Here is a 55,265-nt window from a genome sequence, read left to right on the forward strand (position 1 = left end):
CAGTGCTTCGCCGAAATCACCCGTGGAAATACCTTTGAGATAGAGCCAGGGCAACAACTCCTCGACCGACTTTGCCCGGCGCAGATACGGCGGCAGAAGCGTCGAGGTGAACCTGATCTTCTCCGCCCCCGTGCCACGATCACGCACCCGAGGCACATTCACCGGGACAGGGCCGATCCCCGTCATCACCTCGCGCTCCGGCAGGTATCCGTGGCGAACAAGGCGCTGGCGACCGGCCGAATCCCTCAAATGCGCGTGTTGCGCCATCAGATCACAAACCTCGGCCTCGACCGCCTGTGCCAACAGATCCCGCGCGCCTTTGCGCAAGATATCCGTCAGCGGATCAGGTGAAATTCCGGCTGGATCGGTAAACTCCAAAATAGTATCGTCTTCCATGTGGCATATCCTTTTCTCTCTGAGAATCGCGGCGCGTCAACACCGCCATGATATGCCACCCAATCACCCCATCACCAACTTTCGGGCATTACTCCCGAAAAAGACACACTTGCCGGTTGCCCTGCCGTTTTCTGAATATTAGCCGCAAATGGGGCCTTGAGGTTGGACACTGGCCCCTCCGGACCGGTTTCACGAAAAGTGGTGTAAGCCTTCAGAACAGCCTCTTCCACCTGCGCCATTTTGCTGGTTTCCACTTGCCCGCGCAGGACCAGAAACCGGTTAGCCCGGGAATTGGGCCGCCGCATATTTGGGCACTTGTTCCGACTTCCATTTAGCCATTTTCGCAAATGGACGGTTGGTGAAACCATTGCCAGAGTCAGCGAGACTGATGCCATTCGGTCTTTTCTTGTCGGTTCAACCACCGGTATTTTCCTCGATCTCATCTTTGTAGTGATATATCTGGGGGTGCTGATGGCTCTGTCGGTACCGCTGGCGATGATTGTTCTTATCGCTTTGCCTATTCAGCTGCTGATTTACATGGGATTTGGTCCATTCTTGCGCCGCCGCCTTCGCTTACAGTTTGATGCAGGCGCAGCCCACCAGACGCAGATGGTTGAAAATATTTCAGGAATTGCAGCAGTCAAAGCTCTGAGTGCCGAACAAAAAATGCTGGAGCGTTTGGATCTGACGCTGAATGAAAGTCTCAAAACTGGATACCGCGTTGGATTATTAAGGATTTGGAATGACAAGCTACTACTGATTGTCGACAGAACCATCACGATCAGCATCATATATTTTGGGGCACAAATGGTTTTTGCAGGTCAGATAACGCTCGGTGAATTGATCGCTTTTCATCTTGTTGCCGAAAAGATTACAGGTCCGATACAGAATTTTTCACGCTTATGGGAAAGTTGGCAGAACATCCGTGTTTCTCGGCAACGCCTTGGTGACATTGTAAACACGCCGATGGAACCGTTCGACAAACGCCCAAATCTGCCGAATGACATCATGGCGCAATTGCAGTTTCACGGGGTGGATTTTTCATACTCTCCGGGCAAACTCGTCCTGAAGCAATTCAACTTTGTCGCCAAACCCAATACACTGACGCTTATTGTGGGCCCGTCAGGCGTCGGGAAATCCACGTTTGGGCGGCTGGCTTCGGGAATTGAAGCCCCCGACAAAGGGCACATCACTATCGGCGGATGCAATATTTCCGAATATGATCCCAACAATGTCCGCACGAACATCGCATATGTTCCGCAGGAACAGAGGTGGTCCCACTTTTTTGACCAGTCAGCAGCCAGTTTAAGATGGATCAGGGTTTCATTTAGGCTGCCAAACTCATTGGTTTTGTTTTTCTGTCATAGGCTTCATCCGGGGCCAATATTCCGTGGGTGGAATGCGGGCGCTCGGTGTTGTAGTAAGCCAACCATTTCCCGATCCCGGCGCGGGTCTGCGAACCCGTTTCAAATGCGTTGAGGTAAATGCATTCGTATTTCAAGGATCGCCAAAGCCGCTCGATCATCCGGTTATCGACCCAGCGACCTTTGCCATCCATCGAGATTTTCACGTCGGCTTCTTTCAGCGCCTGCGTCCATTCAAACCCGGTGAACTGGCTGCCCTGGTCGCTGTTCATGATATCGGGCTTGCCGTATTTGGCCATAGCCTCTTTCAGGGCTTCAACGCAAAAATCTGCCTCCATGCTGTTTGACAATCTCCAGCTCAAAACCTTGCGGCTGTGCCAGTCCATGATCGCGACCAAATAGAGGAACCCGCGCTGCATCGGAATGTAGGTGATATCTACGCACCACACATGGTTTGGACGATCAATCGTCAGGTCTCGCAGCAGATACGGGTAGATCTTATGCTGCGGATGTTTCTTGCTCGTGTTGGGCGTCTGGTAGATCGGAACCAACCGCATCAGCCGCATCAAACGGCGGACCCTGTGGCGACCACACTTGTAACCTTGGCGCTGCATGTGCCGGGCCATTTGCCGTGATCCATACCACGGCGTCTGCAAGAATTGCTTGTCGATTATTGTCATGAACCGCAAATTTTCAGCACTTTCGCCTTTTGGCTGGTAATACAGGTTCGAGCGCGCCAGAGAAAGTAGCCCGCATTGTCGTCGCACACTCAGATCATGCTCACGGCTCACCATTTTTTGCCTCGCTTCCCGAGCAACTGTTGCGAGGCGTTGGCTAAAAAATCCCGTTCCACGACCAGCTGACCAATCTTGGAGTGCAGCTTCTCAATCTGGGCTTCATCAACCCGATCAGGATCACGGCCCCGTCTGGAAAATGCCGTGGCCATGTTTTCAATCGCTGCTCGTTTCCATGTGCCAATCTGGGTTGGATGCACACCATACTTCTTCGACAGCTCCGCCATCGTCATTTCCTCGCGGATTGCTTCAAGCGCAACGCGGGCTTTGAATTCGGGAGAATGGTTCTTTCGTTTCGTCATTTTGAATCGTCTTTCTCATAAGTCGATCCACCTTAACAACTGGTCCGAATTTCCGCGACCACCTCTGCCGTCGCCTACAAAGATTTTCTCCGGAAAGGGGCGTCCGGAATGAAAGAGACGCCCTGAAATCTGTTCCGGATAAAAGTGATAGAACCTATCGTCCCACTCATGCTTCAGAATATCCTGGCGCTTTAACAAGCGGTGCTTATCCATAAACGGCTCTATGGATTCACTGTATTCTTTCTTATAGCTGGCCCAGCCTCCTTTTATGCCAAGCGATTTGGCAATGAAATTCAGTGCCGTCACCTGTCCGATTTTTTCAACATCACGGCCTTCGTCACGCGCAAAATCTGCGGATTGCTTAAGACTGTCGGGATCAAGGTCGGTGATTTCTGCAAAATGCAGCTTTTTAAATGGCAAGTAAGAAACGGTCATGTTTTCATCTCCAGTTCACGCGCAGTCTGCATGCGACGATCAGGAATGGAAACATTATAACCAGTATCTGGTTCTGCATTTTGTTGCAGTTTGCATCTTTTGTTTGTCAGTACAGACCTTGTGTCGACAACCGCGGGTGATGCGCTCCTTCGATCCATTTAAGCGAGGCATTTGAAAAAAACAAGAGGCTGCCGGTATTTTTGTTCGCAAAAATGATGGGATAGATAATTTCGCTGCTTGTTTTATGAGATGCTACTATAATCTACATCCTCGGGCCTGCTCCCGCATCACGGCATAGTCGCTTAGCATCTCCATAATCGCCGACCCTTCCGGCAGCGCCTGCACTTCTGCCGCCGCCCTCGCCTGAAACCCGTCATCATATTCCAACACCGGTGGGCACACACCTGTGGCCCGCTCAGAACCTACCGTCGCGCAAGCGCTGAGCAAGCTCGTTGTGATCATGAGGGCGGCGAGCCGCGGCCTCGAGCATTTGACGCTGGATTTCATTGGCTTTCTCCGCGTTTTCAAGCCGTTCCGCCAGCCGTCCGGCACGCTCGGCAGCGCGGCGCAGGGAGAGGAGGAACAGGGTTATTGTGAGGGCGATGGCGGCCCATTTCCCGACGGTTAAGGCAAACCGGCTGCCGGTGAACCATGTGATCAGCGCCCCCATCAGCGCCGCCCTTTGCGCCAGTCGTCCCAGCGGGCGTAAATGGTGGTTCCGATGCCGATCAGGGCCACGGTGATGAACAGCCAGCGGATTGTGTCGAGATAGGGGATCAGCGGTTGCAGGGCGGACTGGGTGTCGGTGACGGCCTGTTGCACCACCTCGACACCGGCCGCCCCGATGGTGGCCACACCGGCGGCGCCGCCGCCTTTCATGGTGCGGCTTTCGGTCAGGGTTTCGCGCAGGCGTGGCGGTTCAGGGGCGAACTGGGTAGTGCGCGGCGGGAACGGATCACCCCACTGGCGGGCGCGGCCGATGTCGATGTGCATGAAGTGTTGGCGGGGATAGAAGCCGAAGCCGGTGAAGCCAACCGCCCGGGCGGCTGCTTCAAAACTCTCCGGATCATGGTTGGCCATGGAGATATCGAAGGCTGCGCCCTGCAGGTGCATGGAGTGTTTCGCCCCGCCAACCTGCCGGTTATAGGCGGGGCTGCGATAGGCGGAGTGAACGATCAGCGGCACGCCGAGGTTGTCGCGCAAGGCCTGCAGCTTGTCGAGGGCGGGCTCGTTGATACGGATGGTGCCATCGCCGCGACAGGCGATCTCCTCCGGGCTGAATTCGGGCCAGCGCCAGAGTTTTTCCGGCACGTCGCGCCAGTCGGCGTAATAATGGGTGATAGCATCACTCGCTTTGGTCATGGTTTCCTCCGGAAATGAAAAACCCGCCGATTGGCGGGTGTGTGGTCAGAATGGTTGGGGTAGCTTCAGCCGAACAGTTTCAGCTTCACGGCAATGCCCGCGATCAGGGCCAGCAGCAGGCCGGTGGTGCGACCACTGCGAGTGGTGATCAGGCGCACGATGGTCTGCCAGGCGGTGCGCCGCGCCATGCGCAGGCTATCGAGCAGCGTGCGCAGGTCGTGGATGTCGATGGCGGCTTCGGGACCGTCGAGGCCCACATCCGCCAGGGCACGGCGTGCACCCTGTTCGGCGGCGCGGGCCAGCGTTCGCCGGGGAAAAGGTCCCCCGGACCTTTTCCTGATCCGGCTCACCCTCGAATTCATCCTCGGGCATGCGTTTGATGCCCGCTTCAAGTTTGGGCGGGGTCATGTTCTCTCCCATGTTGTTCGGGGGGTCAGACTTCGCGCCATTTCGGGAAGACCATCTGGTAGACCCAGTTGTTGGTCGAGGTCATGGTACTGACGGGGTTGGTCGTCCAGCTGGCAGGCAGCCCGCCGGTGATCTCGGCATTGCTGCTGTTTTCATAGAGATAGACCTGCGGGGCGACGACGCGGGGATAGGCGCTGGTGCCGCTGCTGTGGGGATAATACCGGGTCAGGCCCGGCGTCATCCAGCGACCATATCGGGCGTAGGCACCGGCTCCGCTTACCCCCATGGTAGTGACATACCAGCCTTTGCTCAGGGTCTGCGGCGTGGCCAGATCGAAGATTTTGTGCCCCGCCACGTCCGCCGGCAGCGTCCCGAAATCCGCCACCCGCGCACCGATATCCCAATTGTCACCATTGGGCGCGCCAAGCCGGTAGATGCCACAGCGCAGCAATGCCCCTGCGGTGGTCGAGGCGGTATGCTGGGCGACAAACGCGCCAAGCAGCTGGATCGGGCGATCGATAAAAAATGCCATGAAATACATCCGGTTTTGCGACAGGGCCTGCTGCGAGCCGGTGCTGTAACTCAACGTGAACGGATCGACCGGCCCCCACCAGTCGGTGCCGCCGCCCTTGGTCAGGCCGCCAATGCTGCGGCGCTCGGGATCCATGCCGTTCGGAAAGCTGGCCGCGCCGGTACGTCTGCCTTCATCGCCTCAAAAAACGTACTGCCGTCGGCACTGACCTTGATCGCGAAATCGTCACTGCCCGCCGTGCCCATCTCGGCGCGCCCAGACCAGTTGGTCTGAAACAAAAGGCTGGCGGTGTCAGCGGATGCGGCCTTGTTGATCTTGAGCTGGTGGCCGTTGCCGGCGTGATTGAGCAGGGTTGCGGTGGCGGAAACCGCCAGCCTGTTGGTGGCGTCCGATGAGGTGCCGATGCCGACACCCGCGAGGTTTTGCAGGTTCGGCACAAAGGAAACCCACGCGCTGCCGTTCCAGACCAGCAACTCGCTGGCCGAAACATCCCACGCCATCCAGCCCACCTGCGGGATCAGGCGCAACCATGCACCACCGGAAAACAGAGCGATGCTGTTGTCCCAGCCGGACCATGCACCGGTTGCGCTGCTGCCGATAATGTGGCGATCCCCCTCGGCCGGTGTGGCGGGCGGAGATGTTGCACCAACGGCAACAACTGCCATCTGGGCCAGCGCATCGATCAGGCTCAGCGCCTCGTTGACCGTAACGTGCTTCTGCGCCTGGGCGGCGGCGAGATAGGGCAATGACAGGTTCGGGGTGTTGGTCATAGGCTTTCCTTGATGGCGAGGGTTTCAAAATGCGGAACACCCCGACCGAGCGCGCCGATCTGGTAAAGGCGGACGGACAGGCTGGTGACAGGCCCGCCGAAATCAGCGGTCTGCATTGCGGCGGTGTAGGTGAACGTGGGGCTGGCAACGGTCAAGGATCGCTTGACAGTTGCCCCGTCCAAAAATTCCAGATCATAGGCTTCGCTGGCTTCCGACATCGGCACATCGGTCAGCACCCAGCTATCGGCCGAGAGTGAGCGGTCGCACCGCAGCCAGCGCAGGGTCAGATCACCGTTTGCTTCCCGCCGCATCCGCACCTGTTCCGGAGCGAAAGGCATCAGCCCGCGCCCGTTCGAGGTGAAACTCTGCGCTTGCATGATGGCATCAGACGGGGCCGCGCTGGCCGGACCGATGCGCCAGTTCCATGGCAGACCCAGATCGGCCTCGGCAATGGAGAGCGGTTGGAGGCCGGACCCCAGCACCACCATCCGCGCGCCGGTGGGTGTGGGATTGCCCATGGCATCAAAGGTGCCACGCTGGCCGCGTAGCAGGTGCATCAGGCGATAACGGCCCGAAGAAACCAGCTCCGCATTTCCGAATTGGATGATCTCCCAATTGCCAGTCGCGCTTTCCACCGCCAGCGCATTGGCTCCGGCAAACAACTCGGTATCGGTGACGCTGGTCAGCGTGCCGGAGGAAACATCCAGCAGCAGTTCATTGCCATGATCGAACCGGTCGAGAGGACCGGCCGGAAGATCCGCAACCAGCGTGCCAAACTGCGCCGCCTGACCAATGGTATCCAGCAAGGCAAAGCCCGAAGTGTCGGCACTGCGCCAGACGGCCGCCGTGCCATACCACGGCTTGGCGAACACCGCTGCATAGGGCCGGTGCGCCGGAACGGCATCAGAAATTTGCGGCAGGTCCATCAGGGCAATTTCCGCCGGACCATAAACGGTGGCTCCGGGCAGACTCGCGGGTCGGTATTGCCCGGGTGGCAGGTCGTAAATCGTGGCGTCGGTGCGGATCGCCTCGATGGCCCGCGCGCCGGCGTCACCGATGCGGGTGATGCGATAATCGATCAGGCGACCGTCATTGGCGAGACTGACGACATCACCGGGATCGAGAGACAGGTTTGAGGGTGGAAATTTGGCCGTCAGGGTCTCGCGTCCTATCCACGCTTCCATCAATGCGCGGCGACAGCGTCGGTCGGCCTCTTCCAGCGATACGGCCAGCGGGAAGCTCTCCGAGGTCACGCGGGCAGCTTCCACCGTGACACGGCGGGCCTCGACCGTGGCGGCGTCGTATTCCTCGTCGGGGCGCACCAGTTGCCATTTGAGCGCTTGCGGCAGCTCGGTTTCCTGCCCGCGGGTCAATTCCATCACGTCGCCTTGTGCAGCCACCATGTTATCAGGTGCAATGAAAGCTACGGCCCGCTGGCCACGCGTCATAAACCGGATCACCCCGCCGCTTTCCACCGCATCAAATCCGAAATGCCGCGCCAACGTCGAGATCGAGGCGCGCGGGCTTTCCAGCGCGGAAATCACAAACCCCGGCACCGTGTCGGAAAGCGCGCTGACGTCGATCAGGACATCATCCAGCCCCGCGCGGCGGCAAAGCTCCCGCACCAGCGCGCCGAGCCCGACCGCACCAAGCCGACCGTTCAGCCAATGCCCCAATCGCCAGTTCGGCGCATCGGCCCAGACATCGTCGCGAGCGGGGAAATCCGGATAGGGCCGCGCGTCCCATGTCCACACAGCCGCCTCGCCCATATCGATCATCGGCGCGGCATAAACGCTGCTGGTCGGGTTGTTGGCCGGATCACCCCAGTATCCCAGCATCGCCTCGATATAGCGCCGCTGGATGGCTTCGTCCTGCCAGCCCCGCGAAAAGTGCGGCAGTGCACTCTCGGACGACTTCGGGTCATAAAACACGTTCGGCTGGTTGGTGCCGCGATCGATGGCCGGACAGCCAAGCTCGGTGAAGCGGACGGGTTTGGATTGCGAGATCCAACCGGTCGGCGTTACGCTTTCAACCCCGCCCGGGCGGTCATAATGCGCATTGCCCCACCACGCGCGCATATCCTTGGGGCGGAAAACCCACGGCTTGTTGTAGGCTCCGTCGGTGATGGGGGTGCGGATCTGGGCGATGCGGTCGGCATCGGAGGCATAGAACCAGTCAAACCCTTCGCCGCCCTCGATATTGCTGCGCAGATAGTCGAGGTCACGGATAGAACCCCATCCCGCCTGCGCATCCGCATGATCAAACCCGTCGCGCCAGTCGGACAGCGGCAGGTAATTGTCGATGCCGATGAAGTGGACGTTCGGATCAGACCACAATGGGTCGAGATGATAGAACAGATCGCCGGAGCCATCCTGCGGCTGGTGCCCGAAATATTCCGACCAGTCGGCGGCATAGCTGATGGCGGTGCTGGCTCCCGGAATATTGGCAACATCAGCGACCAGTTGCTTCAGGGCGGTTACAACCGGATAGGTGGTTGCCCCGTCGCGGATTGTGGTCAGCCCGCGCAATTCCGATCCGATCAGAAACGTATCCACCCCGCCAGCCGCCGCGCAAAGATGGGCATAATGCAGGATCATACGCCGATAGCCCCAATCGGGGCCGCCGGTCCAGGAGACGGTCTCGCCGCTGACGCTGAAATCCGAGGCCTGCGCATTGCCCATAAACGCAGACACCTGCGTGGCGGCAGCTGCGGTCTTGTCAACGGTTCCGGCATAGCCTGCCGCCGGAGAACAGGTGATCCGGCCGCGCCAGGGATAGGTGCTTTGTCCAACCGTGGCCGCATTGTCTGAATATGGATCGGGCAGCGTATTACCCACCGGAATATCCATCAGCAGAAAGGGATAGAAAGTGACCCGCAGCCCGCGTGCCTTGAGTTCCTGGATCGCCTGCACCACGGCGAAATCGGCCGGCGTGCCGCCAAAGGCCGTGCGGCCGGTTGCATCGAGGCTGATCACATGGGCCGCCGTGCGTGTGACGCCGTTCACGGCCCAGCTTTTCGGAGTGGTCGCCTTCGTGGTGTTTTCCACACCGGGCACAATCTGGCAGTTTCCGGCCCGCAGGTCGGTTCCAAACCAGCTGACCACGAGGCTGATGCTTTCGATGTTCGGGGCGGCCGCCTGCAACTGATCAAGCGCGGCCACGATATCCGGCACGGCATTGGTGGTGTGCACATTCTCGGAGGCGGTATTTCCGCCGGATCCGCGAGATACCGGCTCGGTGGCATAGACGAACTCGCCGGTGCCGGGGATCAGGGTGACGGAGCGGATCATGCCCTCGGCGGTATCGGGCTCGATGACGGGGCGGAAAACCTCGAAAGACAGCTGCGGGATACGATTGCCGAATTGCTCCAGCGGCAATTCCTCGAACATCACATAGGCGGTGCCGCGATAGGCGGGGGCATTTCCGACCCCCATTTTGGTCTCAACGAACGGGTCCGGTTGCTGGGTCTCGTCGCCCGCATACAGACGCCATGTCACGTTTGAGAGATCGAGCGGCTTGCCATCGGCCCAGATGCGCCCGATGCCCGAGATTGGCCCCTCGCACAGCGCCACGGCAAAGGAGGCGGAATAGAGGTAGGCCGTGGTGGTCACCTTCGGCCCGCCACCCTTGCCGCCACCCTGCGTGGTCGTGTTGACCGTTTCGGTGAAATCCGTGGCCCAGATGATGTTGCCGCCAATCCGCATGCGGCCATAGATGCGCGGGATAATCGCCCCCTCGGTCGAGGTGGTGAGGGTCAGGTCGTCCAGCCGCTGGCCTTCGATGCGCTGCCCGGGGGCAAGTGACGATACAATCCAGCTGTCGATCATCGAGCCCGCGAAGGAGCCGATCGCACCGCCAATGGTGGCGGCCGACACGCCAAGGATCGCCCCGCCGATGCTGCCGCCAATGGCCGCGCCAGCCGAGGCGAGAAGAATGGAAGCCATGGTTTACCTCACAGGAAAACGAAAAGCGAAGGCGATCCGGCGCTGCCAGGCAGGCGACAGATGTTCCTCGATTACGCCTGTGCGCTCATAGGCGTGAATAAAGTGCGAGCGCGCACTGCGGGCGGTGCCAGACAGAATACCGACATGCTTGGCAATCGCGCCCGCACGCATGCGAAACAGGATAACATCGCCGGTGCGGGCCTCCACAACGTCCAGCTCCTGCATTGCCGCCCGTGCGGCCTCGGCCAACACCTCGACCGGTCCCGTTTCGCCCCAGTCGCGGGAATAAGGCGGCACGGGCATCGGTTCGGGACCAATCACATCCCGCCAGACGCCGCGTAAAAGCCCGAGGCAGTCGCACCCGACACCGCGCACCGAGGCCTGATCGTGATACGGCGTGCCAATCCAGCGGCGGGCGGCTTTAACGATGCGGGCCGGGGCGGTCTGCGATGTTTCTTCCATTATCAGTCTGCTTTCATTACTTAGCCGTTGGTGCGTATTTTTTGTGCCACCAAAGATCGGCAAGAGATATCGGCAAGCACTTGCCTTTATGGGCTCTAATGCTCTATATTCAGGGGATAATTTCCCTGCGATAGATCGGCAAAGTATATGATAGAAACACCGGCCAGAATTGAACCCTGCCTTTTCGAGGACAGGATTCCGGCCGATCTCGCCGATCTTGTGGTCGAGATCCAGCAAGCTGCGGATGGCCTGGGGCGCGATCTTCATCCGGAAAGCGCGGCGGAACTGGCCGAGCTCGTGCGGATCATGAATTGCTATTACTCAAACCTGATTGAGGGCCATAATACCCGCCCCCGGGACATCGAGCGCGCTCTTGCCGGTGCCGAGCTGGAAGAGGAAACCCGCCCCCTGGCGCTGGAGGCGCGTGCCCACGTTATTGTGCAGCGGAAAATCGATGAAGACTTTCGAACAGGGACACTCGCCCAGCCGACATCTCCGGAATTTATATCCTGGGTTCACAGGGCCTTTTACGAGGAAATGCCCGGGGAGTTTCGTTATGTCGAGCATCCCGACGGAACAAGGGAGGAAATAATCCCTGGCCGGATGCGTCAGGAGGCAGATACCGAAGTTGCGGTTGGCCGCCATCTTCCACCCTCGTCCGACAGGGTTCCTGCCTTCATGGCGTATTTTGAAAAGCGCTTCGGGATGGCGGAAAAATCCGCCAGCAACCGGATAATTGCCATTGCTTCGGCGCATCACCGCCTGAACTATATTCATCCTTTTCCGGACGGGAATGGTCGGGTCAGCCGGTTGATGTCTCACGCCATGGCGCTGAGGGCCGGTATTGGTGGCCAGGGGCTTTGGTCTGTGTCGCGTGGCCTTGCGCGTGGTTTGGAAGACCGGGGGGAATACAAGCGGATGATGGATTATGCCGATACGCCACGACAGGGGGATCGCGACGGTCGTGGCAACCTGTCCGAGGCTGCACTCCATTCTTTTTGCCTGTGAATCGGCGTGCAAAACTGACCCACTTGGGTGGGTTATGAGCGAGTAAAATTGACCCACCTGTTTCGTTAACATCCGCGCAAAATTGTGCGGAGGAAAGAGCAGGTGATATTGATGGAAAGCGTATCGAAGATCCGGCGCTGGGTGCTGGTTGAAGGGCGCAGCATCCGGTCTGTGGCGCGGGCGACGGGACTGTCGCGGAACACGATCAAGAAGTATTTGAAGGACGAGAATCCGCCGAGCTACCAGCGCCATGCGCCGCCAGTTCGGCACAAACTGTGCAATGGGTTTGATCTTCGGCTGCAGGAACTGTTTGATCAGGACTCGAGGCGACCACGCCGGGAGCGGCGGACGGCCCAGAAGCTATACGAGCAGCTTGTGGCAGAGGGCTATACCGGGTCCTATTCGCCGGTTCAGCGTTTTGTTCGTGAGTTGAAGCGCGCCGGGGCCTGTTCGGGAGATGCGTTTATCCCGCTGCATTTTGCGGCGGGTGACGCGCTGCAATTTGACTGGAGCGAAGAACGGGTCGTACTGGGTGGTGTCGAGCAGAAGGTGAAGGTCGCTCATTTCCGCCTGTGTCACAGCCGCAAGCCTTTCGTGATTGCCTATCCCGGTGAAGCCCAGGAGATGGTGCTGGATGCTTTCGTGCAGGCGCTGTCCTTTTACGGAGGCGTTCCGCGCAGGGTGATCATCGACAACCCCAAGACCATGGTGACCTACGTTTCGCGCTCGAAGGAGCGGATATTCCATCCCCGGTTCCTGGCCTTGATGAACCACTATGTGATGGAGCCGGTGGCCTGCACGCCCGCTGCGGGCTGGGAGAAGGGACAGGTCGAGAACCAGGTCCAGTTCTTGCGGGGCCGGTTGTTCGTTCCCGAACCGGCCTTTGATGATCTCGAGGCGCTGAACGCGTGGCTGCGTCTGCGTTGCGAAGATCTGGCAGAGCGTCCCCATCCCGAGCAGCAGGATCGCACGATTACCGAAGTGTTCGAAGACGAGCGCGCCGAACTGCGCCCCCTGGGTCGGGCCTTCGACGGCTACGTGGAAAAGACCGTCCGTGTCCGCTCCACCTGCCTGGTTCAATATGCCAGCAATCGCTACAGCGTGCCCTCCCGCTTTGCCGGGCATCATGTGTCGCTACGCGCCTATGCCGGCCGGATCGTGGTGGTCTCCGGTCAGGATGTGATTGCCGAGCACAGGCGTCATTTTACCCGCAATATCAGCTATTTCGAGCCCTGGCATTACGTTCCCCTGCTGGACCGCAAGCCTGGTGCCCTGCGCAATGGCGCCCCCTTTGTGGGCTGGGAACTGCCCGAGGCCATGCATCGGATCAGGGAACATTACATGGCTGGTAAAGGCGGGGATCGGGAGTTCGTCGACCTGCTCCTGCTGGCACAGGATCACGGGATCGAGGTGGTCGAGACGGCCTGCAATCTGGCGGTGGCACAAAACACCCTGCGGCTGCCCGCCATCATCAATCTGATCAACCAGTTGGTGGAACCGGTCATCACACCGCTCAGCGATGCCTGCGCTTATCCGCAGCTGACCTTGCGGCCCGAAGCCGATTGCAAACGCTATGAGACCCTGTGCTCGGCTGAGGAGGTTGCCGTATGAATGCCTTGATCGACCAACTGACAGCCCTCAGGTTGCATGGAATGGCAGCTTGCGCCCATGATCTGCTGTCCGCGCGCAAGCCGCCAAGTCTGACCACAGCGATAAGGCAACTGATCGACGCCGAGACTGTAGAGCGCCGGGTGCGCTCCATCCAGTATCAAATGAGGGTTGCGAAGTTCCCCCATCACAAGGACTTCGCCACCTTCGATTACAGCGCCGCCGCCCTCACCCAGGCCCAGATCGAACCATTCTGCACCGGCCAGTTCACAGAGGAGGCCCATAACCTCATCCTGGTGGGCGGAACCGGCACGGGCAAAACCCACATCGCCATCGCGCTGGGAACGACGCTGATCAACAACGGCAAGAAGGCGCGCTTCTTCAACGCCGTCGATCTGATCAACGCCCTGATCAAGGAACAGGCCGACGGCAATGCAGGGAAGATCATCCGGCAGCTCTCGGCTTTGGACTGCGTCATCATCGACGAGCTGGGCTACATCCCGTTTCCCAAATCCGGTGGCGCGTTGCTCTTCCATCTGATCAGCAAGCTCTACGAGAAGACCAGCATCATCATCACAACCAACCTTGAGTTCGGTGAATGGGTCTCGGTCTTCGGGGATGCCAAGATGACAACCGCCCTTCTGGATCGCGTCACTCATCACTGCAACATCATCGAAACCGGCAATACCTCATACCGATTCGCCCAGAGTAAACGCCGTAGAAAAAACTAGCCGTTCCGCAAGCAAAGCCCCCAGACGGACTCGCTACATGAAGGCGGCCCGACTGGGGGCTTTGCGCCACAAAGGGGGGGGCAAATTTAAATGCCGAAACCGGGTCAGTTTTAAATGCTCATTGACATTTTTGCCGCTGGTTTTTACAGGTGATGCTGGACCAGATCACCTTTTCCGCCCGTTTATTCGATTTGGGCGGATTGGAGGAGCGGTATCGTCGGCTGGTGCGGGATGTCCTGCCGGACAAGCGGGCGGAGGATCTGCTTTCGGCCGTATTGCGGTACGGTTCGCTGGAGCGGGGAGATGCAGCCCTGGTTCTGAAGGTTTCCGAACGCTCGGCGCGCAATACGATGTCCGCATTGACGAAGGCCGGTTTTCTTAAATCGGCATCGCCGAAAACACCGGTACGCCTTGCATTCCCGCTGGAATATCGCGAGCGATTATTTCCCAACCTGTTTGCCGACGGGGAATTGAATCTCTGAGGGTGGTTCACAATACCGACCCCGCATTGGCATCACCCTTGGCCGCGTAGCGGATGATGGTGTCTTGCCCCGGGATATGGGGAAAACCCCGGAAATTGGCGGCGTTAGCGAACCTGGCTTGACAGGTTTCGAACCGCTTGTCGCAACCGGCGAAGATGTCGAAGGTGTTGCCAATCTCTGTTGGCCGCACAGGAGCCTCGAGCAATTTGATGATCACGTCCGCGCCCATGATGGCATGGCTCAGCACCTCGGCCTTGCGTCCGGTATTGGCACCGGTCAGCCATTGCAGGGTTCCAAGCGCAAACCAGCCTTCGGCAAAACCCGAGAGGCTGGAGACCGCAAAGCCGCGATCGCCCGACAGCGAAACCACCGTGCCCGATGCCTTGAAGGCCGGATCGTTCAGATCAACGCCGCAGCGTGCATCCCCCAAGGCGGCATCGCAACTTGCCTGAAACGTCCGCCCGATAGTCTGGCCCAGCACATGCGCCAGCGAGCGCATCTCGGCGACAAAATGTAACCGTCCGCGCCGGACCTGACCGATCGCGCCCCGACGCAGCAGAGCACGGCTGGTGGTGTCGGCCCAGTTGACGCGCCAGATTTCCACGGTGGCGTTGTCCCAGCGGCCATCGAGGATATCGGTCTCGGTGATGGTGGTGGAGGTCAGCACACCCTCGGCCTCCTGCGCATCGACAGACAGGTCGGAACCGGCGCGGATTTCCGAGGCGGTGAAACCGGACTCGGGCTCGAAAATCGTGCTGTCAAAACTCAGCGGCCGGTCATGATCGGTGAAGCCGAACACCGCGCCGTCATTGCGGGTGAGACGCCAGCACCAGGCGAGTGTGGTCGTGCCGGACTCAAAGTGGGTTTGCAGGGACTGGGAAAATTGCTTCATCGCCGGACCTCGATCAGGGGAATGGATGTGATGGAGCCGAGCCGCTCCAGATCATGGGTGACGTCGAGTTGGTCGGTATCGAAACGCACCGGAACATCGAATTCAAAACCGGCGGTGACAATGACGCCGCCGGCCGGAGCTGTGGTGAAGGTGATCTGGCCGGTGGTCGTGTTCACGGACCAGCCTGCAGCCTGCGAAACTCCATCCAGAGCCACCGAGACAGAACCTGCCACCGGTTTCGTGATCGCGCGGGTCCATGTTTGCGCGCCGGATGAATAGGCTTTCACCAGCTGAAACACGGTGGCGGTGCCATCACCAATGCCAATAGCCTGATCGGTTGCCTCCGGTACTCCCGACGGCAAGCACGATTTGTAATCACCCCAATCCTTCCAGCGAAACCCGTAGAGCCGTCCGTTGCGCGCCTCGAAAAACGCCACCACGGCGGCCAGATCGTCGGCGCGGCGGATGCCGTAGGCGGCATCATAGCGGCGACGCGAGTTAGCCCAGCTGGCATTACGCTCCTCGTCGCCGGAGGCCAGCTCGACAATCTGCGTGCGCCGCTCGGGGCCGCCACGCGCGCCCCGGCTGATATTGTCGGGGAAACGGATTTCGTGAAACGCCATTAAGATTTTCCTTGTTCATGCTTCTTGTCCGAAAACCGGTTCCCACTTTTCGGGAAGCCCTCACATGCCCCTCCGGCCCATGGCGACGGCGCGGGCAATATCGGCCGAGACTTGCGTGCGGGATTGCCGGAAGCTTTCCGCATCGCGGGTCTGGATATTGATGGTGATGTTTTGGGAGCCGCCCGTGCCGTATTGGGAAGCCTCGCGCCGCGACAATACCCGTTCGCCCTTTTGCAGGATGGCGGGAACTTCGTTAGGCTTGAGGCCTGCCCACCCGCCGGAATGCATGCGGGGCGCATTTGCAAAAGCCATGGCCGGCACCATCCTTTGCGGCGCGGCACCGCCAACCATACCACCCGCGTGCAGCACCGGTGCAAATATCTTTCCAAGACCTCCAAGTGCCCCCGACAGGGCATTGGCCAGCGGCCTGAGGATGAACTTGCGCGCCGACAGCTTGGCGAGATCGGCCAGCATCGAGGTCACCAGCGAGCTGAAATCCAGCTTGCCGGTTTTGACGAACTCGCCAATGGCGTTCTCCGCGCTGGTGAAGGCCCCGACCAGCGCATCGCCGATCCTCTTGCCGACATTGGCGGCCTTGCTGGCGTAATCCTTGAGCGAATCGGCCGCCAATTCCCATGCGGTTTTGGCGACCTCGGCCGCTGCGCGCGCCGCACCACCGGCACCGGTGACCGCCCGGGACAGAGTTTCCGCAGCGGTAGTCGTGCCCGCAAGGCCGCTTTCGCCGTCCTCGGTGCTGGCTTTCATCGCATCACGCAGAGCCTGCATGGAAGTTAGCGGCGCGGTTGCGGCCTGGGCCATTTCGCGGGAGGACGTCACCAGCCCGTCAGCAGCATTCCTTGCGTCCTCGGCGGTGGCGGCCATTTCGTAATAGGCTGATCCGGCCATGATTGCCGCATTGCCGATGGCCAGCATGGCGCTGTCCATGCCCGGGATATTCGAGATCCCGCGCGTCATCGCATGCAGGAAATCCGTCCATGTCTTCTGGATATTGGCCAGCATCGTCAGCCAGCCGGCCTTGATCCGCGCCCAGACCGACGAGAGCGCCGCGCCGAGGGATTTTCCGCCGAGCTTGATGCGCTCCCAGACCTCTATGGCGACATTCTTCAGCAAGCGCATGGCCTCGCCAAAGCCGCCAGCGCCTTTGACGAGGCGGCTGAACCAGTAGATCAATTCGCCCGCGCCGATGATCAGCGCACCGCGCAGGGCCACCAGTGAAATCGACACGCCTTTGATCCCCAGTGCGGCGCTGGCCAGCGCGATCACCAGCCGACCGCCCAGCACGGCGGCGAAGGTGGCGGCAATGGTGGCGATCTCGCCGATATGGTTAAACAGACCCTTGATGGCGCGCCCGAGCGGGCCGGTAGTCTTGCCGATCACGGCCATGGCGTTGGCGATCGATTCCAGCGCCGGAGCCGCCGCCACTGCCAGCTGGTTGGCAATGCCGCGCCAGAGCAAACCCATGCGGGACAACGCATCATTGGTGCGCTGGATTTGCGCCGCATCGCTCTCGGACACCGCCACCCCGAAATCCTCTACGTCCTGCGTGGCCTGGTGCAGGGTGGCGCTGTCGATGCGGGTGAAAATCAGACCGGCGCGGGAACCAAAAATCTGTGAGGCCACAGCCGCTTGCTGGGCTGTCGGGATGAACTTCGCAATCGCATCCTGAATGGCAGCCATCTTTTCATCGATCGGCAGCTTGGCGAGATCGGCGGCAGACAGATTCAAGGTATCCAGAGCTTTTACAGCAGGGCCTGTTCCCTGCGCCGCCTGGCTCAGGCTCTTGGTCATCATGATCGTGGCTTGTTCAACCTCGCCCTGCGACACCCCAGCCAGATCAGCCGCGCGCGCCAGCACCTGCATGCTTGCCGTCGTGGTGCGCAGGGATGCCGCCAGTTTGGCCTGCTCGTCGATGGTCTGCAGGCTGGAGCGCACCATGGCAATGCCGGCCGCCACCGCAGCCGCCGCCATGATACCGGCGGCGATCTTGGCGCGGCGGGCAAAGCGGGCGAGACGCGCATTCGCAATCTCGGCCTCTTTCGAGACTTTGCCAATCCCGCGCTTGCCAGCCTCGCCGATGCCTTCAAACTCGGCTTTGACCTGTTTGCCGCCCACGGCCGCGAGGCGGACAGAAACCCTTTTCTCGGCCATCTTACTTGTCCATCTGTTCGTTGAGTTTGCGCACCATCACCGCCTCGATTGCGGGGAGGATTTCGGCGGTAGCTATCGGACAGACACCAAGAGCCAAGGCCAATGCCAAAGCCGTGCCCATGTCCCAGCCGATCACGCCACCGCTCGGGGCAACGCGCAACTGGCCACCAAGACGGGCAACCAGATCCCAGACCTGCCAGCCCTCACAGGTTTGCGGCCGGTTCAGGATTTGCGGGCAGTCCGGGCAAGTTTTTGAACAGGCTTGGCAATACCCGTCGCCCCCGCCGAAGACCCATTCGGCAAGGGCGCAGAGGCGTTTTTTTCCGCATCCAGCACCAGACCCTTGGCGACGTATTTGGTCTGGAAAGCTTCGAAGAGCGGCCAGACATCCAGCAGGGCATCGATCCCTTCGGGGCTGACAGGAATGGTGGCACCATCGGCACCCCCGACACCTTCCCAATCCAGCACCGCGTTGCGGGCCAGCGCCTTGGCAAAGACCAGTGCGCTGGCCTCGTCCGTTGCGTTTTCGTCCAGAGCGGTAACAGCCGGATCATTGCGCGAGGCCACCATCATGGCGGTGGTCAGGGGGTGCAGATGCAAGCGAACCCCGTGGCCAAGGTCCAGCCACGCGGGTTCGTTTTTAAGATCAAGATGGATCATGTTGTTCCTCAGTAGGTTGCGATGTCGTTGACAAGGGTGATGGTGCACATCTGCCCGGCGGTGGCGTCATAGGCCGCCTGCCAGTCAAAGCTGGCCTGCACCCCCTGCGGCCCCTGAATTTCGATGCGCGGGCGCGGCAGATAAACGGCATGGGCGGTGATGCTCAGGCTGACTTTGGCGGAAATCGAATAGGCAAATTCCAGACTGGCCGCCGTGCCGTTCAACGCCTGATCCATCAGAGTGGTGTCGGCAAAGCGCACATCCATTTTGCCGGTCAGCGCGGCTATGGACGGATCAGCCCCGTCTATGCGCCCGTCCGAACGGATGGTCTCGATCCGGTCGAGATTGTTGGCATATTGAATATCGGCCGAAACGATATTGCCGAGAGCCGTGCCATTGCGTTTAATCGACCCGTTGAAATGCCCGAACCTTTGCAAGGTCCAGCCGGTCGGTGTTCCGGCGGCCGATGATGTGGCAATCGCCTCGCCCTGCGCGATCAGCTTTGCGGTTGCGGTCAAAAGCCCCGAGCGCTGCATTTGCCAGGAAAGCTGGTCGAGCACACAGCCGGAATACATCGCATAACGCGGGACCTCTGGCATGGCGGTCTCGATCGACAGGCTCGGCAGGATCCAATTGCCAGACACAAAAGTATGAGTATACGGCCCGGTGCCGGTGGTGACCGGATCGCCGAACGCAGCCTTTAGCCAGAAGCCAAATGCTTCGGCATCGATCGGCACCACCACGTCGCCATCCGCCGTCACCGCATCCTTGATCGGGGTCAGCGGATCGCGGCCATAGCCCAGCAGTTCCGATCCCAGCAAGGGTTGCTCCGCCCCCAGCGAAGTGCTGGCGAAGGGCATCTGCATGTAACCGCTCAGCGGCGGGGTGCCATATGTTGTCTCGAACGCAGCCGCCATCAGCGACCGCGCGCCTTGTGCGCGTGCCATAGTGTTTTCCTTTGTTTTGTGGTGTCAGCCGGTGGAGCTCATCCCGCGGGGATCAGCCCATGGGGGTCATCCCAATGGGTCGGCCGTGGTGTAGGTCAAAATGGCAGGGACGACGGCCGCCTTCAGTGCCTCGGCCCCCTCAACCGGTAGATCGACCGGTTGCGGCGCTTCGCCCTCGACCCAGTCACATAGCCCGCCAAGGGTTCGGTCGAGCGCGATAGCGACTCCGAGGGATTGCAGTAGCGTATCAAATGCAGCATCGCGAGCGGCCGGTGTCTTGTCTTGAACGATCACCTCGACCTCGGCGCGATGTTCGAAATGATATTGTAGCGGCGACAGCGTCACCTCCGGTGTGCCGGGGTCACCGTCGCGCAGGATTAGCAGGCCGCCAACAGGGATGCGCTCGGGTAGGATCGCGCCACGTAGCACGGTTGCACCGGACACGCTTTGCAGCGCCGCAAACAGAGCTTGCAGGATGGTTTCTCGGGGGGTCATGAGATTTCACCATCAATCCATTTTTCAACAATCAGCCCCGGCACAGCTCCCGCCACCCTTTCCGCATCACGGGCCAGATCAATCCGTTTGCGCAGTTTGACCTGCGGCACCAGCATGAAGATTGGCGCACTAACCTGTCCCCTCCCGGTCTTGGAACGCGACGCCACCGCTGTTCCCCGCGTGTTGATCCGTGCCTTTTCGGCCACCAGCAAGCTCGGTCCGTTCCGACGGTAGATGAACCGCAACCGCATGCCGCGACGGCGTTCCCATTCGCCGGGCGTCAAACGTGCACCGCCACGACCTTTGCCAGCGGCCTCGGTCGGGATGGCCAGATAGAACCCGTTTTTCGAGCGGATCAGCACGCCCTTGTCATGGGCATGGATGATTTTCGGGGCCTTGGACCAGATGAAGGCGGCGGCATCAAGGCTCTCACCGCGCTCCGGATAGGTCTTGTTGCGGATGCTGCGCGCCAGCCGCTGCCCGAGCCCTGCACCCGCAATCTGTCCCCGCCAGTCGGCCTTGAGATCACTGCCCGCCTGACGCATGGCGGCCGTGACAGCCTTTTCACCTGCCAGAACCTCAGCCTGCATCATCGCGGCGAGATCCGGATCGATGTCGAGTTTCAATCTCATGCCGGATGCACGTCGATGGTCCAGATCAGCCGTTCCGCGTCACGCACCGGCTCACCCTGAATGAGAAACGCCTCGCCATAGATTTCCAGCCGGTCGCCGGGGCGCGGGTTTGCCACCTCGCTCACCCGCAAATCGAACCGCTGGGTTTCGGACCAGAGTTTGGCTTCGCCAAATCCGGTGATACTATCGGCACGGCGCGCCACAACACGGACGAGGACAGGCGAACCGCCCTCTGCCGTATAGATGGCGTCAACGGCAATATTGTCGTCCGCGAACAGCGCGTCCATGCCAATGGCAAAGGCGTTCATCGCAGTGTTTCCAGTTTGCAATACATCAGGGTGTCATTTGGCCCGCAGAGGCAGCCTTTGTTTATATGGGCGCTCAAAGGGCCAAATGATTCCGCGTTAACTGGAAACACCTTAGGTCCGCCGTGCACTGCGCAGCACCTGCGGGCGGGTGCAGATCGGCAGCGGGTTGGACTCAATCTCGAAGCGCACCCATTCATCGCGATCCCGATCCGGGATGGAGCGGGCGTAGAGTGGCAAGCCCAAGGTATTGACGGTCTCGAAGGTATCCGCCGGGGCGTAGTAGATTTCGAACAGGCCCTCGACGCCCTCGGGATAGAAGAACGCCTTGTCGACGGGCACCCCGAAGGCGGCATTGCCCCGGTAGCGACGGAAGTTGATGCCGCCAAAGCTGACCTCGTCGGAGACGCGCGAACGCAGGTCGGCAGCGGCGGCGGTGTTGAGATAGGTCTCGCGCACTTCTTTGTGGGCAACCAGATCGGCGAAGAAGGCCGAGCCGCATTCGGCGCGCAATTGCACGGCACCGGTGGACAATCCGCCGAGGCTATCCTCGACACTTTCGATCAGCGCCTGACAGCGCTTGCGCAGCACGCCGGAGCCGGGATTGGTGGCGGCAAGATCGAAGTTGACCTCCGCCGCCGGCGTAATCGCGAACTCGGTGAAGTAGTCGATCACGGTGGCCCCGTCCTTGGGGTCGAGCACCTTGCCCTGAATGCCGTTCAGCAGGTGATACTCAAAAGTCGCCTCGGCATCGGTGCGCAACCGGCGCAAACGCCGGGCCACTTCGGCCTGAATTTGCTGGGTCTCGCTGTCGGTGCCAAAGGCGCGGATGCCCTGGATTTCAGAGGCCCAGAGCACGTCCTGTTTCTTGAACTGGCGACAAACGAATGCCCGCACATCGCGGCGCTCCGGCACCTGTTGATCGTATGCCGAGCCGCGTTCCGAGAACGGGATCAGCGACAGGGTGCCGTCGCGGGACTCAATGACGACGGTGCGGCTTCGCACCCCGCGATCGGAGAACAGGCCGGAGCCCGAGAGGGTGGCGGGCTTGAAGGGGATGTTCTCCAGCGCGCGGGTGAGTTCGATGACCGAAAACGCATCGGTCTCGAAGATATCCATGGTGGCCATGTGTGGATGGCTCCTTTTTTGCAAGGGTTAATTTGAAGTTTTGATCATTGCGGTTGCGGTCATGTGTTCGGCCTGTTGGCGCGGTACGTTTGACCGCTGGCCCTGATGAAGTCCGCGTCGCCTGGGTCCCAATCATGGAGACGAGCTACTATGCCCGGGCTACCGATACGGGGTGTCCCGGCGGCGGTTTTCGTTGATCATCATCATTCATCTTTGCCCTCGCAACTCGGTGCGGCGAACCCGTATCCCGGTCGCTGCGATTCCTGTCAGTTGACTGCCGGGCGGCGATAAACGTCTCCGCGCAACAGCACGGCCCAGATGATGCGCGCTGTTTTGTTGGCAATGGCAACCGTGACCACACGCGCGGGCTTTTTATCAAGCAATCTGCGGATCCAGATGCCGGTGGCGCTGTCGTCGCGTCCGTCTCTGCGAATGATCGATGTGGCACCATTTACCAGCAGAGTTCGCAGATAGGGATCGCCCATTTTGGATATTCGGCCGAGCCTGTCCTTGCCTCCTGACGAATTCTGCCTTGGTACGAGCCCGAGGAAGGCCGCGAACTGGCGCCCCGACGCGAAGGCAGCCGGGTCCGGAACGCTTGCGGCCATAGCGGTTGCCGTGATGAACCCGACGCCCGGGATCGTCTGTAACCGCTGGCTCACCGCACTTTGTCGATGCCAGGCACGCAGCTGATTATCGAGCGAACGGATTTCTACGGTGAGCGTCTCAAGCTGACGGGCAAAACCCAGCAACGCCGTACGCGCGACCTCCGGCAGGTCGTCATGCTCTCCGTCCTTCATGGCCTTCGCCATTCTTACGACATGTTGCGGCCCCTGTGGCGCAATGATGCCGAATTCGGCCAGATGGCTGCGAAACGAATTGAGCATCATGGTCCGTTGCCGGATCAGCAACTTTCGCGTCCGGTGCAGCACCATGACACCCTGTTGCCCAGGCGTCTTGATCGGTACAAAGCGCATGTTCGGGCGTGTTACGGCCTCGCAGATCGCCTCGGCATCTGCCATGTCGTTCTTTTGCCGTTTGACATAGGGTTTGACATAGGCGGGCGGGATCAGCCGCACATCATGGCCGAGCGCCGCAATCTCCCGCGCCCAGAAATGGGAGGTACCGCAAGCTTCTATTCCCACAAGACAAGGCGGCAACGCGCTCATGAACTCCAGAACGGCATTGCGGCGCAATTTCTTCATCAGCACAATCTGTCCTGCAGCATCAACGCCGTGAAGCTGAAAAACAGACTTTGCCAGATCGATCCCGAGTGTTGTAATCTCCATTGTGGATGGCTCCTTCTCTTATTGGTTTGCGACAGCACCAATATGGCACATTGCGATGCCGGCGGGTGGAGCCATCCACCCCATCATGAGCGGCCTCCTTTCAAAACAGAATTAGCGGGTAAGAATGCCGACGGCGGCGAGCGCCGTATGGGCAGCGGCGATTTCCAGCGCTGTGGGCGTGCCGGCGAACACCAGATCATTGCCGTTGACGATGGCGGGGCCACGCAGCAGCACAACTGCATCCACATCGACAGCGGCCGGATCATGGGCGGCGTATTTGCCGGAGGCGGTGATTTTGCCGAGCACCGTGCCGGGCTCCAGAACCGGGGTTGCGCCGCCGGTGGCGATGGTGACGACCTCGCGGGTGTAATCGCGGAAGGCCTCCCAGACGAGGAACCCGCCAGGATGAGTGGTTTCGGTCAGAGTTGTCATTTTTTATCCTTTGCGTTTGAAGGTGCGGGCAATCACGTCGCCCCAGGGTTTGGCCTGAGGCGCGGGCCCCGGTTGCGGGTGGGAGGAGGAGATGTCGGGATCATCGGCAGCGCGGGCGTCGATCAAAGCCTTGCGGATATCCTCGAGGCTGGTCTCGGCGGACAGGAATCCCGCCGCCATTTGTGGTTGGCCGGCAAGGCGGCAGAGATCGACCACGGTCTTGGCATAGGCCATGGCCTCGTTGCGGATGGTTGCGGGGTCAGGCTCGGGGGTGGTTTTGCCCACGGGGGAAGGGTCCGGTTCAGGTTCGGGTTCCACCGAGACGGATTCATTCTTTGCCTTTACCGCCTCGATGATTTCCGGTGGCGTGTTTTGGAACCGGCTCACATCAAAGCTGGCGGCCATTTTGACCGGTTCTGCCATGGTATCGGCAAAGCCCATATCCAGTGCTTCGGCAGCATCCAGCCAGGTTTCCTTGGCCATCAGTTTCGCGATGTCTTTCTCTGCCTTGCCGGATTTCGCCGCGTAACCTCGCAGCAGGCTGGCTCCGATCTTGTCGAGGGCCTCGGCCATGGATCGCATATCAGATGCCGTGCCCATCACCATGCCCGAAGGATCATGGATCATCAGGAAGGCATTCTCCGGCATGATGATCTCATCCCCCGCCATGGCGATGTAGGAGGCGGCCGAGGCGGCAATGCCGTCGATGCTCACGGTGACATTGCCTGCGTGGCGCGTGAGCGCATTGTAGATCGCCACAGCATCAAAGACCGAGCCGCCCGGGCTGTTGAGCCGCAATGTCAGCGGGGTCTTGTCCGGCAGCTTGCCGAAGTCGGCCAGAAACGCCTTGGCCGAAACGCCGTAAGCGCCGATTTCGTCATAGATCGAGATTTCCGCGCCCTCATCGAGGGCGCAGATCGAATACCAGTTGTTCATGGTGGTTCCTTTGCTACTTTTGCTGTTCTTCGGGGTCGGCCGGTTTCATGGGCGTTGCCCGCGCGCCCTGCGTCTCGCCGGGGCTGGTGCTGTAATGAAGTCCCAAAGCGGCGGCGCGCTCGGCGTCCGCTGCATTCTCGCGGTCGATTTCCTCGATGTCATAGCCGGTGGCCTCGACCGCCTTACGCCGCGACATCAACCCGGCTTCGATCCCCAGGAGTTGCGCTTGAATGTCCTTCAGCGGATCGACCCAATCCCAGCGTGGCGGGATCCAGTGCACCGGTTTGGCCTTGGCCATGTCCGGCAGATCAAACGCACCCGACAGGGCTGCCGCCTCCAGCCAGCGCGTCCAGACCGGTCGGCAGAACTGGTGCGCCATGACACCGTGCTGCAACTGCCCGATGCGGCGGCGGAACTCGACCAGTTCGGCCCGCAGGCTGGAATAATTGGCCTGGCGCACATCGCCGGTGACCAGATGATACGGCAAGCCAAGCGAGGCCGAGATTGCCAGCAAGGTGCGATATTGAAACGCCTCGTAACCGCCGCCCACATCAGCGGGGCTGGAGAACTTGATGTCTTCGCCGGGAAGCAGGACCTGCAGGGTGCCCGGCTCGAGGCTGGCAATGCCAATGCCCTCGCCGGTATCTTCCACCTCCCCCATTAGCGCTTCTTCCGGCGCATTCTTGGTGATGAAGCCCGCGAACATCGCAGCGGTTTTCTTGCGGTCGAGCTCGGCGTCGTCATATTGATCGAGCAGAAACAGCCGCACCATCGCTGGCGCGACATGCGGCAGGCCCCTGATTTGCCCCGCATCAATGGGGCGGTAGATGTGCAGAACGTCCTCGGCGGGCACCCTTGTCGTCTCTGGGAAATCCGCACTCCGGTCCGTGCTGTCACCGGGGTGACGGCGGCGGAAATGATAGGCGACGCGCCGCCCGATCAGGTCGAACTCGATCCCGCAGCGGATGCGGTTGCCGCTCGGCGCGGTCTCGGTTTTCTCGAAGGGCAGCATTTCCGATTGCAGAAGCTGCAACTGCATCGGGACCAGCAGCCCGTCCTCGGCCCGGCGTGGCCGGATACGCACGAAACACTCCCCCGCCACGAACATCTCGCGGGCAATCATCGCCTGCAGCCCATAGAAATCGGTCAGCCCGTCGGCATCCGCCTGATCGGTCCAGGCCAGCCACAGGCGTTGGACGCGATCGCGCAACTCCCCGTCCTCGATCAGCGACGAGGGCTTGATCCCGTCGCCGACCAGATTGGCGGCGTAAGCCTCGCAAGCATTGGCGGCGTAGCCATTGGTGACGACCAGTTCGCGCGAGCGTGCCAGCAGGCGCGGCCCGCCGGAGGCCACCAGCGAGTTGATGTTTTCCAAAGGCGGTTGCCAGCCGCGAAGGCGGCGACGCGACATCGCGCCTTCAAGACGGGCGCGCACACCGCTTGGGCCGCCGGTAGGTTGGCGGCGAAGCATGTCAAACAGGCCCATTACAATCCCTTGGTCGTGGTCACGCGCACCTGCCGGATGACGCTGCGACCCTCGAGTGTGGCGATTTCCCGGTCCAGCACATCGATGGCGCGGTCGATTTCCGCGAGGCTGCGGTATTCCACCGTCTTGCCGTCATAGCTGACGCGGGCCACACCGCTCGCGCGCGCGGTCGCCAGCGCTTCGCGGCGGGTTTGCAGTTCTGCCAGTGTGGCCACATTCACCTCATGTAGTTAGAGCGCACGGAACGGCGCTGGTGTGCGGAGTGGGTGTGTCGCACAGTTTTTACCGAGCCTGTGCCTGCCTCGGCATCAGATACCGCAACCTGCCGCGCCAATTCATCCCATTGCTTGTTCGACCAACGATCCGCCCCGAGGATCCACGCCGCAGCACGGGCATAGACCCGGCAATCGAGCGCCTCGTTGCGTTCGCGCAGCTTCTGCCACTCCAGCCGGGCGAACCCGCGCTTGTTGCGCACCGTCACTAGTTGCTCGGCGACCAGTTGTTTTAGCCATTCGCTGTCGATCCAGCCCGGCAGGTGCAGGGTTCCGGGCGGATAATCCGTTCCCGCCACCAGTTCCTCGGGCGTTGGCCGCTCGAGCCGCAAAAACCGGTAGGTCTCGGACTTGAACGTCGACACCGCCACTGTCCAGAGCCGCGCCCCGCGGCGCAGGCGTTTGCCCGCAATGGTGGCATCGACAAAGGTTGGCCCCGACACCGGACTGGCGCGATTGAACCCTTCCACGCCCTTGACTGGCGCAACCTGCCCAAAACCAACCTTGCGGGCCCAGCCATAAACGGCGGGGGTTTCGTAGCCGGTGTCGATTGCCAGCCGCGCGATAGTAATCTGCGTTCCGTTGGCATGGCTCCATGTCCGGCCCAGCAATTCGGTCAACCCATTCCAGCAGGCCTCCGATCCCGGGCCACCTTCGATGACGACGTGATCGATCAACCAGCTTTCCAGCCCACGCCCCCAGGCCCAGACATCAACTTCGATCCGGTCTTTTTGCACATCCGCACCCGCCGTCAGGAACAGGGCGTTCGCGGGTACGGTGCCCGGTTTCCAGTCTTCCTTGCGATCCAGCAGCCGCTGCCATTCTGGCGCTTCGCCGCTCTCCACCCAGGTTTCCCCGAGGATGGTGTTCTTGAAGGCGCGAATGGCATCATCGGACCCCTGCGCCGCCTCCCAGCTGCGCGCGATCCGCTCCCAGCTCAGCCAGCCAACCGGCGAATAAAGTGCCGAAAGGTGATAGCCAACCGTGGTCGGGTCAGCACTTTTCGCTGTTGCCCGCCATTCGCCTGCTTCCAGCATCGCCGTCTTGTGATGCTCGGCAATCGGTTGTTTGCAGGCTTCACAATGATAGGCCGCTGTTTCAGGCTGGCCTTTCTCCCAGCGCAGCCGCTCGAACTTCAACCATTGCCACGCGCCGCAATGCGGACACGGCACGAAATACCGCCTCTGGTCCGAGGCCTCGAATTCTCGTTCGATCCGGCTCACTCCTTTTACGGTTGGCGTTGACACCAGAAACACCTTGCGCCGATGCGCGAAGGTCAGGGACCGCGCCTCGGCCAGGCTGACCGGATCGCCTTCCTCGTCGGCCGAGGCCGGATAGGCATCGACCTCGTCGAGAAAAATGTAGCGTGCAGGCGTCGAGCGCAGCCCCACGGCCGAGTTCGCGCCGGTCATAATCAGAATGCCGCCCGCGAATTCTTTCGAAAGCATAGTGTTGCCCGCATCGCGTGAACGTGAAGGACGGACCTTGTTTCGCAACACCGCGCTTTCCTCGATCAGCGGATCGATGCGTTGGCGCGAGTTTCTCTTTGCCAGTTCCACGGTCGGCTGCACCGCCAGCATCGGCCCCGGCGCGTGGGCGATCACGAAGCCGATCATGTTATTGCCCGCTTCCGTCGCACCGACCTGGGCTGCCTTCATGAACACCACCCGCTGGGCCGAATGACTGGGCGAGAGCGCATCCATGATCTCGCGCATGTAGGGCGTGCGAGTGGTACGGTAGCGCCCGGGCTCGGCCGAGGCGCGCGAGGCCAGCATCCGGTATTGATCCGCCCATTGTGATACCGTCAGATCAGCGTCGGGTTGCAGCCCTTCTGCCCAGGCGCGTAATAAATCATTACCGCCGTCAAAATCCCCGATGCCTGATGCAATGTCAGGTGATGTCAAACCGGACATGCCCACTGAGTTCTTCCAGCTGGGCACGCACATGGGTCTCGAGAATCTTCTGCATCAGGCCTGTCTCCAATGTTATGTCCTGCCCGTTTTCCGACAGCGCCGCCGACAATTCCGCCGCCATCAACGCCGCCGCCCGCGCGGGCCAGTTGATCCAGGCATCGCGTTCCTCGCGCGCCAACCGAAACACCAGCGCCTTGGCGCGGGCCTTGTCGACCAACTCGCCCTTCATCTTTTGCAGCTTCAACCGTCGCTCCTGGGTCTTCAAAACCTCATTGGCGGTCTTGGCCTGCAGGAATGTGGTGTTGCCGCCGGTGGCCGGAGCCCGCATGCCCTGTTCGCGCAGGGTTTGGCCCACGGCCGAAAGGGCGGCATCGGGCACTGGTTTCAGTTTTGCCTTTGCGGTGCCGCGCTGTTTTGACGGATCCGTCATCGCCGCGCGTTTCCGGTCCGAGGCCGCCGCATCGATCGAGCCGTCAGCATGCAAAACCAGCCGCCCTGCCGCCTTGGCCTTCTGGATCGCCCCGCGCGACAGACCCGCATGGGCGGCGTATTTCCGTTCGCTCAGGCCTTGCATATACAATCAAACCTTTCCGGATAAAGCACATGGTGTGATTGCGGCGGTTGCTCTGCAACGGCAGGCCGGATCAAGTATTCTGGCTGTACTGACACTATCATAAGGAACACACCAATGAAGTTTTTTGCTGGATTAGACGTCTCATTGAAAGAGATCGCCATTTGCGTAGTTGACGAAGCGGGCGAAGTTGTCGCGCGCGGGAGCGTATTGACCTGCCCCGAGGCCGTTGCTGCCTGGTTTGAAAAGCAGTCCATTTCGCCTGACCGGGTTATTCATGAAAGTGGACAATTATCGATCTGGTTGCAACGCGGGTTTATGAAGCTGGGCCTTTCCGCGTACTGCGTTGATGCGCGCAAGGCCCATAAGAGTCTGTCGGCCCGGCCAAACAAATCCGATGCCTCCGATGCCGAAGGCCTGGCGCAGCTTGCCCGTACGGGCTGGTTTACACCGATCCATATCCGCAGCGAGGAAGCTGACAGGCTGCGGACCCTTATCGGTGCGCGCGAAAGACTGATCAGGCTTAGAAAAGACCTTGAAGGTCATATTCGCGGTGTGCTGAAAACCTTTGGCATCCGCATGCATGGTGTTGCCAAGGGCCGGTTGCGTCAAGGTTTTCGTGATGGGCTGATCGCGGCAGGTGAGACAGACCCTGTTTTGGCCGCCATCGCGGACGGCTTTGTCCTGGCGCACGAGACTTTGTGCAGGGCTGCCGACGATATCAACCGTGCCCTGACAAAACGCGCCCGGTCCAGTGACGTCGCGCGGCGCTTGATGACGGTTCCGGGAGTGGGACCGATTGTTGCCCTCAACTTCATGGCCCTGATAGATGACCCAAACCGGTTCCGGCGCACGGCAAATGTCGGTGCCTTTCTTGGCTTGACGCCCAGGCGGTACCAATCCGGAGAAATGGACTGGTCGGGAAGAATATCGAAAAGCGGTGACAGCACAATGCGAAGTCTTCTGTTCGAGGCCGCCTCCAGTCTGATCCGCAGAGTGCGCCGGTTTTCTCCCCTAAAATCCTGGGCTGTCCGGCTGTCCGGTCGAAGAGGTGTTCGCAAAGCCGCTGTCGCCTCAGCCCGCAAGATCGCAGTGTTGATGTTGACATTGTGGAAAAACGGAACCGACTTTCAATGGACAAAGGAGGCTGCCTCTTAAACAAGTTTCCGCTGCCTGACAGGCGGAATGCGAAGTCCCTCGGGACGGAGGCTGATTGATCTCGCAATAACAGTTGGGATGTAGCCACAAACTGCTCACCCCGCAAAGCACATTCAGAGACGATCTGTCACCGAACGCCATTATGAGGCGCGGGAAACCAACGACCTCGGAGAGAACCATGACCCCGGACGGACACGAAATTTTTGCTTTACATGGCCGCAATCAGAGAACTGTTATTGCTTCGATTATCGTTGATTAGACAAGCGATAAGAGCGATTCTGATGACAACGAAAAGGAGCCAGACCATGACAACCAAAACAAACTAAGCCGCCCCCGCCGACCTGATGACCGGCATTGCCAAAAAGCACCTCTTCATCGAGACGCTGGAAGAGCGTAAAAGCGACAGCCTCGATTTCCACGAGGTTTCGGTCTGGGGCGTCCAAGCCGCCCTTGAAGCCGCCTACGCCGCAGGGCTGGCCGCCGCACGGGAGGCAAAATGATGACCCGCAGCAATGACAAGGCATTCGCCGCCTTCCTGACCCGCAAGGCCGAGATCGACACCATGCTTGCCCGCCTGCAGGCCCTGAGCGACGAGCATTTCCAGGCCAACCCTGACGAGGTCCACTGATGGCGTGGATGGCCCCTGCTTCCGTCAACTCACTATGGCAAAGTGAGGGCCGTAGAAGTGCTTCACAAGGAGAGGATCATGAACAAGAAACTACAAGCAGAGGCTATCGTCACCGTCGGCCTCGACATTGCCAAGAATGTTTTTCAGGTGCACGGCATTGATATACAAGGGCAAGTGATTGTCCGACGCCAGTTGCGCCGCAGCCAGGTTCTTTCATTCTTTAGGCTGCTGAATTCCTGTCTGATTGGCATTGAGGCCTGCGCCGGAGCCCACTTCTGGGCGCGTGAGCTGACACGTCTGGGCCATAATGTGCGTCTGATGCCACCTTCTTATGTCAAGCCCTACATCAAGCGTCAAAAGACGGATGCCGCAGATGCGGAAGCAATATGCGAGGCTGTAACCCGGCCGACCATGCGCTTTGTGCCAGCCAAGACCGAAGAACACCAAGCCATCTTGATGCAACACCGCACCCGCGATATTCTGGTCCGGCAGGTCACGCAGATCGTCAATGCCATCCGCTCGCATCTGGCTGAATTCGGAATTGTTGCGCCTGTTGGCGTACAAAATGTCGACCGTCTGCTTGAGGCAGCCGCAGAGCTTCCAGAACAAGCTGGCGTTGCATTCGATCTCCTTTCCCGGCAGTTCCATGAGACCCGTGATCGGGTTGCCGAAATCACCCGCCAAATTGAGATTTCCCAACGGCAAGACCCAACTGCACGTCGCCTGACCACGATCCCCGGTGTCGGGGTGCTGACTTCCAGCGCGATTACCGCGACAACGCCGGATGTGTCGCAGTTCCGCTCAGCACGCGACTATGCGGCATGGATCGGCCTTACCCCCAAACAGAATTCAAGCGGCGGTCGGGAACGGATGGGTGGCATATCGAAAATGGGTGACCGGTATATTCGACGGTTACTTTATCTTGGCGCTCTGGCGCGTATCCGCACACGACGCCGGCGTGGGGAAGGCGATGATTGGATCTGGCAATTGCTGAAGAGAAAGCCGGTGAAGGTGGTGGCGATTGCCATTGCGAACAAAATGGCCCGAACGATCTGGGCGTTGTTGAAATCCGGCCAAAGCTACCGGCCCGCATAAATTGACCAAAACACAATAGCCGGGCCCGCCCGGCTTCCGAGACGGCAAGGCGCAAAGTGAGGTGATGGCAAAAGGCAATAAACGTATCAGGACACCCCGTGTGGCCCCAAGCGATACGATCGCGTTCCACTGATTGGACCTGATACATGCGGACTTCATCAAGGCGCGCAGAAATACATCTGCAAACAGACGCCGAATACATGGCCGCGAAACGCCAGTTGCAGTACCAATTTTGTACTTGCCCAGCAGGGGCCATCCATACATGGGGCCATGTTGGCGATCTGGCCAGACATGTCAAAGAACCTGCGCGAGATTTTGACCGCGCCTTTCAGGAGGGCGAATACGCCGAATAACTCACGGCCTTTCCTGCCCGCCCCGCCATGCGCGGGGCTTCAGGCGGTAGTAGGGCTGCGATGGTTGCCGCCCAAAACACGGAGACGAACGATGTTTTACCAGAAACTCCTTCATGAACTTGCGCCCGACCTGAACCCCGCCGGAGTCGAGGCCTCCATGCGCCTGCAATACGGCACCCTCAACCATCTGCCCCGCGAGGTTTTCGCGGAGGAAGCCAAACTGGCTGCCGACTGCGAGCGCCAATCGCCCGGATTTCTGCGCCGCACCGCCGAAAGCTTCGGCATGGCGGATGAATTCACCGCATGGGAGGTCAAGGCATGAGCAAGCTGACCGAAACCCAGACCCTCATCCTGTCGCGTGCGTCGCAACAGGCTGATCGTATTGCCCTGCCGCTGCCGGACCGGCTGCGGGGCGGGGCCGCCAACAAGGTGATCGTACCGCTGATCAAACGCGGCCTCTTGGACGAAGTCGAGGCCGACATTCGCAAGGGCGAACCGACATGGCGCAAGACTGGTGATGGCCACGGCACCACGCTGGTCATTACCGATGCGGGGCTGGCGGCCATTGGAGTCGAGACGGAAACTCCGCAACCTGATCCGGCACCGGCCAAGCCGAAACCCCGCTCCAGCACCAAACAGGCCATGCTGATCGAAATGCTCGAAGCCCCCGACGGTGCAACGATCGCCGAGATTACCGCAGCCACCGGATGGCAACCGCATACGGTTCGCGGAGCCATATCGGGTGCGCTGAAAAAACGCCTTGGGCTGACCATCAGCTCCGAGAAAGTCGAGGGGCGCGGGCGAACTTACAAAATCGCATCCTGACCCATGCCATTCATTGTCGCCGCCGCTCCATCGGGGCGGCGGTGTTCCGTTTTCCCATACGAACCCGAAGCGCTTCGAAAACCCGCCGCAGCGTGAACGATCTGGCGATACTCACCACGGTGAAGACCAAACCAAGTTTCAGGTTCTGGGTCAGCGTCGTGTGCAAACCAAACACCGGAAACACCAGCATCTGGGTGATCACGGCCACCCCGTAGCCCACCACGACATTGGCGATGGCTTCCACCAACGACATGGTGCGTGATTGTTTCATTGCGCCGCCTCGTCAGCCATCATTACTGAACCGAGCCGCAAGAATTCTGAACGCATGTGCTGCAACCAGGGGGACCACGCCGTTGCCGCAAAGGCGAAGCCGGTCCACCCTGTGGGCCAGCCCATCAGCGCCTCGACGAACAGAGGGTTCAAGCTGCGGCGCTGATCCGAGGTAGTCTCGCCATCCCCCGAGATCGTCAGGGCCTGGCGGGAATACACGGCGAAATTCGCCAGCTGGTCCATGTGATTGCGCGCCGGGGGCTGCTGTTTCACATGCTCGGGGCTGTTCGTTCCCTTCCAGTCCCGCGCCAGCGGTGTCGGCCACAGCGGGTGGTGCGACCACATACCCGCCACATGGGTCAGATCGGCGGAGCGGCGGTTGCCGCCGCTGGGCTTGCAGCCATCGCTCGCCATCGGGGTCGGCCAGTCCCGCGCCATGCGGTCCAGCCCCTTTTCGTTCTTGCGCGCTCCACTCCGCGTGCGGAAACTGTCGGTCTGGGGCGTGGGCCACATCGCCGCCTTGGTCGCCAGATTCATCCCGTGCTTGCCGGCCAGTTGCGACGGCGTCGGTCTGGTCTGCCGGTTTTCGTTCGCGCTGGCGCGTGGTGTCGGCCAGTTGGTTTCGCCGAGCGAGGATGAACAGCCGCTGGCGCTTGTGCGGCGCGCCGACTTCTGCCGCTGTAAACAATCCTTCCGTAACGTCGTAGCCCAGGCCTTCCAGCTCGCCTCTGACCTCGCGATAACCGAGGTTGAGATGATTGGCGACGTTTTCCAGAAACACCCATTCGGGGTGGCATTCCGCGATGATCCGCGCGAAATGTGGCCATAAATGGCGGGGATCCTCCGCGCCTTGGCGCTTCCCCGCGACGCTGAAAGGTTGACATGGATAGCCTCCAGTGAGGATATCCACCGTGCCACGCCAAGGGCGGCCATCGAAGGTGGTAATGTCGTCCCAGCACCTGTGTTCCAGATGTCAACTGACTTTGGTACGCCACGGTCGGTTCTCCCTGACTAGGGCGTTCAGGATTGTGACGAGCTTGCGTAGAACGGCGACAAGCGCGACTTTGGCAGGTTTTCCGTTTTCGACCAATCGTTGGTAAAACGATTTTAGCGGGCCATTGACCCTGATCGCTGACAGTGCAGACATGTAGAGAATTTTGCGTAATGCCGTACGCCCCCCTCTAATTGCCGGGTTTCCACGCAGAGTGCCGCTTTCACGATTGAATGGCGCAACCCCGATCAGACTGGCTGCCTGCTTCGGAGAGCACATTCCCAGCTCGGGCATGCTGGCGATGAGGGAAATAGCCGTCAGATCCCCTACACTCGGCACGGACTTGAGGATCGTGAAGCGGGCAGCCAAGGCGGGATCTGCTTCGATGATACCCCGCATGGCTGTATCAATCTCTTCATTTTGTCGTTTCAGCAGAGCAAGTTTCTCTAAACCCTGACGACGCAAATCCTTTTCGACCTGGACGGAGTTCTGGTTAGAGATCATGGTTTGAAGGCGGGTATTCTGATTGCGAGCGACCATCAGATCCTCAAGTCTTTGAAGATGCTCGGGTTTTGGCTGCGTTGTCAGCGCGTGGCCTTCGGAACCAAAGAACGCGAGTGTGCGGGCATCAATGCTGTCTGTCTTGGCCAGCTGGCCTTTGAACGCCGCGAATTGATGGGCACGGAAAGGGTTCACAACAGCGACGGGAAGGCCCCGGGCATGGAGCGCGCGCGCACAGGCGCGGTGATACCGGCCCGTGGCTTCCAGGATGATCTGACGCGGATCAAGAGAAACCAGCTTTCGTGCGAGTTTCTTATGGCCGCTCTTGTCATTGCGAACTTGAAGGCTTGTTCCGGTCGGATGGACGTAAACATCCAAATGATTCTTGCTAACATCTATGCCCACATAGATTGCCTTGTCGGGGTTTGTCATTGGTCTTCTCCTACTCTTATGGATTCGGGATTGAGTCCCGGTCACCTGTTCAGGACGGCAGACCAAAACGGCGGGCGATCATGCTGGGACCCGGCTCTCAAAACCAAGACAGGATGTCGATCCGCCCGCCGCTGCCGACGCATGTGGGTTAATGGACAAGGCTACACCTTTGCCCATAATCCCACATGTACATCAGCAACCTCAATTCTCCGAATTCTTGTCAATGACAAACATATAAGACAGGTGCTTTATCCAGGGCCTTGTCTTCCATCCGCGCCACGAGGGTGGCCGCAGCATAGCTTTCCCGCTCGACGTAACACACAGTTCGATACCCGGGGCATGCCAGGCGCAAGCCGAGGTCGATCCCGCCAGCTCCGGCGCAGAGCGACAGGCCAAAGAACAGGTCTGCGGCTCCGGAAGTGTCTCCGGAGGGATGAAAAGCCAGCTCATTCGGCAATTCCAAAACTCTCTGACAAACCGATCCGCTCCAAGGCAGTCCGGAAACTTGCGGTATTGAATTCGCGGTTCAGTGAACCGCTTTGCAAGTAGCTTTCGCCTGGGACACGCAGAGCAATTGTTTGATTTGGGCAATCCTTGGCGGGCAAATACGCGATGGCCTGACGATCCAGTGCGACCAGCGCATACATATCAAAGGCATTTTTCGGGTAACGCCGGTTTCCCCCCTTTCCGGCTCTGCGCAGTTGGAAAAAATACCCCGGTGTGACCCGTGTTTTGGGATCGTGGTTTTTAGGTTTGCGTGTCGCCTTGACCTGAACCCGCAGAAACCGGCCCCCGATATCAACGAGAATATCGTAGGCCAGCCCCTGGTCGCTGAGAAATGCACGGTAGCCGCTCAGGATCAGATCAGCGCAGACCAGATGTTCAGCCGCCTTGCCGATTTCGAGGTCATCACTGCACTCCGAAGTTTCGCGGATGCGTCGACCGTTATCGGGGGCGAGCCCGAGATGTTCAAACAGCGATTTCTGCATCATCGCTGTTTTTCTGATTTTGGATTTCGGAATAGGTCATTTTTGCCTCGGCATGCATGGCCTCAAGACCTGTCAGCCGTTGCCAACGTTCGACAATCACATCGACATATTTTGGATCAAGCTCCAGCAACGCGGCCTTGCGCCCCGTGTTTTCAGCCGCAATCAGGGTCGTGCCGCTGCCGCCGAACGGGTCAAACACAAGGTCACCCTTGCGGCTGGAATTTTGAATGGCGCGTTCCACAAGGCTGACTGGCTTCATGGTCGGGTGCAGGTCATTCTTGGTCGGGCGATTGATGTTCCACACATCGCCCTGATCGCGCGCCCCGCACCAGCGGCGTTTCACACCTTCGGGCCAGCCATAAAGGATTGGCTCGTATTGGCGCTGGTAATCGGACCGGCCAAGCGTGAACCGGTTCTTGGCCCAGATCACAAAGGTAGACCAATGCCCGCCTGCTTTGGTGAAGGCGGCTTGCAACGTGTGCAATTCGCTCGAGGACATGCAGATGTAAACCGCACCATTTGTATGGGTGTTGATCAGCACGCAGGCGTCATAAAGGAACTGGCCAAACGCATCGCCAAGCGCATCGTTCTTGATCCGACGCCCCTTGCCAGCCTGTTCCGCCCCTGCGCCTCCGGCGTAATCGACGTTATAGGGCGGGTCGCAAAAACAGAGATTTGCCTTGGCACCATCCAGCACCCGTTCCACATCCGTGGCCACCGTAGCATCCCCGCAAAGCAGGCGGTGATTGCCCAGCACCCAGAGATCGCCCGGTCGGCTGACCGGCTCCTCGGGTGCTTCGGGAATGTCATCCTCGCCCTCTGTGTCGGTTTCGCCCTCAAGGCCGGACAGCAGGCCGTTCAATTCCTCGTCGGTAAAACCGGTCAACTCCAGATCATAATCCGCGTCCAGCAGATCGCTCAATTCAAGGTTCAGCAGATCTTCCATCCACTCGGCGTTTTCCGCCGAGCGGTTGTCCATGATCCGGAACGCCTGTGCCTGCGTTTCGCTCAGCCCCTTGGCGATATGCACCGGCGCTGTTTTCAGGCCCAACTGCTGCGCCGCCGCAAGCCGGGTGTGACCGGCCAGAATGATCATGTTCTCGTCAACCACGATCGGCTGCCGCCAGCCAAACTCGGCGATCGAGGCGGCAACCGTGGCGATGGCTTTTTCGTTCTGGCGCGGGTTGCGCGCATAGGGAATGATCTGCCCGAGAGGCAGTTCGATCACGTCCATCATATTTCCTTGGGTTGATGCGCCGAAGCGAAACGTCTCGGCGTGTGTGTGAATCGGCGTGCAAAACTGACCCACTTGGGTGGGTTATGAGCGAGTAAAATTGACCCACCTGTTTCGTTAACATCCGCGCAAAATTGTGCGGAGGAAAGAGCAGGTCTTATTGATGGAAAGCGTATCGAAGATCCGGCGCTGGGTGCTGGTTGAAGGGCGCAGCATCCGGTCTGTGGCGCGGGCGACGGGACTGTCGCGGAACACGATCAAGAAGTATTTGAAGGACGAGAATCCGCCGAGCTACCAGCGCCATGCGCCGCCAGTTCGGCACAAACTGTGCAATGGGTTTGATCTTCGGCTGCAGGAACTGTTTGATCAGGACTCGAGGCGACCACGCCGGGAGCGGCGGACGGCCCAGAAGCTATACGAGCAGCTTGTGGCAGAGGGCTATACCGGGTCCTATTCGCCGGTTCAGCGTTTTGTTCGTGAGTTGAAGCGCGCCGGGGCCTGTTCGGGAGATGCGTTTATCCCGCTGCATTTTGCGGCGGGTGACGCGCTGCAATTTGACTGGAGCGAAGAACGGGTCGTACTGGGTGGTGTCGAGCAGAAGGTGAAGGTCGCTCATTTCCGCCTGTGTCACAGCCGCAAGCCTTTCGTGATTGCCTATCCCGGTGAAGCCCAGGAGATGGTGCTGGATGCTTTCGTGCAGGCGCTGTCCTTTTACGGAGGCGTTCCGCGCAGGGTGATCATCGACAACCCCAAGACCATGGTGACCTACGTTTCGCGCTCGAAGGAGCGGATATTCCATCCCCGGTTCCTGGCCTTGATGAACCACTATGTGATGGAGCCGGTGGCCTGCACGCCCGCTGCGGGCTGGGAGAAGGGACAGGTCGAGAACCAGGTCCAGTTCTTGCGGGGCCGGTTGTTCGTTCCCGAACCGGCCTTTGATGATCTCGAGGCGCTGAACGCGTGGCTGCGTCTGCGTTGCGAAGATCTGGCAGAGCGTCCCCATCCCGAGCAGCAGGATCGCACGATTACCGAAGTGTTCGAAGACGAGCGCGCCGAACTGCGCCCCCTGGGTCGGGCCTTCGACGGCTACGTGGAAAAGACCGTCCGTGTCCGCTCCACCTGCCTGGTTCAATATGCCAGCAATCGCTACAGCGTGCCCTCCCGCTTTGCCGGGCATCATGTGTCGCTACGCGCCTATGCCGGCCGGATCGTGGTGGTCTCCGGTCAGGATGTGATTGCCGAGCACAGGCGTCATTTTACCCGCAATATCAGCTATTTCGAGCCCTGGCATTACGTTCCCCTGCTGGACCGCAAGCCTGGTGCCCTGCGCAATGGCGCCCCCTTTGTGGGCTGGGAACTGCCCGAGGCCATGCATCGGATCAGGGAACATTACATGGCTGGTAAAGGCGGGGATCGGGAGTTCGTCGACCTGCTCCTGCTGGCACAGGATCACGGGATCGAGGTGGTCGAGACGTGTCCGTCGTCATATAAAATGGGACATCAGAGCGGTTTGAGATTTGGAGGCTCTGGTTCGTTTGTGTGATTGATTATGCAGCTTGTTTTTGATGTTGCAAGCGGCGTTGTTGGATTGTCTGTTTCTTGATCTTTTCCCTTTCTCTGATGATGGTTTTGTCACGCCCAAAATAGACGTCGGCGGGCGTGACGTTGTTTAGGCTCTCGTGGTACCGTTCGTTATTGTAGAATTCGACGAAGGCCTCAATCTGGCGTTCCAGATCGCCGGGCAGGTAGTAGTTTTCCAGTAAGACCCGGTTCTTCATGGTCTGGTGCCAGCGCTCGATTTTGCCTTGAGTTTGTGGATGGAACGGGGCTCCGCGAACGTGACCCATTTTATGATCATCCAGCCAGTCGGCCAGATCACCCGAGATGTAACAGGACCCATTGTCACTGAGCAGGCGTGGCATGTGCCGCACAACCGCCTGGTCGCATCCTGACGCTGCCAGAGCCAGCTCAATCGTATCAGTCACATCCTCGGCCCGCATGTTGGTGCAGAGCTTCCACGAGATGATATAGCGGCTGTAATCATCCAGGATCGTGCTGAGATAATACCAGCCCCAACCGATGATCTTGAAGTAGGTGAAGTCGGTCTGCCACATCTCATTGATGGCGGTGGTTTTGTCCGTGAACTCGTCAGCGGCCTTGATTACCACATAGTCTGGTGCAGTGATCAGATCAGCAGCCTTCAGAATGCGGTAAGCCGATGATTCAGAGATAAAATATCGCTTCTCATCGGTGTATTTGACAGCCAATTCCCGTGTCGTAAGCGCCTCATGTTCCAGTGCGAACTCGATCAGGTCATCACGCCTGTCTTGAGGGATGCGGTTCCAGACAGACTTGGGCCGGGGTGAGCGATCCGCCAACGCATCAAGACCACCTTCGACATAAGCATCATACCAACGGTAAAATGTGGTGCGCGCAATACCCAGCATGTCGAGGGTTTGCTTCACAGGCAGATGTGATTTTTCAACGGTGTCGATAATCGACAATTTCTCAGATGCAGGATATCTCATTCCTCGTACCCCCCAGCCCCTGTCATGCTTTTTTTGAGCAGGCGGTTTTCAATGGTCAGATCGGCTACGCATTCTTTCAGGGCCATAGATTCCGAACGCAACTCTTTGACTTCTGGTGATGTCGCCTGACGAGCAGTGTCGCCAGAAAGTCGCCGCTTGCCTGCTTCGAGGAATTCTTTGGACCAGCTATAATACAGGCTTTCCGCAATGCCCTCACGACGGCACAGCGCGGATATGCTTTCCTCTCCTCGAAGGCCCGCTAAGACAATGCGGATCTTCTCCTCGGCAGAATAGGTTTGTCTGGGTTTGCGGCGGATATTCTTTACCAGCTTATCTGCCGCTGCTTTACTCGTTCCGGATTTCTTGTTCATCTTCACTCCTTGACGGTTACGATGAACCAGAAATCCTCCGTTAGCTAAACCTTAAATCTGTCCCACGAGTGCTGACGTCAGACAAACCAACCTTGAGTTCGGTGAATGGGTCTCGGTCTTCGGGGATGCCAAGATGACAACCGCCCTTCTGGATCGCGTCACTCATCACTGCAACATCATCGAAACCGGCAATACCTCATACCGGTTCGCCCAGAGTAAACGCCGTAGAAAAAACTAGCCGTTCCGCAAGCAAAGCCCCCAGACGGACTCGCTACATGAAGGCGGCCCGACTGGGGGCTTTGCGCCACAAAGGGGGGGGCAAATTTAAATGCCGAAACCGGGTCAGTTTTAAATGCTCATTGACACGCTTGCGCACGAATTCGGGCATTACATGCTGCACAGGCCTCAGCTGTCCAAACTCGACTATAAGGACGGTCAGCTTATTCGCGAGTGCGATTTCGAATGTCAGCCCATGCAGATGAACACTTGGAAAAGCGCTGAGAAAGTCAGGGAGGAGGAGGCCGACACCTTCGCGTCGTTTCTGTTGATGCCGCTTGATGACTATCGCGAGCAGGTGGGGCGCCAGGAAATGACACGCGATCTTCTGGGGCACATTACAGATCGGTACGGCGTTTCGCTGATGGCCGCGATCCGAAAATGGATCGAGTTCACCGATACACGTGCCGCCATGGTGGTCACAACGGATGGTTTTGCCCTCTGGGGACGAGCCAGTAAGGCAGCCTACAAGAGCGGTGTTTTCATCAGATCCGGTATGCCGATTCCAGAAGCTGCTATAGCGGGGAAAGGGCCCAGCGGCATCGCATCAGATCAGGACAAGGCCATTTGCCTTCCGGCTGGGGTCTGGAATTTCAGCCGAGGGAGCGAGCCCGTACGCGAGTTGGCGTTCTTTTCCCAACGCCTCGGGATCTGCATTTCGCTACTTTTGTTTGATGGCGACCCCTATGCGGCCAATTTCGAGGAAGAAGAACCCGCCGATACCTTTGACCATTTCGGCAATGGCAACCGCCTTTGGAGAGCTTGAAGTATGGGAACCTCTGTAAATTCCCGTTTTCGCCTTCTTCGCGGCGGGGTGGACGGTTTTTCGCCTGTCCCGCCTGATTGCTTCGGATCATAAACCCATTTTCACCGGTTTCAAGCCGGTTTTGGGTATTTCAGGCACACCTCACCCCATGAACCCTTATCCCGGCGCCGCCAGGCCGCATTCGAACTGGACGAAGCGCTTCATGTTGTAGACCAGGTTCATCATCCCGATGCGAAATCGCGCCCGCTTCAGGCCGATGGAGCGGATCAGCTTGCCGCCCATGGAGCGCTCCTGAAAAGCGAATACATGCTCGACCCGGACCCGCACTTTCGAGCGCCTCCGGTTGGCCTTTTGCTGGCGCTCGCCAAGCGGCTTGCCGCGCCTGCCCTTGTGATGGATATGGCTGTGAAGCCCCCGCTCTTCCAGCTCGCTTTCGATCTTTTGCGAGCGATAGGCGCTGTCGGCCCACAGGTCCGATGAGGTGTTGCTCGCATCAATCAGACCGGCAAGCGCCTGGCTGTCATGCACGGCGGCATCGGTGACATCATAAGCGCGGATGAATTTGTGCCGCCGGTCGACATTGATGTGGTTCTTGTAGCCGTAATAGCTCTTGCCGTGCTTCTTCGTCCAGCGCGCATCCACGTCCTTCTGGCGCTTCTTGTGGGGTTTTTCCTCCCACTCTTCAGGCGTTTCGCCCGCCTTGATTTTCTCGTTCTCGTCCCTTTTGTTGTGCTGGCGCGGCGCCGGAACGATGCTCGCATCAACAATCTGCCCGCCCATCGCCAGATAGCCCTTTTCGCGCAGAAAGGCATCGAACTTGTCAAACAGCTCCTTCATCTTCCCGGCCCCGGCCAGCCTTTCACGGTAGGCCCAGATGGTCTTGGCGTCAGGTACGCTGTCTTCAATGCCAAGGCCGAGAAACCGCATGAACGACAGGCGGTCGCGGATCTGATACTCGATCTGATCGTCAGAGAGGTTGTAGAGCTGCTGCAAAACCATCGTCTTGAATATCAGCACCTCATCCCAAGGCGGGCGGCCAGCGTTGGATTTGCGCTGTTCGGGCGGCGTGCGCCATATGGCCTTCAGCTCGTCCCGGTAATCCTCGAACGGCACCATGTCGTTGAGCAACACCAGCGGATCACCAGATTTGTCCAGTCCCGCGTATCGGCTGGAAAGATCAAAAAATCCCATCTGACCCATGACAAAACCCCGTCGGTCGAATCATTTTCATCCTGATGACGATTCTACCCCGTCAGGCCGGATTTTGGGGGATTTTTAGAGGTTCCCGTATGACAATACCGCAAGGCGTGAGATATTAATGGAATGCACCGTTCGTGGATGGACGAAAACCAATTTTAGAGGACGATAGATGGCAATTAGTCAACAGAACCAGGTTCAAATCGAAAATGTCGCCGGCGAAGCCCTGGATACCTTTGCCAAGGTGGCCGAGGCGGCTCAGTCGGAGCTGGATTCTTCCACGCAAGGTGTCACCCCGACGAATGTCGCTGTCAACAACACCTTCACCGGGACAGAGGCCGTAAAAACACAATCAAACATTTCGAGTAACACCCGCGACGGTTATCACCTCCTGTGCAAAGAGCCAGCCATTGCCCGTGTGGTTGTAGAGGATGAAGATGGCGTCCGGCAAACTTATTACATCTGCAGGAAATCAACGGTTTCGCTAGATAATCACGAGATCAAACTGGCAAGCTATCGTTCACCGGTCGGTCGTCTTGCCTCAATGCCCGTTGGCGATGGTCTGACGTTACCTCGGGGCGGTGAAACCGTTGAAGTCGAAATCATTGAAGTTGCTCGCTTCCATCCAGAATTTTCAAGCGCAGAATGGGATGCCCGCAATTCATCGTTTCACGGGGAATCATACGGGCCAATCACGGTCGAATCTCTTCGCGCGTTACTGAAAAAATCAGCTGGGGATGACATCGATGAAAGCCTGCTCGACAGCCTTCTGAGCGAAGAAACCGATGAAGGGCTGATCGTCGAGGGGCTGCGCCGCAATGTCATCAAGAAAATGGGCCTGCGCGACCAACCCATTCTCGACCAGTATCAGGATGAAATCTTCCGATTGCCACTCGACAGCCAACTTCTGATCCTCGGCGCGCCCGGTACAGGAAAAACCACGACATTAATCCGGCGTCTCGGGCAGAAGCTTGATATTGATTTCCTTGACGAGAACGAAAAGCGCCTTGTCCAGGCTGACAATCCCACCGGGCGGCAGCGTCATTCCGAAAGCTGGATCATGTTCACGCCGACAGAGCTCCTGAAGCTTTATGTCAAGGAAGCATTTGCCAAGGAGGGCGTCGCGGCACCAGATGATAGAATTCGCACCTGGACGTCGTTCAGGGATAATCTGGCTCGAAACCAGTTCAAAATCTTGCGCTCCGCGACCAGCAATAGTGGCTTCAGAATGAACCCGTCGAGGCCAGCAGAAACCCTCGCACCGGACACCATAATTCGCCAAACTGTCTTTTTCGAGGATTTCGACAATTGGCAAAGAGAGGCCTTCCTACAGGAAATGAATGATGCCGCTCGAAAACTTGGTAAGCATTCTTCACCCGAAATCTCGAATTTTGGTGACCGTGCCATCCGCTTCATCGAGAAATCCGGAACGTCGCCGCGCCCGAGTCTTTTCGCGGATTTGCTTGGACTATCAGGAGAAATCCAAACCACGCTCGGTCGCCTGAAAGAAGAGTCCGATAAGCTAATTCGAAGCACGCTCAACCTTCTGGTCAACAAGGATCGGCAGTTTTTGGATGATCTGGCGAAATTTCTTGAAAGCCTTGCCGAGTCTGACGAAGAGCCCGATGATCAGGAAGCGGACGATGAGGATAGCGAAAACACACCCAGGTTTGGCCGCCAGGCTGCTTTCACCCGGTATTTCCAAGCTGTACGTGCTGTATCCAGATCCAAGGCTGGCAAGCGAAAAATCTCGCCAAAAAGCAACACTGGGAAAATCCTTGATTGGATCGGGGACAGATTACCACAGGATTCCGATCTGCTTACTATCGGCGAGAGTCTGGTCGTCCAATCCGCCCTCAGATGGTTCGTCAATCCGGTGAGGAGATATGTCGATGGCACACCGGGTCGGTATCGGCAGTTCCGCCGCCTGCGCCAGGCGGAAAATCGCTGGTTCAGCCAAAAGGATTTCAGCCGCTCCGACCTGCACCCCATTGAAGTCGACGCGATTTTGCTGGCCATGCTGCAAATCTCGGACGAGATCGTCACTGGCCCCCGTATCCTGAGCGATTCCGAAGGTCCTGTCCAAGCCATCGTGGAAAGAATGGAAGACCTGTATCAAACACAGGTTCTCGTCGACGAGGTCACAGATTTTTCACCTTTGCAGCAGGCCTGCATGGCAAAGTTGGCTCGCCCCGGCATTCGTTCGTTTTTCGCCTGCGGTGATTTCAATCAACGCGTAACGAGTTGGGGGACCCGAACACAAACGGATATGGATTGGGCACTTCCGAAAATCCAAACTCGCGAAATCACTGTCGCATACCGCCAAACTCGCAATCTCCATGATTTCGCCCGGAAAATCGTCGAGGTGTCCGGCGAGTCATCTGCTGAAGCCGTTCTCCCCAAATATGCTGAAAATGAAGGGGTGCCCCCGCTTTTGGCTGTCGGCATGGATGATTTGGAGCGTAAGTCCAGATGGCTGGAAGAGCGGATCAAGGAAATCGAGCGATCCCTGCACGAACTACCTTCCATCGCAATTCTGGTAAATTCGGAAGACGAGGTTTTGCCAGTCGCCGAAGGCCTTGGTGACACCTTGTCCGATTTGAACATTCGGGTTGTTCCATGTCCCAATGGGCAAGTAAGGGGAAATGAAAGTGAAGTCAGGGTATTCTCTGTCGAGCACATCAAGGTGCTCGAGTTCGAGGCGGTTTTCTTCGTCGGTCTGGATCGCCTCGCCGAGCAACATCCGGATCTATTCGATAAGTACCTGTATGTCGGCGCGACACGCGCAGCGACATATCTCGGGTTGACGTGCGAAACTGATCTTCCGGAACCCATGAAGGGTCTGGCAGATCTGTTCGGCGAAAGCTGGGCGTAAGCGCTCAGAGACCAAGAATAGAATCATACGAACACATTGGATCCGGAAATCCGAGTGAGCCTCGGCAATCCCTTTCTAATGTTTTCGCCCCACCACGCACGGTTACGTCAACTCATTGATATTACTTGATATACTCTCACACATCCCTTTCATACGACAAAACCAACTCACTCTCTGGAGGTCGTTATGGAAGAACAAATCGTGGGGCCGGACCCTTTTCCGGTGGACAGGATGAATGCGGAGGAGCGGCTGGCCGATCTGGGCCGCATCCTGGCGGCGGGCATCCGGCGGATGCGCGGGGCAGAGCCGGAAACTGGCGAACCCAAACCTGATACGCCCCGCTATGTCGAGGTGGTCGGCAAGAGCCGCCGCGGGCGGCGCACCAGGATCCGGATCGGGGGTGGCAAATGACGTCCGCCCCTGCATCCCCGCCCAAACCGGGCGAACACCCCGCCACCGACCAAACCGTTCTCTCCCGCCTCGCGGCCCTGAAAACCATGAGCGTGAACGAGCTGAAGGAAGAATGGGAACGGCTTTTTGCTTCTGGCGCGCCCAACAACAGCCGGTCCTACCTGGAAATCCGCATTGCCTACCGCATTCAGGAACTGACCCATGGCGGGCTGTCCAAGAAAAGCCGCCAGATGCTGAAGGCACTGTCCGCCGAGATGCACGGCAAGCGGCTGGGCGGCCAGCCCAAAATGCTGGACGATCGCAAACCCATCCCCGGCACCCGCCTGATCCGTGAATGGCAGGGCGTCACTCATGTGGTCACCGTTCAGCCCGACGGCTTCGATTATGGCGGCCAGCGCTACAAATCGCTTTCCAAGGTGGCCAACACCATCACCGGCAAGCACTGGAACGGGTTCGCATTTTTCGGCCTTGGTCGTGCGCGGAAAGGCGGTGCCTGATGGATGGATCATTGCAAGCCACCCGCAAACTGCGCTGCGCCATTTACACCCGCAAATCCACCGAGGACGGGCTGGAGCAGGAATTCAACACGCTGCATGCCCAACGCGAGGCCTGCGAGGCCTATATCACCAGCCAGCGGTCCGAAGGCTGGGTCGCGGTGCGCGAACATTACGACGATGGCGGGTTCTCCGGCGGCACGCTGGAGCGCCCCGCGCTGCGCCAGATGTTGGCCGACATCGAGGACGGGCTGGTCGATGTGATCGTGGTCTACAAGATCGACCGACTCAGCCGCTCGCTAATGGATTTCGCCAGGCTGGTGGAGATTTTCGACCGCAATCAGGTGACATTCGTCTCGGTCACGCAATCCTTCAACACCACCACGTCGATGGGGCGGCTGACGCTCAATATCCTGCTGAGCTTTGCCCAGTTCGAGCGTGAGGTCACCGGCGAGCGCATCCGCGATAAGATTGCCGCCTCGCGCCGGAAGGGCATGTGGATGGGTGGCAGCGTGCCGTTCGGCTATGTGCTCCAGGACCGGAAATTGGTGCCCCATGATATTGAGGCCCCGATCGTGAAGGCAGCGTTCGAGCGCTATATCGACCTTGGCTCCAGCACCTTGCTGGCGCGGGAACTGCAGGCCAAGGGCGTGACCACCAAGGCGGGCAATCCACCGAATTCCCAATTCGTCATCCGCATGCTGCAAAATCCGGTCTATGCGGGCATGGCGCGCCACAAGGAAAAGAGCTTTCAGGGCGAGCATGAGGCCATCGTCGATCAGGCCACATGGGACCGCGTGCAGGAGCGGCTCAAAGCTAACGGTCGCAAGCACCGGCGCGGGCGGCGGCCGAAAAACCCCGCCTATCTGCGCGGGTTGATTTTCCATGAGAACGGCGCAGCCATGACCCCGCATCACACCGGCAAGAAGAACAAGGAATACTGCTATTACGTTTCGACCGACTATCTGAAAATCCGCCACACCGAGCCCTCCGCCGCACCGCAACGCCTCGCCGCCGGCATGGTCGAAGGCGCGGTGGTGCGCGAATTGCGCCGTGTATTGCGTTCCCCCGAAATTGCCGCGCGCACGGCGGCGGAACTGTGCAGCAACGCTGAAACCAGCGAGGTTGCCGCTGCACTACAGGATTTCGACAGCCTCTGGGCCCAGCTTTTCCACAATGAGCGCGCCCGCATCGTCCAACTACTGGTGCAGCGCGTGACCGTCACCGGCGAGGGATTGGCGATCGACCTGCGGGCCGACGGGCTGAAGGGGTTGGCAACCGAATTGATGACTGGGCAGGAGGCAAGCATATGAACACCCCCGACACCATCCGCATATTCGTGCCGCTGGAATACCGCCGCCGCAACGGTCGCACCCAGATCCTGCCGCCCGAGAACCGGCTCGATGCCGAAGACCGCCAACAGGACCCCCACATCCTGCGCGCCCTGGCCCGCGCATGGGAATGGCGGCGGAAACTGGGGAGGCGAACACGATCAGCGATCTCGCGGCCGATGCAGAGCTGGCTGATCGGCATGTCAGTCGCCAAATCCGCCTCGCCTACCTTGCGCCCGCAGTCATCGAGCGCATGATCGTGGAACAGGAAATTCCGGCCGTCAGGATCATTGATCTGATCGATGCCGTATCATTGCCTTGGGCCGAGCAAGAGGCCGCGGTGTTTGAAACTGGATGATAAAGACCTCTGCATAACATCGGGATTCCCCCGGGTTGGCCGTTTTGGTAAGCTAGCCGGGAAATCTCTGGGGTGAATAGATGGACCTTTTCCTGCACGAAGCGGCGGCACGGATCGGCGCGGATGACGTTCTGTCGAAGATCGACGCGCTGATGGATTGGAACTCGTTTTTGCCGATCCTGCGGCGCGGTCTGGGGCGCTCGGGGATCGGGCCTCAGGGCTATGATCCGCTGGTTCTGTTCAAGTGTCTTCTGGTTGGCCAGTGGCACGGGCTGAGCGACCCGAAGCTGGAGCGGGCCTTGAAGGTGCGGCTGGATTTCATGCTGTTCTGCGGGCTCGATCTGCACGCGTCGGTGCCGGATGAGACGACCCACTGCCGGTTCCGCAATGCGCTGGTCCGGGGTGGCGTTTACGATGAGCTGCTGGCCGAGGTCTGCCGCCAGATCGAGGCGCATGGGCTGAAGCTGAAAGAGGCTGAGGCGGCGATCATTGATGCGACCCTGATCGCGGCGGCGGCGCGCCCGCGCACCCATATCGACGCCCCGCAGGACCGGGCAGAGGACGGGGCAAGGGAAGGGACGCCGGATGATCCGCCCGAGGTCTCACCCGACGGGGCACAGCTGCATTTCAGCGCCGACCCTGATGCCCGCTGGGTCAAGAAGGGCCGCAAGAGCACGCTCGGCTACAAGGGCTTTGCCCGCTGCGACGAAGAGGGCTTTATCGACAAGGTGCACACCACGCCCGCCAATGCCGCCGAAAGCCCCGAATTCGCCACCATGATCGCGGGCGCAAAGGCGCAGCGGGTGCTGGCCGACAAGGCCTATGCGAGCAAGGCCAACCGCCAGATGCTGCGCGGCAAATACCGCGACGGCATCCTGCGCAAGGCAGCGCGCGGCCGCCCCCTGCGGCAATCGGAGAAACGCTTCAACCGGCTGATTTCGAAACGCCGCTTCCGCATCGAGCAGACTTTCGGCACGATGAAACGCCTCTTCGGCCTGCAGCGGGCGAGATATTTCGGGCGCGCCAGGGTGCATGCCCAGATGGTCATGGCCGCCATCGCGCAAAACCTGCTCAAGGCCGCAAACAGGATCACCCTCAACCCGCAAACCCCCGCAATCGCATAGCCCCAAACCCCGCCACCCGTCTGTCCGCCGGACCCGCAGGGGCGCAAGGTGGGCGGCCGAAATCTTGCTTCAACCGAAAGCCATGGCCTCATGCAGAGGTCTTTAATATTCAATCCCCGTGGCGCTTGATCTTTTCCAATGTCAGCCGATCATCCCCGTCCATACCATATGACATAAGCGGACCATCTTTGCCGGCGGAATAATCAAGACACAGAGCGTTCGGGGCTTGCAACACCGGCTGCCCGGTCAGCCAGTAATGGCCGAAGAACACCGGCTTGGCCGTTTCGGGGTAGACCATTGCCGATACATCCGCAGGCAGCCCACCCTTGGGTAAATCATCCGGTTCGGGCACTGACATGGCAATGTCGGCCCAGCTTTGTCCCTCCCCATTCCACCATTTTACCCGCACCTCGGTGCGCTGGTTGCCATCCTTGTCAGCAAAGCTGTGCCCATTCGGCAAGATAACCTCGGGGCCTTTGGTAATAGTTTCCACGAGATCATTGAGCGGATCGGCCGGATCGGCGGCCATGATGAGTTTTTCTTCCGATAGCACGCCCGAGGCCGTTTCCGTCTCCAGCCGAGCAATAAGCCCCTCGTCCCAGCAGGCATGCACGGCGCGAAACCCGTCAAGTTTCAGATAGAGCGGAAGGCTGCGCATCCAGCCGATGACATCACGCGTGGCGGTGCTTTCCGGCGGGAATTCATCCAGAAAGCTCTGGTGCTGACGCAGGTTTCTAGGGGACCACGGGCGCAAAGGCACGCCGGTTTCGGGATGCTTGGTATGGAAATGGATCGCGTTCAGTTCGTGATTGCCCATCACCGCCAGCGCTGTTCCGGCATCCAGCATCCCGCGCACCAGAGCGATGACATCCTCGTTTCGCGGGCCACGATCGATGAAATCGCCCAGAAAAACGCAAATGCGCCCGGGGTCCGAGTGCCGCCACGCTCCGTTTCGCCTTGCATACCCCAGTGAGGTCAGAGCGTGCTCCAGCTTTTCAAACTGGCCGTGAATGTCGGGAATGATATCGTACAAACTGTCCTCCAATTTCCAGATTGTATCTGGTTATCACAGGAAAAGGCAGCGCCATTCTCGTGGCCCCTGTTCAATGCATCCACCGAAGTCACCCCCGCACTGCCCTGCGGCTTTTCGCGCCAAAACGCCCCCTTCGGGTTTCTCTCGTCGAGTGAGAGGATTTGACATCGTTGCAACCGGTCGGGCACGAAATTCACGAAAAATCCTTGTTTTATTGGAGTTTTCGTGACCGACCTTAAACGCCCCGAAGGTCGGTCGAATAGAGAGAAACGGGGATTAGAGAGCGTAATGAGGTGATCGGGCATTCTCGCGGGTTCGGTCACCAGGCCTAAACCCCTTTGAAACATAAGGAAAATCACCCCCGCGTCGGGGCATATCCGCGTTTTAATGAAGGCAAGTGGCGGTGGACACGACATAGAAAAAGTTTGTCTCGCGTGCGGGGGCGCATGGTGGCAATATTCGCGATAAATGCGCGTAGTTTCAGTCTCTTATTCATGTATCAGCGCGGGAATTTTCGATTGTCGTCGAGTGGTTTGGAAGCGCCGCGCATGCCATGGTGTCATTGCGCCCGTTTCATATCATCATGTTCGAACGCGCTGGCCATGCGGATGATTTCGGTCTTGCGGGCACTCCGGTCACGGGCAAAATCCCGCCGGTTCCGGACGGCGGCCGCACATATGCGGGAAAGCACGTCCGTGCCCGATCAGCACACGAAGAATCCATGCTAGCTGCCCCGCCCGTCCTGGTTGACGATGCCGTGCTGTCCCGTGGTGATGCGACAAAATGTGTACCGCGGCATGAGATCTGTTTCCCAGATTTTTCGGCTGGACCTGAACGCTTAACTGATTGTTTTTGCGTGAAAAGCCGCATATTTTTTACCAAATATAGCTATATTGACAAAAAACCGTTTTTTATTGCAATATGGTTTTTTGGTGATAGGGTGTTTTTTGGTGATAGGGTAATGTGCAAGGTGGACAAGATACCCGCAAAGGGACGTCACCATCATTTTTGCCTGGGAGGAGCAAATGAAAGCATCTGTATATTTCGGCCCCAAGGATATTCGCGCAATAGATGTGCCGGATGCCAAAATAAAAAATGATCATGAAATGCTGGTCGAGGTTTCAGCCACGTCGATTTGCGGGTCGGACCTGCATCTTTATCGGGGTGCCCTTGACGGGATCATGGAAAAGGGGCGCTCGCAGACCGGGCATGAGTTGATCGGCATTGTGCGCGAAACCGGCAAGGGTGTCGGCAACTTTCGCCCCGGTGACCGGGTGACCATGGCCTATTCCTGTTCCTGCGGGGAATGCTATACCTGCCAGGTCGGGCAAACCGCCCATTGCGAGACCACGGGCAAGGCCGTCTACGGGTTTGGCGTGGCATTCGGCGACCTCAACGGCACCCACGCCGAAGCGCTGGTTTTGCCCCATGCCGATGCCCATGCCCTTAAGGTGCCAGACACGATCGCCGACAACGCGGCGCTGACATTGTCGTGCAACCTGCCCTCGGCGGTGATTGCCAACCGGCTGGCCGCGATTGAGCCGGGCGAGAATGTGGCGCTGATCGGCCTTGGCCCGACCGGATTGATGAGCCTCGATATCGCCTTGCAGCGGGCACCGGGCAAGGTTCTGGCGCTGGATCCGGTTGTGCATCGGCGCAAGGCGGCAGCCGAGAAAGGTGTTACGGTGCTTGATCCCGGCAGCGAGGGCTGGAAGGAAACCGCGCTCGAAATGGTCGAGGGGCGCGGGTTCGACAAGGTAATCGAGGTGGTTGGCACGCCGGAATCCCTGCAGATGTCACTGGACCTGATCCGCCCTGGCGGCACCATTGCTGCCATTGGCGTGTTTACCGATACGGAATTCAATCTGGTTCCGATGGATGTATTCCTGCGCGATATCACCCTGCATATGAACGGGTTCGCCAATGTGCAGCCCTTCATGTGGGACGCCCTGCGCCTGATGGAACGGGGCGTGATTGACCCGTCACAATACTTCACCCACGAGTTTTCGCTCGCGGATATCGACAAGAGCTATGCGGCTTTCTTTGGCAAGGAAGACGGAATCAACAAGGTGCTGATACGCCCCTGACATCCGGATCAGGATGCAGAAACAACGCAACAGTGGAGGAGCTGAAAATGCTTGAACGTGAAGAATGGTATGATCTGACAAGGGCGACCAACTGGACACCGAAATACGTCACCGAGGACGAACTGTTCCCCGAAGACAAAAGCGGTGCCCGCGGCATCTCAATGGACGCGTGGGATTCTTATGACGAGCCCTACAAGGTGACATATCCCGAATATGTGTCTGTGCAGCGCGAAAAGGACAGCGGGGCCTATTCGGTCAAGGCGGCCCTGGAGCGGGCAAATTACGTGGATACCGCCGATCCCGGCTGGGTCTCCATCCTCAAGGCGCATTACGGCGGCATCGCGCTGGCTGAATATGCCGCGGCTTCGGCCGAGGCGCGGATGATGCGTTTTTCCAAGGCGCCAGGCAATCGCAACATGGCGACGTTCGGCATGATGGACGAATTGCGCCACGGCCAGATCCAAGTCTATTTCCCGCATGAACATACTAAGCGGGACCGTCAGTGGGACTGGGGCTGGAAGGCGCTGCATTCCAACGAATGGGCCGCCATCGCCGCGCGATCGTATTTCGACGACATCATGCTGACGCGCGATTCTACCGAAGTGGCGCTGATGCTGACTTTCGCCTTCGAGACCGGCTTTACCAACATGCAGTTCCTCGGCCTTGCCGCCGATGCGGCCGAAGCGGGCGACCATACCTTCGCCAGCCTGATCTCCAGCATCCAGACAGACGAAGCGCGCCACGCCCAGCAGGGCGGCCCGACGCTGAAACTGCTGATCGAGAACGGCAAGAAGGACGAAGCCCAGCAGATGATTGACGTCGCCTTCTGGCGTTCGTGGAAGCTGTTTTCGATTCTCACCGGCCCGATGATGGACTATTACACGCCGTTGGAGCATCGTAACCAGTCCTTCAAGGAATTCATGCAGGAATGGATTGTCGGTCAGTTCGAGCGCCAGTTGGTGGACCTTGGGCTTGATACGCCCTGGTATTGGGACCAGTTCCTTCACGATCTGGATACCACCCATCACGGCATGCATATGGGGGTCTGGTACTGGCGCCCGACGGCCTGGTGGAACCCGGCCGCCGGTGTAACCCCGGCTGATCGCGAATGGCTGGAAGAGAAGTACCCCGGCTGGAACGACACATGGGGCGAGGCCTGGGATGTGGTCATCGACAACCTGGTCGAAGGCAGGCCGGAACTGACCGGCCCGGCCACCCTGCCGATGATCTGCAACATGTCCAATATTCCGATCGTCGGGGTCCCCGGCCAGAAATGGGAGGTCAGAGATTTCGCGCACGAGCATGAGGGCCGCCTGTATCACTTTGGTTCGGATGTGGACCGCTGGTGCTTCAAGGTCGATCCCGATCGCTACAAGAACCACCTGAGCTTTATCGACCGTTTCCTGTCGGGCAAGATTCAGCCGATGGATCTGGCCGGTGGCCTTGAATACATGAACCTCGCCCCCGGTGAAATGGGCGACGATGCCCATAATTACGAGTGGGTCAAACACTACATGCCCAAAGCGGCTGAATAAGGGAGAAAAACAATGGCTTTATTTCCACTAAGCTCGAATTTCGAGCGTGATTTCGTGCTCCAACTGTTGCCGGTCGATACCGAGAACACCATGGACGAGGTTGCCGCTGCCGCTGCCGAGCATTCGATCAACCGTCGGGTGCGGCCACAGCCGGACAAGGTCTTGCGCGTGCGCCGGCACAGCAATGGCGAGATGTTCCCACGGGACATGAAGGTCAGCGAGGCAAACCTGATGCCAACCGAAACCGTCGATATCATCTTTGCAGACGCGTAACAGCCGGAATGGACGGATCCGAAACAATGAAGTTTGAGAAAATTTGCACCCTTGACGATGTCTGGGAAGGTGAGATGGATGCGTTCGAGACCAGCGATGGTCAAACCATTCTGATCGTTGCCCTCGAAGGCGGGGTGTTCAAAGCCTATCAGGGGATGTGCCCGCATCAGGATATCGAGCTGGCAGAAGGTGAGTTCGAAAAGGGAGTCATCACCTGTCGCGCCCATCTCTGGCAGTTCGACAGCGCATCCGGCCAGGGCGTCAATCCCAAAGACTGCCAACTGGCTGAATACCCGGTCAGGGTCGACGGGGACGACATCTATGTCAGCACCGAAGGCATCACGCCGTTCAAATCTCATTCGTAATTGAAAAAACAGCAAGCCGCCGTTCTGCAGGTCGGCTCGCCTCAACAGGGAAAGGTGCGCAAAGCGTGCCGCAAGGAGGAAAGAAATGAGTACCTCAAGAGACATGCTTAACAACAACATGGTTGGTCCGGTTATTCGGGCCGGTGATGTTGCCCGCGCCGTGGCCGAGGCCGCCGAGATCGACAATCCCGACAAGGAAATTGTCGTCTCGGACCGGCTGGCCTATCTACGCATTCAGGCCGAAGAGGAGATGGTTCTCAGACAGGAAACCATCGAGGAAATGCTGGGGCGTCCGTTCAAGATGAAGGATCTGGAAATCAACCTCAGTTCCTTTGCCGGGCAAATCCGCATGAGCGACGATCATGTCCGTTTTTATCTCAACATCACTGTCTGAAGCCATTCCGGCGCATTGCGGTA

The 55,265-nt window shown here is 59.1% G+C and carries 57 protein-coding genes and 5 pseudogenes; 25 read left to right on the top strand and 37 right to left on the bottom strand.

The genetic code is table 11. From position 1 onward, the window contains the following. Positions 1-396, bottom strand: a 396-nt coding sequence (locus ACQY4M_RS07235; protein ID WP_428542623.1) for a transposase, incomplete at its 3' end; no start/stop codon positions are given. A 237-nt stretch (positions 397-633) separates the two neighbouring features. Between ACQY4M_RS07235 and ACQY4M_RS07240 the strand changes: the two are divergent. Beyond that, positions 634-1,662, top strand: a pseudogene (locus tag ACQY4M_RS07240) (ABC transporter transmembrane domain-containing protein); the annotation flags it as partial. A 61-nt stretch (positions 1,663-1,723) separates the two neighbouring features. Here ACQY4M_RS07240 and ACQY4M_RS07245 read toward each other — a convergent pair. From ACQY4M_RS07245 to ACQY4M_RS07285, 9 genes are all read right to left on the bottom strand, one after another. Then, positions 1,724-2,856 (bottom strand): IS3 family transposase gene (locus ACQY4M_RS07245; RefSeq protein WP_428542626.1). Its coding sequence is split into 2 segments (ribosomal slippage): positions 1,724-2,604 and positions 2,604-2,856, totalling 1,134 coding nucleotides; the frame shifts between segments, so codons are not numbered across the junction. 15 nt (positions 2,857-2,871) lie between these two features. Beyond that, a complete protein-coding gene (locus tag ACQY4M_RS07250; RefSeq protein ID WP_428542629.1) occupies positions 2,872-3,291 on the bottom strand; it encodes a hypothetical protein in 420 nt (139 codons plus the stop codon). 415 nt (positions 3,292-3,706) lie between these two features. Further along, positions 3,707-3,961: a hypothetical protein gene (locus tag ACQY4M_RS07255; RefSeq protein ID WP_428542632.1), complete on the bottom strand. Its 255-nt coding sequence runs from the start codon at positions 3,959-3,961 to the stop codon at positions 3,707-3,709. Beyond that, complete coding sequence (locus ACQY4M_RS07260; protein WP_428542635.1) at positions 3,961-4,653, bottom strand: YcbK family protein; 693 nt, start codon at positions 4,651-4,653, stop codon at positions 3,961-3,963. The genes ACQY4M_RS07255 and ACQY4M_RS07260 overlap by 1 nt, the downstream gene beginning before the upstream one ends. Positions 4,654-4,718: 65 nt before the next feature. Further along, the gene (locus ACQY4M_RS07265; RefSeq protein WP_428542638.1) at positions 4,719-5,003 is read right to left on the bottom strand and encodes a DUF6127 family protein; all 285 of its coding nucleotides are present in this window, start codon (positions 5,001-5,003) and stop codon (positions 4,719-4,721) included. 83 nt (positions 5,004-5,086) lie between these two features. Next, positions 5,087-5,728: a hypothetical protein gene (locus ACQY4M_RS07270; protein WP_428542641.1), complete on the bottom strand. Its 642-nt coding sequence runs from the start codon at positions 5,726-5,728 to the stop codon at positions 5,087-5,089. After that, the gene (locus ACQY4M_RS07275; RefSeq protein ID WP_428542644.1) at positions 5,695-6,363 is read right to left on the bottom strand and encodes a DUF2793 domain-containing protein; all 669 of its coding nucleotides are present in this window, start codon (positions 6,361-6,363) and stop codon (positions 5,695-5,697) included. The genes ACQY4M_RS07270 and ACQY4M_RS07275 overlap by 34 nt, the downstream gene beginning before the upstream one ends. Beyond that, complete coding sequence (locus ACQY4M_RS07280) at positions 6,360-10,307, bottom strand: baseplate multidomain protein megatron (protein WP_428542647.1); 3,948 nt, start codon at positions 10,305-10,307, stop codon at positions 6,360-6,362. Before ACQY4M_RS07280 ends, ACQY4M_RS07275 begins: the two co-directional genes overlap by 4 nt. A 3-nt stretch (positions 10,308-10,310) precedes the next feature. Further along, positions 10,311-10,769: an NlpC/P60 family protein gene (locus ACQY4M_RS07285; protein ID WP_428542650.1), complete on the bottom strand. Its 459-nt coding sequence runs from the start codon at positions 10,767-10,769 to the stop codon at positions 10,311-10,313. A gap of 147 nt (positions 10,770-10,916) precedes the next feature. Between ACQY4M_RS07285 and ACQY4M_RS07290 the strand changes: the two are divergent. From ACQY4M_RS07290 to ACQY4M_RS07305, 4 genes and pseudogenes are all read left to right on the top strand, one after another. Continuing rightward, positions 10,917-11,768: pseudogene (locus ACQY4M_RS07290) on the top strand (Fic family protein); the annotation flags it as partial. 120 nt (positions 11,769-11,888) lie between these two features. Continuing rightward, positions 11,889-13,388 (top strand): IS21 family transposase, encoded by a 1,500-nt coding sequence (istA, locus tag ACQY4M_RS07295; protein ID WP_428539289.1) that lies wholly within the window; start codon positions 11,889-11,891, stop codon positions 13,386-13,388. After that, positions 13,385-14,116 (top strand): IS21-like element helper ATPase IstB, encoded by a 732-nt coding sequence (gene istB, locus ACQY4M_RS07300; protein WP_428539322.1) that lies wholly within the window; start codon positions 13,385-13,387, stop codon positions 14,114-14,116. The genes istA (ACQY4M_RS07295) and istB overlap by 4 nt, the downstream gene beginning before the upstream one ends. A 128-nt stretch (positions 14,117-14,244) precedes the next feature. Beyond that, positions 14,245-14,598, top strand: a pseudogene (locus tag ACQY4M_RS07305) (Fic family protein); the annotation flags it as partial. A gap of 7 nt (positions 14,599-14,605) precedes the next feature. Here ACQY4M_RS07305 and ACQY4M_RS07310 read toward each other — a convergent pair. The 17 genes from ACQY4M_RS07310 to ACQY4M_RS07390 form a co-directional block, all read right to left on the bottom strand. Then, positions 14,606-15,490 carry a DUF2163 domain-containing protein gene (locus ACQY4M_RS07310; RefSeq protein ID WP_428542653.1) on the bottom strand — a complete coding sequence of 295 codons (885 nt, stop codon included), beginning with the start codon at positions 15,488-15,490 and terminating at the stop codon, positions 14,606-14,608. Continuing rightward, complete coding sequence (locus ACQY4M_RS07315; RefSeq protein ID WP_428542656.1) at positions 15,487-16,113, bottom strand: phage distal tail protein, Rcc01695 family; 627 nt, start codon at positions 16,111-16,113, stop codon at positions 15,487-15,489. Before ACQY4M_RS07315 ends, ACQY4M_RS07310 begins: the two co-directional genes overlap by 4 nt. Before the next feature lie 60 nt (positions 16,114-16,173). Next, positions 16,174-18,282, bottom strand: coding sequence for a phage tail tape measure C-terminal domain-containing protein (locus tag ACQY4M_RS07320; protein ID WP_428542659.1), 2,109 nt, complete (start codon positions 18,280-18,282; stop codon positions 16,174-16,176). Position 18,283: 1 nt separating this feature from the next. Next, positions 18,284-18,442 carry a DUF7697 family protein gene (locus tag ACQY4M_RS07325; protein ID WP_428542662.1) on the bottom strand — a complete coding sequence of 53 codons (159 nt, stop codon included), beginning with the start codon at positions 18,440-18,442 and terminating at the stop codon, positions 18,284-18,286. 62 nt (positions 18,443-18,504) lie between these two features. Continuing rightward, positions 18,505-18,942 carry a hypothetical protein gene (locus tag ACQY4M_RS07330; RefSeq protein ID WP_428542665.1) on the bottom strand — a complete coding sequence of 146 codons (438 nt, stop codon included), beginning with the start codon at positions 18,940-18,942 and terminating at the stop codon, positions 18,505-18,507. 8 nt (positions 18,943-18,950) lie between these two features. Beyond that, entirely contained in the window at positions 18,951-19,889 is a 939-nt protein-coding gene (locus tag ACQY4M_RS07335; RefSeq protein WP_428542668.1) for a phage tail tube protein, read from the bottom strand. A gap of 66 nt (positions 19,890-19,955) precedes the next feature. Next, positions 19,956-20,384: an acyl-CoA transferase gene (locus tag ACQY4M_RS07340; protein WP_428542671.1), complete on the bottom strand. Its 429-nt coding sequence runs from the start codon at positions 20,382-20,384 to the stop codon at positions 19,956-19,958. Continuing rightward, on the bottom strand, positions 20,381-21,016 hold the full coding sequence (locus ACQY4M_RS07345) for a DUF6441 family protein (RefSeq protein ID WP_428542674.1): 636 nt from the start codon (positions 21,014-21,016) through the stop codon (positions 20,381-20,383). The genes ACQY4M_RS07340 and ACQY4M_RS07345 overlap by 4 nt, the downstream gene beginning before the upstream one ends. Beyond that, positions 21,013-21,324, bottom strand: coding sequence for a head-tail joining protein (locus ACQY4M_RS07350; RefSeq protein WP_428540054.1), 312 nt, complete (start codon positions 21,322-21,324; stop codon positions 21,013-21,015). Before ACQY4M_RS07350 ends, ACQY4M_RS07345 begins: the two co-directional genes overlap by 4 nt. A gap of 111 nt (positions 21,325-21,435) precedes the next feature. Continuing rightward, a complete protein-coding gene (locus ACQY4M_RS07355) occupies positions 21,436-22,449 on the bottom strand; it encodes a major capsid protein (RefSeq protein WP_428540057.1) in 1,014 nt (337 codons plus the stop codon). Positions 22,450-22,715: 266 nt separating this feature from the next. Next, positions 22,716-23,738, bottom strand: a complete 1,023-nt coding sequence (locus ACQY4M_RS07360; protein WP_428540060.1) for an IS110 family transposase — start codon at positions 23,736-23,738, stop codon at positions 22,716-22,718. A gap of 111 nt (positions 23,739-23,849) precedes the next feature. Beyond that, positions 23,850-24,170 carry a head decoration protein gene (locus tag ACQY4M_RS07365; RefSeq protein ID WP_428542677.1) on the bottom strand — a complete coding sequence of 107 codons (321 nt, stop codon included), beginning with the start codon at positions 24,168-24,170 and terminating at the stop codon, positions 23,850-23,852. A 3-nt stretch (positions 24,171-24,173) separates the two neighbouring features. Then, positions 24,174-25,106, bottom strand: a complete 933-nt coding sequence (locus ACQY4M_RS07370) for a head maturation protease, ClpP-related (protein WP_428542680.1) — start codon at positions 25,104-25,106, stop codon at positions 24,174-24,176. Positions 25,107-25,119: 13 nt separating this feature from the next. Next, complete coding sequence (locus ACQY4M_RS07375) at positions 25,120-26,592, bottom strand: phage portal protein (protein WP_428542683.1); 1,473 nt, start codon at positions 26,590-26,592, stop codon at positions 25,120-25,122. Continuing rightward, positions 26,592-26,807: a phage head-tail joining protein gene (locus ACQY4M_RS07380; RefSeq protein ID WP_428542686.1), complete on the bottom strand. Its 216-nt coding sequence runs from the start codon at positions 26,805-26,807 to the stop codon at positions 26,592-26,594. Before ACQY4M_RS07380 ends, ACQY4M_RS07375 begins: the two co-directional genes overlap by 1 nt. Before the next feature lie 2 nt (positions 26,808-26,809). After that, complete coding sequence (locus ACQY4M_RS07385) at positions 26,810-28,777, bottom strand: phage terminase large subunit family protein (protein ID WP_428542689.1); 1,968 nt, start codon at positions 28,775-28,777, stop codon at positions 26,810-26,812. Next, complete coding sequence (locus ACQY4M_RS07390) at positions 28,755-29,351, bottom strand: hypothetical protein (RefSeq protein WP_428542692.1); 597 nt, start codon at positions 29,349-29,351, stop codon at positions 28,755-28,757. Before ACQY4M_RS07390 ends, ACQY4M_RS07385 begins: the two co-directional genes overlap by 23 nt. 114 nt (positions 29,352-29,465) lie before the next feature. Here ACQY4M_RS07390 and ACQY4M_RS07395 point away from each other — a divergent pair, with 114 nt between their 5' ends. The 6 genes from ACQY4M_RS07395 (at position 29,466) to ACQY4M_RS07420 (ending at position 33,407) form a co-directional block, all read left to right on the top strand. Further along, positions 29,466-30,506 carry an IS110 family transposase gene (locus tag ACQY4M_RS07395; RefSeq protein ID WP_428542695.1) on the top strand — a complete coding sequence of 347 codons (1,041 nt, stop codon included), beginning with the start codon at positions 29,466-29,468 and terminating at the stop codon, positions 30,504-30,506. A 344-nt stretch (positions 30,507-30,850) separates the two neighbouring features. Beyond that, positions 30,851-31,006: a DUF6900 domain-containing protein gene (locus ACQY4M_RS07400; RefSeq protein ID WP_428542698.1), complete on the top strand. Its 156-nt coding sequence runs from the start codon at positions 30,851-30,853 to the stop codon at positions 31,004-31,006. After that, positions 31,006-31,134: a hypothetical protein gene (locus ACQY4M_RS07405; protein ID WP_428542701.1), complete on the top strand. Its 129-nt coding sequence runs from the start codon at positions 31,006-31,008 to the stop codon at positions 31,132-31,134. The genes ACQY4M_RS07400 and ACQY4M_RS07405 overlap by 1 nt, the downstream gene beginning before the upstream one ends. A 78-nt stretch (positions 31,135-31,212) precedes the next feature. Continuing rightward, positions 31,213-32,229, top strand: a complete 1,017-nt coding sequence (locus ACQY4M_RS07410) for an IS110 family transposase (RefSeq protein WP_428542502.1) — start codon at positions 31,213-31,215, stop codon at positions 32,227-32,229. Positions 32,230-32,673: 444 nt separating this feature from the next. Next, complete coding sequence (locus tag ACQY4M_RS07415) at positions 32,674-32,904, top strand: hypothetical protein (protein ID WP_428541272.1); 231 nt, start codon at positions 32,674-32,676, stop codon at positions 32,902-32,904. Beyond that, the gene (locus ACQY4M_RS07420) at positions 32,901-33,407 is read left to right on the top strand and encodes a DUF3489 domain-containing protein (protein ID WP_428541269.1); all 507 of its coding nucleotides are present in this window, start codon (positions 32,901-32,903) and stop codon (positions 33,405-33,407) included. The genes ACQY4M_RS07415 and ACQY4M_RS07420 overlap by 4 nt, the downstream gene beginning before the upstream one ends. A 10-nt stretch (positions 33,408-33,417) precedes the next feature. Here the strand turns inward: ACQY4M_RS07420 and ACQY4M_RS07425 are convergent, their stop codons facing one another. From ACQY4M_RS07425 to ACQY4M_RS07450, 6 genes and pseudogenes are all read right to left on the bottom strand, one after another. Next, on the bottom strand, positions 33,418-33,678 hold the full coding sequence (locus ACQY4M_RS07425) for a DUF7220 family protein (protein ID WP_428541266.1): 261 nt from the start codon (positions 33,676-33,678) through the stop codon (positions 33,418-33,420). Beyond that, the gene (locus ACQY4M_RS07430) at positions 33,675-34,115 is read right to left on the bottom strand and encodes a hypothetical protein (RefSeq protein WP_428542899.1); all 441 of its coding nucleotides are present in this window, start codon (positions 34,113-34,115) and stop codon (positions 33,675-33,677) included. Before ACQY4M_RS07430 ends, ACQY4M_RS07425 begins: the two co-directional genes overlap by 4 nt. Positions 34,116-34,308: 193 nt before the next feature. Beyond that, a pseudogene (locus ACQY4M_RS07435) lies at positions 34,309-34,587 on the bottom strand (DNA cytosine methyltransferase); the annotation flags it as partial. 63 nt (positions 34,588-34,650) lie between these two features. Further along, on the bottom strand, positions 34,651-35,601 hold the full coding sequence (locus tag ACQY4M_RS07440) for an IS110 family transposase (protein ID WP_428542704.1): 951 nt from the start codon (positions 35,599-35,601) through the stop codon (positions 34,651-34,653). 446 nt (positions 35,602-36,047) lie between these two features. Then, positions 36,048-36,593: a group I intron-associated PD-(D/E)XK endonuclease gene (locus ACQY4M_RS07445; protein ID WP_428542707.1), complete on the bottom strand. Its 546-nt coding sequence runs from the start codon at positions 36,591-36,593 to the stop codon at positions 36,048-36,050. Next, positions 36,571-37,827 (bottom strand): DNA modification methylase, encoded by a 1,257-nt coding sequence (locus tag ACQY4M_RS07450; protein ID WP_428542710.1) that lies wholly within the window; start codon positions 37,825-37,827, stop codon positions 36,571-36,573. The genes ACQY4M_RS07445 and ACQY4M_RS07450 overlap by 23 nt, the downstream gene beginning before the upstream one ends. 160 nt (positions 37,828-37,987) lie before the next feature. Here ACQY4M_RS07450 and istA (ACQY4M_RS07455) point away from each other — a divergent pair, with 160 nt between their 5' ends. Continuing rightward, entirely contained in the window at positions 37,988-39,367 is a 1,380-nt protein-coding gene (gene istA, locus ACQY4M_RS07455; RefSeq protein WP_428542713.1) for an IS21 family transposase, read from the top strand. 4 nt (positions 39,368-39,371) lie between these two features. On the opposite strand, the gene ACQY4M_RS07460 is transcribed toward istA (ACQY4M_RS07455), so the two are convergent. Further along, positions 39,372-40,723, bottom strand: a protein-coding gene (locus ACQY4M_RS07460; RefSeq protein WP_428542716.1) for an IS3 family transposase whose coding sequence is annotated in 2 segments (ribosomal slippage) — positions 39,372-40,385 and positions 40,388-40,723 — 1,350 coding nt in all. Because the reading frame shifts where the segments join, the coding sequence is not laid out codon by codon here. Between the two features lie 85 nt (positions 40,724-40,808). Between ACQY4M_RS07460 and ACQY4M_RS07465 the strand changes: the two are divergent. Beyond that, positions 40,809-40,961 (top strand): annotated as a pseudogene (locus ACQY4M_RS07465) (ATP-binding protein); the annotation flags it as partial. A 114-nt stretch (positions 40,962-41,075) separates the two neighbouring features. Next, positions 41,076-41,765 carry an ImmA/IrrE family metallo-endopeptidase gene (locus tag ACQY4M_RS07470; protein WP_428542719.1) on the top strand — a complete coding sequence of 230 codons (690 nt, stop codon included), beginning with the start codon at positions 41,076-41,078 and terminating at the stop codon, positions 41,763-41,765. Positions 41,766-41,921: 156 nt separating this feature from the next. Here ACQY4M_RS07470 and ACQY4M_RS07475 read toward each other — a convergent pair whose 3' ends face one another. Beyond that, positions 41,922-42,965, bottom strand: a complete 1,044-nt coding sequence (locus ACQY4M_RS07475; RefSeq protein ID WP_428539227.1) for an IS5 family transposase — start codon at positions 42,963-42,965, stop codon at positions 41,922-41,924. A 169-nt stretch (positions 42,966-43,134) separates the two neighbouring features. Here ACQY4M_RS07475 and ACQY4M_RS07480 point away from each other — a divergent pair, with 169 nt between their 5' ends. From ACQY4M_RS07480 to ACQY4M_RS07505, 6 genes are all read left to right on the top strand, one after another. Further along, positions 43,135-45,837 carry an ATP-binding domain-containing protein gene (locus ACQY4M_RS07480; RefSeq protein ID WP_428542722.1) on the top strand — a complete coding sequence of 901 codons (2,703 nt, stop codon included), beginning with the start codon at positions 43,135-43,137 and terminating at the stop codon, positions 45,835-45,837. Between the two features lie 186 nt (positions 45,838-46,023). Next, positions 46,024-46,248 carry a hypothetical protein gene (locus tag ACQY4M_RS07485; protein ID WP_428541215.1) on the top strand — a complete coding sequence of 75 codons (225 nt, stop codon included), beginning with the start codon at positions 46,024-46,026 and terminating at the stop codon, positions 46,246-46,248. Then, complete coding sequence (locus ACQY4M_RS07490; RefSeq protein WP_428542725.1) at positions 46,245-46,745, top strand: DUF2924 domain-containing protein; 501 nt, start codon at positions 46,245-46,247, stop codon at positions 46,743-46,745. Before ACQY4M_RS07485 ends, ACQY4M_RS07490 begins: the two co-directional genes overlap by 4 nt. Continuing rightward, entirely contained in the window at positions 46,745-48,055 is a 1,311-nt protein-coding gene (locus ACQY4M_RS07495) for a recombinase family protein (protein ID WP_428542728.1), read from the top strand. Before ACQY4M_RS07490 ends, ACQY4M_RS07495 begins: the two co-directional genes overlap by 1 nt. A 148-nt stretch (positions 48,056-48,203) precedes the next feature. Further along, positions 48,204-48,431, top strand: coding sequence for a hypothetical protein (locus ACQY4M_RS07500; protein ID WP_428542731.1), 228 nt, complete (start codon positions 48,204-48,206; stop codon positions 48,429-48,431). Between the two features lie 80 nt (positions 48,432-48,511). Further along, positions 48,512-49,555, top strand: coding sequence for an IS5 family transposase (locus tag ACQY4M_RS07505; protein ID WP_428539221.1), 1,044 nt, complete (start codon positions 48,512-48,514; stop codon positions 49,553-49,555). A 109-nt stretch (positions 49,556-49,664) separates the two neighbouring features. Here ACQY4M_RS07505 and ACQY4M_RS07510 read toward each other — a convergent pair whose 3' ends face one another. Continuing rightward, positions 49,665-50,588 (bottom strand): metallophosphoesterase, encoded by a 924-nt coding sequence (locus ACQY4M_RS07510; RefSeq protein WP_428542734.1) that lies wholly within the window; start codon positions 50,586-50,588, stop codon positions 49,665-49,667. 559 nt (positions 50,589-51,147) lie between these two features. Further along, positions 51,148-51,279, bottom strand: coding sequence for a hypothetical protein (locus ACQY4M_RS07515; RefSeq protein ID WP_428542737.1), 132 nt, complete (start codon positions 51,277-51,279; stop codon positions 51,148-51,150). 334 nt (positions 51,280-51,613) lie between these two features. Between ACQY4M_RS07515 and ACQY4M_RS07520 the strand changes: the two genes are divergently transcribed. From ACQY4M_RS07520 to ACQY4M_RS07540, 5 genes are all read left to right on the top strand, one after another. Beyond that, positions 51,614-52,675, top strand: a complete 1,062-nt coding sequence (locus ACQY4M_RS07520) for an alcohol dehydrogenase catalytic domain-containing protein (RefSeq protein ID WP_428542740.1) — start codon at positions 51,614-51,616, stop codon at positions 52,673-52,675. Between the two features lie 47 nt (positions 52,676-52,722). Then, the gene (locus ACQY4M_RS07525) at positions 52,723-54,210 is read left to right on the top strand and encodes a toluene monooxygenase (protein WP_428542743.1); all 1,488 of its coding nucleotides are present in this window, start codon (positions 52,723-52,725) and stop codon (positions 54,208-54,210) included. A 12-nt stretch (positions 54,211-54,222) separates the two neighbouring features. Further along, positions 54,223-54,483: a toluene-4-monooxygenase system B family protein gene (locus ACQY4M_RS07530; protein WP_428542746.1), complete on the top strand. Its 261-nt coding sequence runs from the start codon at positions 54,223-54,225 to the stop codon at positions 54,481-54,483. 26 nt (positions 54,484-54,509) lie between these two features. Then, positions 54,510-54,848 carry a Rieske 2Fe-2S domain-containing protein gene (locus ACQY4M_RS07535; protein ID WP_428542749.1) on the top strand — a complete coding sequence of 113 codons (339 nt, stop codon included), beginning with the start codon at positions 54,510-54,512 and terminating at the stop codon, positions 54,846-54,848. An 85-nt stretch (positions 54,849-54,933) separates the two neighbouring features. After that, positions 54,934-55,242, top strand: a complete 309-nt coding sequence (locus tag ACQY4M_RS07540; RefSeq protein WP_428542752.1) for an MmoB/DmpM family protein — start codon at positions 54,934-54,936, stop codon at positions 55,240-55,242. Positions 55,243-55,265: the final 23 nt, after the last annotated feature.

It is taken from the genome of Profundibacter sp. (genome assembly GCF_965277155.1).
Taxonomy (GTDB): Bacteria; Pseudomonadota; Alphaproteobacteria; order Rhodobacterales; family Rhodobacteraceae; genus Profundibacter.

Excerpts from the sequence above, each read along its gene's own strand:
- ACQY4M_RS07385 (WP_428542689.1), bottom strand. The coding sequence starts at position 28,777 with ATGTCCGGTTTGACATCACCTGACATTGCATCAGGCATCGGGGATTTT.
- ACQY4M_RS07505 (WP_428539221.1), top strand. The coding sequence starts at position 48,512 with ATGGACCTTTTCCTGCACGAAGCGGCGGCACGGATCGGCGCGGATGAC.
- ACQY4M_RS07375 (WP_428542683.1), bottom strand. The coding sequence starts at position 26,592 with ATGGGCCTGTTTGACATGCTTCGCCGCCAACCTACCGGCGGCCCAAGC.
- istA (WP_428542713.1), top strand. The coding sequence starts at position 37,988 with ATGGAAAGCGTATCGAAGATCCGGCGCTGGGTGCTGGTTGAAGGGCGC.
- ACQY4M_RS07275 (WP_428542644.1), bottom strand. The coding sequence starts at position 6,363 with ATGACCAACACCCCGAACCTGTCATTGCCCTATCTCGCCGCCGCCCAG.
- istA (WP_428539289.1), top strand. The coding sequence starts at position 11,889 with ATGGAAAGCGTATCGAAGATCCGGCGCTGGGTGCTGGTTGAAGGGCGC.
- ACQY4M_RS07360 (WP_428540060.1), bottom strand. The coding sequence starts at position 23,738 with ATGGAGATTACAACACTCGGGATCGATCTGGCAAAGTCTGTTTTTCAG.
- ACQY4M_RS07310 (WP_428542653.1), bottom strand. The coding sequence starts at position 15,490 with ATGAAGCAATTTTCCCAGTCCCTGCAAACCCACTTTGAGTCCGGCACG.
- ACQY4M_RS07405 (WP_428542701.1), top strand. The coding sequence starts at position 31,006 with ATGACCCGCAGCAATGACAAGGCATTCGCCGCCTTCCTGACCCGCAAG.
- ACQY4M_RS07430 (WP_428542899.1), bottom strand. The coding sequence starts at position 34,115 with ATGGCGCGGGACTGGCCGACCCCGATGGCGAGCGATGGCTGCAAGCCC.
- ACQY4M_RS07540 (WP_428542752.1), top strand. The coding sequence starts at position 54,934 with ATGAGTACCTCAAGAGACATGCTTAACAACAACATGGTTGGTCCGGTT.
- ACQY4M_RS07415 (WP_428541272.1), top strand. The coding sequence starts at position 32,674 with ATGTTTTACCAGAAACTCCTTCATGAACTTGCGCCCGACCTGAACCCC.
- ACQY4M_RS07320 (WP_428542659.1), bottom strand. The coding sequence starts at position 18,282 with ATGGCCGAGAAAAGGGTTTCTGTCCGCCTCGCGGCCGTGGGCGGCAAA.
- ACQY4M_RS07260 (WP_428542635.1), bottom strand. The coding sequence starts at position 4,653 with ATGACCAAAGCGAGTGATGCTATCACCCATTATTACGCCGACTGGCGC.
- ACQY4M_RS07440 (WP_428542704.1), bottom strand. The coding sequence starts at position 35,601 with ATGACAAACCCCGACAAGGCAATCTATGTGGGCATAGATGTTAGCAAG.
- ACQY4M_RS07475 (WP_428539227.1), bottom strand. The coding sequence starts at position 42,965 with ATGGGTCAGATGGGATTTTTTGATCTTTCCAGCCGATACGCGGGACTG.
- ACQY4M_RS07480 (WP_428542722.1), top strand. The coding sequence starts at position 43,135 with ATGGCAATTAGTCAACAGAACCAGGTTCAAATCGAAAATGTCGCCGGC.
- ACQY4M_RS07520 (WP_428542740.1), top strand. The coding sequence starts at position 51,614 with ATGAAAGCATCTGTATATTTCGGCCCCAAGGATATTCGCGCAATAGAT.
- ACQY4M_RS07420 (WP_428541269.1), top strand. The coding sequence starts at position 32,901 with ATGAGCAAGCTGACCGAAACCCAGACCCTCATCCTGTCGCGTGCGTCG.
- ACQY4M_RS07490 (WP_428542725.1), top strand. The coding sequence starts at position 46,245 with ATGACGTCCGCCCCTGCATCCCCGCCCAAACCGGGCGAACACCCCGCC.
- ACQY4M_RS07425 (WP_428541266.1), bottom strand. The coding sequence starts at position 33,678 with ATGAAACAATCACGCACCATGTCGTTGGTGGAAGCCATCGCCAATGTC.
- ACQY4M_RS07365 (WP_428542677.1), bottom strand. The coding sequence starts at position 24,170 with ATGACAACTCTGACCGAAACCACTCATCCTGGCGGGTTCCTCGTCTGG.
- ACQY4M_RS07270 (WP_428542641.1), bottom strand. The coding sequence starts at position 5,728 with ATGGATCCCGAGCGCCGCAGCATTGGCGGCCTGACCAAGGGCGGCGGC.
- ACQY4M_RS07535 (WP_428542749.1), top strand. The coding sequence starts at position 54,510 with ATGAAGTTTGAGAAAATTTGCACCCTTGACGATGTCTGGGAAGGTGAG.
- ACQY4M_RS07525 (WP_428542743.1), top strand. The coding sequence starts at position 52,723 with ATGCTTGAACGTGAAGAATGGTATGATCTGACAAGGGCGACCAACTGG.
- ACQY4M_RS07350 (WP_428540054.1), bottom strand. The coding sequence starts at position 21,324 with ATGAACGCCTTTGCCATTGGCATGGACGCGCTGTTCGCGGACGACAAT.
- ACQY4M_RS07280 (WP_428542647.1), bottom strand. The coding sequence starts at position 10,307 with ATGGCTTCCATTCTTCTCGCCTCGGCTGGCGCGGCCATTGGCGGCAGC.
- ACQY4M_RS07450 (WP_428542710.1), bottom strand. The coding sequence starts at position 37,827 with ATGATGGACGTGATCGAACTGCCTCTCGGGCAGATCATTCCCTATGCG.
- ACQY4M_RS07255 (WP_428542632.1), bottom strand. The coding sequence starts at position 3,961 with ATGGGGGCGCTGATCACATGGTTCACCGGCAGCCGGTTTGCCTTAACC.
- ACQY4M_RS07390 (WP_428542692.1), bottom strand. The coding sequence starts at position 29,351 with ATGCAAGGCCTGAGCGAACGGAAATACGCCGCCCATGCGGGTCTGTCG.
- ACQY4M_RS07530 (WP_428542746.1), top strand. The coding sequence starts at position 54,223 with ATGGCTTTATTTCCACTAAGCTCGAATTTCGAGCGTGATTTCGTGCTC.
- ACQY4M_RS07370 (WP_428542680.1), bottom strand. The coding sequence starts at position 25,106 with ATGAACAACTGGTATTCGATCTGCGCCCTCGATGAGGGCGCGGAAATC.
- ACQY4M_RS07250 (WP_428542629.1), bottom strand. The coding sequence starts at position 3,291 with ATGACCGTTTCTTACTTGCCATTTAAAAAGCTGCATTTTGCAGAAATC.
- ACQY4M_RS07410 (WP_428542502.1), top strand. The coding sequence starts at position 31,213 with ATGAACAAGAAACTACAAGCAGAGGCTATCGTCACCGTCGGCCTCGAC.
- ACQY4M_RS07400 (WP_428542698.1), top strand. The coding sequence starts at position 30,851 with ATGACCGGCATTGCCAAAAAGCACCTCTTCATCGAGACGCTGGAAGAG.
- ACQY4M_RS07355 (WP_428540057.1), bottom strand. The coding sequence starts at position 22,449 with ATGGCCACCATGGATATCTTCGAGACCGATGCGTTTTCGGTCATCGAA.
- ACQY4M_RS07285 (WP_428542650.1), bottom strand. The coding sequence starts at position 10,769 with ATGGAAGAAACATCGCAGACCGCCCCGGCCCGCATCGTTAAAGCCGCC.
- ACQY4M_RS07345 (WP_428542674.1), bottom strand. The coding sequence starts at position 21,016 with ATGAGATTGAAACTCGACATCGATCCGGATCTCGCCGCGATGATGCAG.
- istB (WP_428539322.1), top strand. The coding sequence starts at position 13,385 with ATGAATGCCTTGATCGACCAACTGACAGCCCTCAGGTTGCATGGAATG.
- ACQY4M_RS07315 (WP_428542656.1), bottom strand. The coding sequence starts at position 16,113 with ATGGCGTTTCACGAAATCCGTTTCCCCGACAATATCAGCCGGGGCGCG.
- ACQY4M_RS07470 (WP_428542719.1), top strand. The coding sequence starts at position 41,076 with ATGCTCATTGACACGCTTGCGCACGAATTCGGGCATTACATGCTGCAC.
- ACQY4M_RS07395 (WP_428542695.1), top strand. The coding sequence starts at position 29,466 with ATGAAGTTTTTTGCTGGATTAGACGTCTCATTGAAAGAGATCGCCATT.
- ACQY4M_RS07495 (WP_428542728.1), top strand. The coding sequence starts at position 46,745 with ATGGATGGATCATTGCAAGCCACCCGCAAACTGCGCTGCGCCATTTAC.
- ACQY4M_RS07485 (WP_428541215.1), top strand. The coding sequence starts at position 46,024 with ATGGAAGAACAAATCGTGGGGCCGGACCCTTTTCCGGTGGACAGGATG.
- ACQY4M_RS07335 (WP_428542668.1), bottom strand. The coding sequence starts at position 19,889 with ATGGCACGCGCACAAGGCGCGCGGTCGCTGATGGCGGCTGCGTTCGAG.
- ACQY4M_RS07340 (WP_428542671.1), bottom strand. The coding sequence starts at position 20,384 with ATGACCCCCCGAGAAACCATCCTGCAAGCTCTGTTTGCGGCGCTGCAA.
- ACQY4M_RS07500 (WP_428542731.1), top strand. The coding sequence starts at position 48,204 with ATGGCGGCGGAAACTGGGGAGGCGAACACGATCAGCGATCTCGCGGCC.
- ACQY4M_RS07330 (WP_428542665.1), bottom strand. The coding sequence starts at position 18,942 with ATGATCCATCTTGATCTTAAAAACGAACCCGCGTGGCTGGACCTTGGC.
- ACQY4M_RS07445 (WP_428542707.1), bottom strand. The coding sequence starts at position 36,593 with ATGATGCAGAAATCGCTGTTTGAACATCTCGGGCTCGCCCCCGATAAC.